The sequence below is a fragment of the Methanoculleus sp. 10 genome (assembly GCF_913757945.1).
GTDB lineage: Archaea > Halobacteriota > Methanomicrobia > Methanomicrobiales > Methanoculleaceae > Methanoculleus.
The window spans coordinates 1-55,955 of record NZ_CAJYDP010000008.1 but is presented as its reverse complement, the minus strand read 5'-3'; the positions used below and the strand labels follow the sequence as shown (position 1 = coordinate 55,955).

General features: G+C 63.5%; 56 protein-coding genes and 1 tRNA gene (1 of these 57 running past the window's edge). 31 read left to right on the top strand and 26 right to left on the bottom strand.

Annotated features, from left to right (window positions below; genetic code table 11):
- From QZ408_RS10320 to QZ408_RS10260, 13 genes are all read right to left on the bottom strand, one after another.
- Window positions 1-335: the 5' portion of a PLP-dependent aminotransferase family protein gene (locus tag QZ408_RS10320; protein WP_292491340.1), read on the bottom strand. It extends 844 nt beyond the left edge of the window; 335 of the gene's 1,179 nt are visible here — the first part of the coding sequence; it begins with the start codon at window positions 333-335; its stop codon lies beyond the left edge, outside the window.
- Window positions 336-383: 48 nt separating this feature from the next.
- A complete protein-coding gene (locus QZ408_RS10315) occupies window positions 384-2,123 on the bottom strand; it encodes a DUF2070 family protein (RefSeq protein WP_292491339.1) in 1,740 nt (579 codons plus the stop codon).
- A gap of 65 nt (window positions 2,124-2,188) precedes the next feature.
- Window positions 2,189-3,079, bottom strand: coding sequence for a carbohydrate kinase family protein (locus QZ408_RS10310; protein WP_292491338.1), 891 nt, complete (start codon window positions 3,077-3,079; stop codon window positions 2,189-2,191).
- Window positions 3,076-3,414 carry a DUF555 domain-containing protein gene (locus QZ408_RS10305; protein WP_292491337.1) on the bottom strand — a complete coding sequence of 113 codons (339 nt, stop codon included), beginning with the start codon at window positions 3,412-3,414 and terminating at the stop codon, window positions 3,076-3,078. The genes QZ408_RS10310 and QZ408_RS10305 overlap by 4 nt, the downstream gene beginning before the upstream one ends.
- A gap of 19 nt (window positions 3,415-3,433) precedes the next feature.
- Window positions 3,434-3,961 (bottom strand): nitroreductase family protein, encoded by a 528-nt coding sequence (locus QZ408_RS10300; protein ID WP_292491336.1) that lies wholly within the window; start codon window positions 3,959-3,961, stop codon window positions 3,434-3,436.
- Window positions 3,948-4,304, bottom strand: coding sequence for a hypothetical protein (locus QZ408_RS10295; protein WP_292491335.1), 357 nt, complete (start codon window positions 4,302-4,304; stop codon window positions 3,948-3,950). Before QZ408_RS10295 ends, QZ408_RS10300 begins: the two co-directional genes overlap by 14 nt.
- Window positions 4,305-4,360: 56 nt before the next feature.
- Window positions 4,361-4,669 (bottom strand): DUF5350 domain-containing protein, encoded by a 309-nt coding sequence (locus tag QZ408_RS10290; protein ID WP_292491334.1) that lies wholly within the window; start codon window positions 4,667-4,669, stop codon window positions 4,361-4,363.
- Between the two features lie 99 nt (window positions 4,670-4,768).
- Entirely contained in the window at window positions 4,769-6,628 is a 1,860-nt protein-coding gene (gatE, locus tag QZ408_RS10285; protein ID WP_292491333.1) for a Glu-tRNA(Gln) amidotransferase subunit GatE, read from the bottom strand.
- On the bottom strand, window positions 6,629-7,858 hold the full coding sequence (gene gatD, locus QZ408_RS10280) for a Glu-tRNA(Gln) amidotransferase subunit GatD (protein WP_292491332.1): 1,230 nt from the start codon (window positions 7,856-7,858) through the stop codon (window positions 6,629-6,631).
- Window positions 7,858-9,336: an argininosuccinate lyase gene (gene argH / locus QZ408_RS10275; RefSeq protein ID WP_292491331.1), complete on the bottom strand. Its 1,479-nt coding sequence runs from the start codon at window positions 9,334-9,336 to the stop codon at window positions 7,858-7,860. Before argH ends, gatD begins: the two co-directional genes overlap by 1 nt.
- Before the next feature lie 315 nt (window positions 9,337-9,651).
- The gene (locus tag QZ408_RS10270; RefSeq protein WP_292491330.1) at window positions 9,652-9,885 is read right to left on the bottom strand and encodes a cation transporter; all 234 of its coding nucleotides are present in this window, start codon (window positions 9,883-9,885) and stop codon (window positions 9,652-9,654) included.
- Between the two features lie 23 nt (window positions 9,886-9,908).
- Window positions 9,909-11,765 carry a heavy metal translocating P-type ATPase gene (locus tag QZ408_RS10265; RefSeq protein WP_292491329.1) on the bottom strand — a complete coding sequence of 619 codons (1,857 nt, stop codon included), beginning with the start codon at window positions 11,763-11,765 and terminating at the stop codon, window positions 9,909-9,911.
- Between the two features lie 23 nt (window positions 11,766-11,788).
- Window positions 11,789-12,091, bottom strand: a complete 303-nt coding sequence (locus QZ408_RS10260; protein WP_292491328.1) for an iron-sulfur cluster repair di-iron protein, ric — start codon at window positions 12,089-12,091, stop codon at window positions 11,789-11,791.
- Between the two features lie 447 nt (window positions 12,092-12,538).
- On the opposite strand from QZ408_RS10260, the gene QZ408_RS10255 reads away from it, so the two are divergent.
- From QZ408_RS10255 to hisB, 17 genes are all read left to right on the top strand, one after another.
- The gene (locus QZ408_RS10255) at window positions 12,539-13,528 is read left to right on the top strand and encodes an ABC transporter substrate-binding protein (RefSeq protein ID WP_292491327.1); all 990 of its coding nucleotides are present in this window, start codon (window positions 12,539-12,541) and stop codon (window positions 13,526-13,528) included.
- 131 nt (window positions 13,529-13,659) lie between these two features.
- A complete protein-coding gene (locus QZ408_RS10250) occupies window positions 13,660-14,436 on the top strand; it encodes an ABC transporter permease (protein WP_292491326.1) in 777 nt (258 codons plus the stop codon).
- Window position 14,437: 1 nt separating this feature from the next.
- Window positions 14,438-15,199 (top strand): ABC transporter ATP-binding protein, encoded by a 762-nt coding sequence (locus QZ408_RS10245; RefSeq protein ID WP_292491325.1) that lies wholly within the window; start codon window positions 14,438-14,440, stop codon window positions 15,197-15,199.
- Window positions 15,200-15,260: 61 nt separating this feature from the next.
- Complete coding sequence (locus tag QZ408_RS10240) at window positions 15,261-15,773, top strand: 50S ribosomal protein L16 (RefSeq protein ID WP_292491324.1); 513 nt, start codon at window positions 15,261-15,263, stop codon at window positions 15,771-15,773.
- A 102-nt stretch (window positions 15,774-15,875) separates the two neighbouring features.
- Window positions 15,876-16,715, top strand: a complete 840-nt coding sequence (locus tag QZ408_RS10235) for a fumarate hydratase (protein ID WP_292491323.1) — start codon at window positions 15,876-15,878, stop codon at window positions 16,713-16,715.
- Window positions 16,712-17,257, top strand: coding sequence for a FumA C-terminus/TtdB family hydratase beta subunit (locus QZ408_RS10230; protein ID WP_292491322.1), 546 nt, complete (start codon window positions 16,712-16,714; stop codon window positions 17,255-17,257). Before QZ408_RS10235 ends, QZ408_RS10230 begins: the two co-directional genes overlap by 4 nt.
- A gap of 11 nt (window positions 17,258-17,268) precedes the next feature.
- A complete protein-coding gene (locus QZ408_RS10225; protein WP_292491321.1) occupies window positions 17,269-17,541 on the top strand; it encodes a 4Fe-4S binding protein in 273 nt (90 codons plus the stop codon).
- Window positions 17,538-18,638: a 2-oxoacid:acceptor oxidoreductase subunit alpha gene (locus QZ408_RS10220; RefSeq protein ID WP_292491320.1), complete on the top strand. Its 1,101-nt coding sequence runs from the start codon at window positions 17,538-17,540 to the stop codon at window positions 18,636-18,638. The genes QZ408_RS10225 and QZ408_RS10220 overlap by 4 nt, the downstream gene beginning before the upstream one ends.
- Window positions 18,635-19,423: a thiamine pyrophosphate-dependent enzyme gene (locus QZ408_RS10215; protein WP_292491319.1), complete on the top strand. Its 789-nt coding sequence runs from the start codon at window positions 18,635-18,637 to the stop codon at window positions 19,421-19,423. The genes QZ408_RS10220 and QZ408_RS10215 overlap by 4 nt, the downstream gene beginning before the upstream one ends.
- Window positions 19,420-19,959, top strand: coding sequence for a 2-oxoacid:acceptor oxidoreductase family protein (locus QZ408_RS10210; RefSeq protein WP_292491318.1), 540 nt, complete (start codon window positions 19,420-19,422; stop codon window positions 19,957-19,959). Before QZ408_RS10215 ends, QZ408_RS10210 begins: the two co-directional genes overlap by 4 nt.
- Complete coding sequence (locus tag QZ408_RS10205) at window positions 19,956-21,041, top strand: ATP-grasp domain-containing protein (RefSeq protein ID WP_292491317.1); 1,086 nt, start codon at window positions 19,956-19,958, stop codon at window positions 21,039-21,041. Before QZ408_RS10210 ends, QZ408_RS10205 begins: the two co-directional genes overlap by 4 nt.
- On the top strand, window positions 21,038-21,904 hold the full coding sequence (gene sucD / locus QZ408_RS10200; protein WP_292491316.1) for a succinate--CoA ligase subunit alpha: 867 nt from the start codon (window positions 21,038-21,040) through the stop codon (window positions 21,902-21,904). Before QZ408_RS10205 ends, sucD begins: the two co-directional genes overlap by 4 nt.
- Window positions 21,901-22,713 (top strand): diadenylate cyclase, encoded by an 813-nt coding sequence (locus QZ408_RS10195; protein WP_292491315.1) that lies wholly within the window; start codon window positions 21,901-21,903, stop codon window positions 22,711-22,713. Before sucD ends, QZ408_RS10195 begins: the two co-directional genes overlap by 4 nt.
- Before the next feature lie 60 nt (window positions 22,714-22,773).
- Window positions 22,774-23,976: a methionine adenosyltransferase gene (locus QZ408_RS10190; RefSeq protein WP_292491314.1), complete on the top strand. Its 1,203-nt coding sequence runs from the start codon at window positions 22,774-22,776 to the stop codon at window positions 23,974-23,976.
- A gap of 27 nt (window positions 23,977-24,003) precedes the next feature.
- A complete protein-coding gene (gene hisG, locus QZ408_RS10185) occupies window positions 24,004-24,897 on the top strand; it encodes an ATP phosphoribosyltransferase (RefSeq protein WP_292491313.1) in 894 nt (297 codons plus the stop codon).
- Window positions 24,898-24,901: 4 nt separating this feature from the next.
- Window positions 24,902-25,621, top strand: coding sequence for a 1-(5-phosphoribosyl)-5-[(5-phosphoribosylamino)methylideneamino]imidazole-4-carboxamide isomerase (gene hisA / locus QZ408_RS10180; protein WP_292491312.1), 720 nt, complete (start codon window positions 24,902-24,904; stop codon window positions 25,619-25,621).
- Complete coding sequence (gene hisB, locus QZ408_RS10175) at window positions 25,608-26,192, top strand: imidazoleglycerol-phosphate dehydratase HisB (RefSeq protein ID WP_292491311.1); 585 nt, start codon at window positions 25,608-25,610, stop codon at window positions 26,190-26,192. The genes hisA and hisB overlap by 14 nt, the downstream gene beginning before the upstream one ends.
- Window positions 26,193-26,774: 582 nt before the next feature.
- Here the strand turns inward: hisB and QZ408_RS10170 are convergent.
- Window positions 26,775-28,049 (bottom strand): solute carrier family 23 protein, encoded by a 1,275-nt coding sequence (locus QZ408_RS10170; protein ID WP_292491310.1) that lies wholly within the window; start codon window positions 28,047-28,049, stop codon window positions 26,775-26,777.
- 311 nt (window positions 28,050-28,360) lie between these two features.
- Between QZ408_RS10170 and QZ408_RS10165 the strand changes: the two genes are divergently transcribed.
- The 3 genes from QZ408_RS10165 to QZ408_RS10155 all read left to right on the top strand — a co-directional run bounded on the left by QZ408_RS10165 (window position 28,361) and on the right by QZ408_RS10155 (window position 32,217).
- The gene (locus QZ408_RS10165; protein WP_292491309.1) at window positions 28,361-29,293 is read left to right on the top strand and encodes an ABC transporter ATP-binding protein; all 933 of its coding nucleotides are present in this window, start codon (window positions 28,361-28,363) and stop codon (window positions 29,291-29,293) included.
- On the top strand, window positions 29,290-29,991 hold the full coding sequence (locus QZ408_RS10160; RefSeq protein ID WP_292491308.1) for an ABC transporter permease subunit: 702 nt from the start codon (window positions 29,290-29,292) through the stop codon (window positions 29,989-29,991). Before QZ408_RS10165 ends, QZ408_RS10160 begins: the two co-directional genes overlap by 4 nt.
- 162 nt (window positions 29,992-30,153) lie before the next feature.
- Window positions 30,154-32,217 (top strand): PAS domain S-box protein, encoded by a 2,064-nt coding sequence (locus tag QZ408_RS10155; protein ID WP_292491307.1) that lies wholly within the window; start codon window positions 30,154-30,156, stop codon window positions 32,215-32,217.
- 49 nt (window positions 32,218-32,266) lie between these two features.
- On the opposite strand, the gene serS is transcribed toward QZ408_RS10155, so the two are convergent.
- Window positions 32,267-33,544, bottom strand: coding sequence for a serine--tRNA ligase (serS, locus tag QZ408_RS10150; protein ID WP_292491547.1), 1,278 nt, complete (start codon window positions 33,542-33,544; stop codon window positions 32,267-32,269).
- Window positions 33,545-33,704: 160 nt separating this feature from the next.
- Here serS and QZ408_RS10145 point away from each other — a divergent pair, with 160 nt between their 5' ends.
- Window positions 33,705-34,157, top strand: a complete 453-nt coding sequence (locus QZ408_RS10145; RefSeq protein ID WP_292491306.1) for a hypothetical protein — start codon at window positions 33,705-33,707, stop codon at window positions 34,155-34,157.
- 79 nt (window positions 34,158-34,236) lie between these two features.
- On the opposite strand, the gene QZ408_RS10140 is transcribed toward QZ408_RS10145, so the two are convergent.
- The 3 genes from QZ408_RS10140 to QZ408_RS10130 all read right to left on the bottom strand — a co-directional run bounded on the left by QZ408_RS10140 (window position 34,237) and on the right by QZ408_RS10130 (window position 37,121).
- Window positions 34,237-34,761: a hypothetical protein gene (locus QZ408_RS10140; RefSeq protein WP_292491304.1), complete on the bottom strand. Its 525-nt coding sequence runs from the start codon at window positions 34,759-34,761 to the stop codon at window positions 34,237-34,239.
- A 715-nt stretch (window positions 34,762-35,476) separates the two neighbouring features.
- Window positions 35,477-36,241: a dihydroorotate dehydrogenase electron transfer subunit gene (locus QZ408_RS10135; RefSeq protein WP_292491302.1), complete on the bottom strand. Its 765-nt coding sequence runs from the start codon at window positions 36,239-36,241 to the stop codon at window positions 35,477-35,479.
- The gene (locus QZ408_RS10130) at window positions 36,234-37,121 is read right to left on the bottom strand and encodes a dihydroorotate dehydrogenase (protein ID WP_292491301.1); all 888 of its coding nucleotides are present in this window, start codon (window positions 37,119-37,121) and stop codon (window positions 36,234-36,236) included. The genes QZ408_RS10135 and QZ408_RS10130 overlap by 8 nt, the downstream gene beginning before the upstream one ends.
- A gap of 203 nt (window positions 37,122-37,324) precedes the next feature.
- Here QZ408_RS10130 and QZ408_RS10125 point away from each other — a divergent pair, with 203 nt between their 5' ends.
- Both QZ408_RS10125 and QZ408_RS10120 read left to right on the top strand, forming a co-directional pair.
- Window positions 37,325-38,191 carry a lactate dehydrogenase gene (locus QZ408_RS10125; protein ID WP_292491300.1) on the top strand — a complete coding sequence of 289 codons (867 nt, stop codon included), beginning with the start codon at window positions 37,325-37,327 and terminating at the stop codon, window positions 38,189-38,191.
- Window positions 38,184-40,643 (top strand): DNA-directed DNA polymerase, encoded by a 2,460-nt coding sequence (locus tag QZ408_RS10120; protein ID WP_292491299.1) that lies wholly within the window; start codon window positions 38,184-38,186, stop codon window positions 40,641-40,643. Before QZ408_RS10125 ends, QZ408_RS10120 begins: the two co-directional genes overlap by 8 nt.
- Window positions 40,644-40,666: 23 nt before the next feature.
- Here QZ408_RS10120 and QZ408_RS10115 read toward each other — a convergent pair whose 3' ends face one another.
- Window positions 40,667-41,098: a hypothetical protein gene (locus QZ408_RS10115; RefSeq protein ID WP_292491298.1), complete on the bottom strand. Its 432-nt coding sequence runs from the start codon at window positions 41,096-41,098 to the stop codon at window positions 40,667-40,669.
- Window positions 41,099-41,323: 225 nt separating this feature from the next.
- Between QZ408_RS10115 and QZ408_RS10110 the strand changes: the two genes are divergently transcribed.
- Together QZ408_RS10110 and QZ408_RS10105 are read left to right on the top strand one after the other, a co-directional pair.
- Complete coding sequence (locus tag QZ408_RS10110) at window positions 41,324-41,956, top strand: hypothetical protein (protein ID WP_292491297.1); 633 nt, start codon at window positions 41,324-41,326, stop codon at window positions 41,954-41,956.
- 134 nt (window positions 41,957-42,090) lie between these two features.
- A complete protein-coding gene (locus QZ408_RS10105; protein WP_292491296.1) occupies window positions 42,091-43,074 on the top strand; it encodes a hypothetical protein in 984 nt (327 codons plus the stop codon).
- Between the two features lie 152 nt (window positions 43,075-43,226).
- Here QZ408_RS10105 and QZ408_RS10100 read toward each other — a convergent pair whose 3' ends face one another.
- The 3 genes from QZ408_RS10100 to iorA all read right to left on the bottom strand — a co-directional run bounded on the left by QZ408_RS10100 (window position 43,227) and on the right by iorA (window position 47,181).
- Window positions 43,227-44,744 (bottom strand): methyltransferase domain-containing protein, encoded by a 1,518-nt coding sequence (locus QZ408_RS10100; protein ID WP_292491294.1) that lies wholly within the window; start codon window positions 44,742-44,744, stop codon window positions 43,227-43,229.
- 74 nt (window positions 44,745-44,818) lie between these two features.
- Window positions 44,819-45,415 carry an indolepyruvate oxidoreductase subunit beta gene (locus QZ408_RS10095; protein WP_292491293.1) on the bottom strand — a complete coding sequence of 199 codons (597 nt, stop codon included), beginning with the start codon at window positions 45,413-45,415 and terminating at the stop codon, window positions 44,819-44,821.
- Entirely contained in the window at window positions 45,412-47,181 is a 1,770-nt protein-coding gene (gene iorA / locus QZ408_RS10090; RefSeq protein WP_292491292.1) for an indolepyruvate ferredoxin oxidoreductase subunit alpha, read from the bottom strand. The genes QZ408_RS10095 and iorA overlap by 4 nt, the downstream gene beginning before the upstream one ends.
- Window positions 47,182-47,287: 106 nt before the next feature.
- Here iorA and QZ408_RS10085 point away from each other — a divergent pair.
- Window positions 47,288-47,360 (top strand) — tRNA-Ile (locus tag QZ408_RS10085).
- Between the two features lie 1,233 nt (window positions 47,361-48,593).
- Here the strand turns inward: QZ408_RS10085 and QZ408_RS10080 are convergent.
- From QZ408_RS10080 to QZ408_RS10070, 3 genes are all read right to left on the bottom strand, one after another.
- Window positions 48,594-48,800, bottom strand: coding sequence for a histone family protein (locus tag QZ408_RS10080; RefSeq protein WP_292491290.1), 207 nt, complete (start codon window positions 48,798-48,800; stop codon window positions 48,594-48,596).
- Between the two features lie 187 nt (window positions 48,801-48,987).
- Entirely contained in the window at window positions 48,988-49,752 is a 765-nt protein-coding gene (gene mtxX / locus QZ408_RS10075) for a methanogenesis marker protein Mmp4/MtxX (protein WP_292491288.1), read from the bottom strand.
- Window positions 49,740-50,753, bottom strand: coding sequence for a methanogenesis marker 2 protein (locus QZ408_RS10070; protein WP_292491287.1), 1,014 nt, complete (start codon window positions 50,751-50,753; stop codon window positions 49,740-49,742). Before QZ408_RS10070 ends, mtxX begins: the two co-directional genes overlap by 13 nt.
- A gap of 248 nt (window positions 50,754-51,001) precedes the next feature.
- On the opposite strand from QZ408_RS10070, the gene QZ408_RS10065 reads away from it, so the two are divergent.
- Window positions 51,002-52,351 carry a replication factor C large subunit gene (locus QZ408_RS10065; protein WP_292491285.1) on the top strand — a complete coding sequence of 450 codons (1,350 nt, stop codon included), beginning with the start codon at window positions 51,002-51,004 and terminating at the stop codon, window positions 52,349-52,351.
- Here the strand turns inward: QZ408_RS10065 and QZ408_RS10060 are convergent.
- Window positions 52,348-52,755 carry a UPF0146 family protein gene (locus QZ408_RS10060; RefSeq protein ID WP_292491283.1) on the bottom strand — a complete coding sequence of 136 codons (408 nt, stop codon included), beginning with the start codon at window positions 52,753-52,755 and terminating at the stop codon, window positions 52,348-52,350. The genes QZ408_RS10065 and QZ408_RS10060 overlap by 4 nt on opposite strands.
- Before the next feature lie 17 nt (window positions 52,756-52,772).
- On the opposite strand from QZ408_RS10060, the gene QZ408_RS10055 reads away from it, so the two are divergent.
- From QZ408_RS10055 to QZ408_RS10040, 4 genes are all read left to right on the top strand, one after another.
- Window positions 52,773-53,312: an archaemetzincin family Zn-dependent metalloprotease gene (locus QZ408_RS10055; protein ID WP_292491281.1), complete on the top strand. Its 540-nt coding sequence runs from the start codon at window positions 52,773-52,775 to the stop codon at window positions 53,310-53,312.
- Between the two features lie 130 nt (window positions 53,313-53,442).
- Window positions 53,443-53,985 (top strand): universal stress protein, encoded by a 543-nt coding sequence (locus QZ408_RS10050; RefSeq protein WP_292491279.1) that lies wholly within the window; start codon window positions 53,443-53,445, stop codon window positions 53,983-53,985.
- Between the two features lie 11 nt (window positions 53,986-53,996).
- Window positions 53,997-55,319, top strand: a complete 1,323-nt coding sequence (locus QZ408_RS10045) for an ArsB/NhaD family transporter (RefSeq protein WP_292491278.1) — start codon at window positions 53,997-53,999, stop codon at window positions 55,317-55,319.
- A 5-nt stretch (window positions 55,320-55,324) separates the two neighbouring features.
- Entirely contained in the window at window positions 55,325-55,774 is a 450-nt protein-coding gene (locus QZ408_RS10040) for a universal stress protein (protein ID WP_292491276.1), read from the top strand.
- The last annotated feature ends 181 nt before the right edge of the window (window positions 55,775-55,955 follow it).

The window sequence follows — 55,955 nt, the reverse complement described above, 5'->3', positions numbered from 1 at the left end:
AAGATCTTCGCGACCAGATCGAGGCACTGCTGCGAACCGTTCACGATCTGGATCTCCCCGGGGGTTGCCGGGAGGCCGAGCCTCCTTTTGTAGCGGTCGGCGATGAACTCCCGGAGCGGCAGGTAGCCGTCCGTCGTCGTGTACTGGAGCGCCGTCCGCCCGACTTCTGCAAAGACCTCGCGGGCCGCATCCCGGATACCCTCGAGATCGATATAGGCCGAGCCCGGCAGACCGCCCGCAAACGATATCACCCCGGGGACCGCCGAGACCCGGAAGAGCTCGTCAAGGAACGACTCCGGGACCCGCCCCATCCGACCGGCAAAACGGTAAGCCATGGGATCATATTGGGCGTGCCGGCAAAAAAATGCCGGGTCTTCTCGACCCTACTGCAGCAGGATATACGCAAAGACCGAGAGCAGGAACGCGAGCACGAGGATCATGAAACTGATCGGGGCGATGAACGCGAGCATGGCGTTGACGGTGCTTGCGAGCTGCGAGACCCGCTGCGACCCGAAGACGACGACCCCCTCGCACGAGGCCGTTGCCGACCCCACCCGGGCCGGGGCTATGTCGGCGACCGCCTCCCGGATCGCCTGCTCGACATACGGGACGATCTCCTCGGCAGGCACCACATAACCGACCGGATTCTTTCCACTGATGGTGTTCACCGTATGCGTATCGGTGGTCATGATCTCGGCCTCGTCCACGTAACCGAGCACCACCGAAAGCAGGCGCTCCCGGACGCCTCCGGCCATGTTGTTCCCATCCACGAGGACGTAGGCCGCCCGCTTCCCCCCGGCCTCGGTTGCAAGCACCTGCACCCCGAGCGACCCGAACCCCTGCTCGCGGGTGAACGGGACCCGGACGTGCGAGACCCCGACCGCAAGCGGCTCGAGCGGCAGGTCCCGCGCGACGCGGAACCCCTCACGTGCGGCGACGACGTACTCCATCGCGATCCGCGTCGCCGGGAGGACCGGGGAACCCACACTGGTCATGCAGTTGTGGGCGTCCACGAACGCGACCTCCGAGAAGGAGCACCGCCCTTCGGCCATGATCGCCATCCCGATCGAGTAGTCGAGGTCCTCCGTCCTCTCCGGAGACCGGGTGCTCACCATCAGGAGGGCGTCCCCGAACCGCTGGCAGAGAAGCGAGACCGAACCCGACGCGACCCTGACCGGGCGGCTCGCGGTGCCTGAGAAGGAAAGCCCCTCGCGCGACGCCTCGACAGCCCGGGCGATCTTTCCTATCTCACTCTCCGAGACCAGGTTGAAGTCGTGGGTGGCACACCCGTGGGCGACGAGCGTCTCCCCGGCAAACGTGTCGTGGAGGATCCGGGGGAGGTTTCCGCCGCCGACGTCGCCCATCGGCCCGGGGTGGACGTTCGGGACCGTGAAGAGAATCTCCTCCCCGCCGTCGCGGGAGAAGAAGAGCGAGACCTGCGGGACGTAGACCTCCTCGCCGATCTCGCGGAAGAAGTCCTCCATGTTCTTTGAGCCGTCGGTCAGGTGGGCGATGAAGGTGTTGAGGAAGTTGAGCCCGCTGATCTGGAACGCCCGCTTCAGCGGCCGCTCGATCAGCCAGATCAGGAAGACGAAGACCAGCCCGAAGACCACCTGGAGGAGGAGGGCGTAGGGAACGAACCCGGGCGTGAAGAACCAGGCACCGACCGCTATCCCGGCCGCGCCCTGGAGGAACGCAGGGACGACCATCCGGGTGATCCGGTAATCGGCCACGGCGACGAGGACCAGCAGCCGGAGGCCGGAGGAGAGGCCGAGAGCGCCCGCGTAGAGCGCAGGAAAGAGTTCCCGCCCGAAGATCAGGACCGGCGAGAGGCTCAGGATCACCGTAAGGACCGTGCAGGTAAGGGCGAGAAGAGCCGACCGGTTGTAGGTGATCTGTCGGCCGAAGACCTCTACCAGCGGCACGGTCAGCAGGAGGGCGACCAGTGCCGGGACCGAGAACCCGAGCGTGCCGATCAGGAAGAGCTCGTTGCCCACCCGGTATGCAGCCCCGTCGATGAGGAGCCCGAGCAGGATGATGAGCGCAAGCGACCGCGGCCAGGACGGAGCGGAGAAGATGTACCGGGTGAGCCGCTCGACGCGCACATCGGGGCCGGACTCCATCAGGCGCCCCCGGGTGCCGAATCTGGCGCTTTCCCGGCGGCGATCAGCGCTGTGCACCCCATAATTCAGACAGTTATTTCGCCGGGTTCACCAAAGACCTTCCGGTACCGCGCAAGCATCCGGTCCCAGTCCGGGAGGTTCGTCTGGGTGCCCGGCCGCTCGACGACGAAGGACGAGACCACCGCTCCCGCACGGCAGCAGTCGAGCGGGGCGTAGCCTTTCCGGAACGCGGTGAGGAACCCGGCCCGGTAGCCGTCGCCGGCTCCGGTGGGGTCGACGGCCGGGACCCTGACGGCCGGAACGTGGTGCTCCTCGCCGCCCATGCAGAGGACGCTTCCCTCGGCCCCCCGGGTCGTGACGACGATCGGGACCGAGGCGACGAGGGCGTCGCGCTCCAGCCCCAGCATGTCACACATCCGGTCCATCTCGTGGTTGTTCGAGAAGAGGATGTCGATATTTGTGAGGATGATCTCGAGCTGGTCGGGGGTGTAGCAGAGGAGGTCCTGGCCCGGGTCGAAGGAGGCGAACCTGCTCTTCTCGGCTACCCGGACGTTGAAATCGGGGTCGGCCGTCGCCATGTGGACGAAGTCAAGAGCGGGAGCCTGTGCCCGGGAGAACGCGGCGGACGCACCCCACTCAAAGAAGGTCTCCTGGTCGCCGGCGTCGTCCGTGAAGACGTACGCGGTCGCGGTCCGGGCGCCCTCGACCACGGAAAAGTCCCGCTCGACCCCGAGGCCCTGGAGCCAGCGGTCATAGTCGCTCCCCGGGAAGTCGCCGCCGACTGAGGAGACCAGCCGGCACCGCTCCCCGAGCATCGCGATCCCGGCCGCGATGTTCGCCGCCCCGCCGCCGAAGTAGACCGAGTGATCGGTGATATAAGTCGAGTTGTGCCTCCCGGGAAGGGCCGGGACCCGGAAGAGGTGATCGATGGCGGTATGCCCGACGACGGCGATCATACCTCCTGCACCTCCTGGACCTTCAGCGGCACGTCGCGCAACGCCTTCCCGACGACCGACTTTGCGATCCGGGCCGCGTGTTCGCCGGACTCCGCACGGAAGACCTTCATCTGGAGCACGAGCCCCACAAGGGCGGTGTTTGCGACCACAAGAGCGCTGTTCAGTTCACCCTCACAGTAGGGGCAGGCGATCATCCCCGCCTCGATCTCCACAAACTTCGCCGAGGGGTTGAGCCGTTTCCCCGCCTCGCTGATCGCGATGCTGACGGCGTCGTCCATGGACTTGACATCTTTAATTATCCACGCTGATTCAAGCGTAACCAGATAGTCCGGCATAATCTCTCCAATTAATAGCCTACCAGTTCTCGCGATGCGCGTGCTCTTCCACCGGCATCCGCTCTACGGGTTTGAGCGGCGGCGTTCCCCTGCCGACCGCAAGGAGCGCGATGGGGCGGACGTGCTCCGGAAGTTCGAGGACTTCGCGTACATCGTTCTCGTTGAATGCCCCGGTCCAGCACGAGTGGAGGGCCCGGGCGTGGGCAGCGAGCATCATATAGGTGCAGGCGATCGTGGCGTCCTCAAGCGCGTAGAGGATCCCCCGCTCCCCGTAGTGCGACATGGACCGGATATAGTTCGCGCAGACCACAAAAATCACCGGCGCTTCCCGGATATGCGCCTGTTCGAGGGCCGCGAGCGCAAGTTCCATCCTCACGTCCTCGTCGGTGACGACGACGACGTCCCAGGCCTCGCGGTTGCCGGCGCTCGGCGCAGTGCTCGCGCAGGCCAGGATATAGTCGATATCCTCCGGGTCGAGCGGCTCTGCGGAGTAGTCCCGGACCGACGACCGTGCTTTCAGGAAGCGAAGGAGATCAGAGGAGGTCATGCTCTTTGAGCGTATCCCACGCCGCCTGGGCTGCGGTCGTGACGGCGCTGACCCCCCTCGCTATCCGCTCCGACGCGGCGCCCAATTCCATGCTCTCGGCCAGGCTGATCCCCTCGCTGAGGTGATCAATGGCATTCTTGAACTCACGGCGTTCCGTATCGCCGTAAGCAAACTCGAGCTCCGAGCGGATGGACTGGAGCACCATCAGAAGCATCCGTTTTCCGCCGGGTTTCTCCTGGAGCGGAAACTGGATCAGGGCTGTCGTCAGCTGCGACCCGACGATCAGCTCGGATTTCGCCCGTTCGGCAAACTGGTAGGTCCTGACGGCGGTTTTGAGATCCATACCACATACTGGAACTCGCAACTATAAAAAGTATTGAAAGAGAAGAGAGGGACAGCTTATCTCGATTTCTGCTTGGTCCCGAGAGCCGAAACCTTCGCGCGCCGGATGCTCCGGCGTACCCGCACGTCCATCGTGGGGGTGCCTCCCCCTCTGCCGCCGCGCCCGCCACGTCCGCCGCGTCCGCCGCGTCCGCCGCGCCGCTGGTCCTGCCCTTCCCTGCTCGCTCGTTTCCTGATATCCGCCGCAGGCTTGAACCGCTGGTTCGGGCCGGGTTTCTTCACTTCGCCTTCACTTGCAGGGACGAGCCGTATCTGCCCCTTTACGCCCTTAACCTGGGCCCACTGGACACTTCCTGTCTTTCCCATGGATAAAACTCCTTTACAATTATGAGCGGGCCCGCTGATAAAAGTAACCCGGGGCCCTGCCGCGGCGGGACAGGCCCGGGCTCGCGCGAGCGGCGGATATCAGGAGAGGAGGCGCTTGAGCTCGCGCCGGAGGGTTTCGCTGACGACCCTGCCGTCGACGCTCCCCCGGACCTCCTGCATGACGACGCCCATCAGGGGGCCGAGCGCACCCATGCCCTTCTCGCGGGCGAACGCCTCGCGCTCGGTCACGACCCGGCGCACGATCGATTCCACGTCCGCCTGCGAGACAGCGGGCGCCATCTTCTCGATGGCCGCATCCACCCGCTCACGGGGTGTTCCGGGGCACTCGCCCGCGGTCCGCGCGAGTTCGGTGAGAAGGTCCGGGATCGCCTCTTTCGCGGCCCGGCCGGCCTCCACGGCGGAGAGGAGGGCGAGGATCTCATCCTCGCTCACCCGGTCGACGGCGACGCCGCCGCGGGCGAGCTCCCGGCAGGTGGCAAGAAGCGTCCGGGCCGCGATGGTGGGGCGGACGCCGGCGGCGACGGCCGCTTCAAACGTCGGCAACCGCTCGGAGAATGCCACCTGCCGGGCCAGCGCCTCGTCAAGCCCGAACTCCCGGACGAACCGCTCCGCCCGGTCGGTGAGGAGTTCGGGCACCGCGATGCTCTCCCAGAGGGCCTCGCCGATCGCGACGGGGAAGATATCGGTCTCGGGGTACATCCGGGCGGCTCCCGGGAGAGGGCGCATGTAGGCGGAACTCCCTTCCTCAAGCATCTTCCGGGTCTCCTCGGGCACGCCGGAGAGCGCCATCCCGGCGCGGATCATCACCTGTTCGGCCGCACAACCGGCCCGCTCCCGGCTCGCCGCCACGATGACGACGCAGTCCTCATCGCGGGCGCCGACGAACTCGCGGAGGCGCGCCACCTCTTCTGCGGTGACGCCGTAGGCGGGGAGCTCGTCGGTGTGGAAGATGCCGCCGACGCCGCACTTCTTCGCATAGTCGGACATCTCGCTCCCGAGGCGCCTCCCGGGCTGGATATCCTGCCCGACGAGCCCCGCAAACCCCGAGAGCCGGATCGCGAGGATGGATTTCGCCTTCTTCAGGATGGAGGACTTCGTCCCGGCAAAGAGGGCGGTGACGTCGACGACGGTATGGTCCACCCGGGCGCTGCGTTTCACGAGTTCGTCGCGGATGGCGAGGAGATTGACCTGCCGCTCAACCTCGCGCCTGACCACCTCGGCGATGAGGTCGAGTTCCTGGACGCCCTTGATCTCGACCCGTGCGCCGCCCGCGATGGAGACGTTGATGTCCTGCCGGATCGTCCCGAGGCCCCGCTTCACCCTGCCGGTCGACCGGAGCACCATCCCGATATACTTGGCGACCCGCTGGACGGCCTCGGGGGTGTGCATGCAGGGGGCGGTGGTGATCTCGACGAGCGGGATACCGAGACGGTCAAGGGAGAACGTCTCGCCCTCCACCCGCTGCGCCGCCTCCTCCTCCAGGCAGATCGTCTCGATCCGGCATCCGTCCGGGAGGGAGCCGGAGAGCGCGACGAGTGCCGTCCGCTGGAACCCGCTGGTGTTCGAGCCGTCGACGACAAGTTTTCGCATCGTGTGGACCTGCTCGACGGGGGTCATGCCGAGCATCTTTGCGATCGTGAGGCAGACATCGAGCGCCTCGGGGTTCATCGGCGCCGGGGGCTCCTCGTCGTGCTCCGCGAGGCAGACCGTGTCGTAGGTGTAGTAGCAGAACTTCCGGACGAGTTTCATCTCCTCCTCGGCCGCACGGTCGATCTCCCCGAGTTCGCTCTCCGTCGCCCGGAGGTAGCGGTAGAACTCCCCGGTCCGGTCGGCGGTATCCCGGAGGGTGGTGGGGCACCGGCAGAAGAGTTTCTCGGCGGTGTCGAGCTGCTGGTGGATCTCGATCCCGGCCTTGAGGCCGAGTTCTTTATAGTCCATTCAGATCGACCTCCGCCGGATCTCGCCCGCGAGATCGGTCTGCATGAGCACGCCTGCCCGTTCGGGGTCCGGTTCGTTCCCGAGCACCCACATCAGTTTCACGAGCGCCACTTCGGGGAGCATATCCTCGCCCTCGATGACGCCGATCGAGAGGAGGTCTCTCCCCGTGTTGTAGACCCGGTCGCAGACCCTCCCGTGCAGGCACTGCGACGTCATGACGACGGTCGTTCCGTCGTCGATCATACCCCGGAGTTTTGGGATCCAGTCCGTCGAGACGTGCCCAAGGCCGGTCCCGGCAAGGACGAGGCCCGCGTAGCCCTCGAAGGCGTCGAGGACGCCGGAAGGCATACCGGGGTGGAAATGGAGAAGAGCGCAGTGCTCCTCGAGCGCATCGCGGAGTTCGGGCTCCTCGGCGCCCCGGCGCACTGCCTCGTCCGAGAGGGTGACCGTGAGCGAGGGGTAGTCGACGTAGCCGAGCGGGGCCATCCCCATGCTCTGGAAGGCGTCGCGCCGGGAGGTGTGCATCTTCCGGACCCTCGTCGCCCGGTGGACGGCGCACCGGTCGTCGTTCGTTGTCGCGTGCATCACCACCGCCACCTCGCCGAGGTTGCCGGCCGCGACGGCGGCGCTGCAGAGGGTGTTCATGGCGTTGTCGGAGCTCGGGCGGTCGGCGGACCGCTGTGACCCGACGAAGACGACCGGCACGGGAGTCCTGAGCATGAACCTGACCGCCGCGGCCGAGCTTGCCATCGTGTCGGTGCCGTGGGTGACGATGACGCCGGACGTGCCGTGCCGGATCTCGTCGTAGGCCGCCCGGGCCAGTTCCTGCCAGATCGCCGGGCGCATGTTCTCAGAGAGGATGCTTGCCACCTGGCGATCGCGGTAGCGGGCGATGTCCCCGAGTTCCGGGATCGCCCGCAGGATGTCGCTTGCCGAGAACTGGCTCGTCACCGCCCCGGTCCGGTAGTCGACCCTGCTTGCGATCGTCCCGCCGGTGGATATGATGGAGAGTTCCGGGAGGCTGGTGTCCTGGATGACGACCCCGGCGCCCGCCGGCGGTTGCGGGGCCGCGCGCCCGACCCACTCGATCTTCTCCGGGGATGTCCCGATGTTGTAGCCGTTTTCCAGCTTGATGACGGCCATCCCGTCCCGTTCGGTGATGTAGGTGCCGGTGAGCGCAGCCCCGCCGTTCGCGTACCGCACCCGGTCTCCGGCCTTCGGTGTTTCCATTATAGTATCAGCCTCCGTGATTCAGTTATCAGGTCTTCAAAAGCGCGGGAGAGCGCCGTTTCCGTCTCCTCCGCCCATGCCCTGTCCCGGGCGAGGAGTTCCTTCTGCTCCGCGAGCTGCACCGCGACCGCTGCGGGCGCCGGGCCGCCGATGATCGTTCGCACCGCAATGGCGTGACGCGGGTCGAGGACGGCGGCGATCCGCTCCTCCGTCACCCCGAGGTCGATGACCGAGATGCCGGCCGCTTCCCGTGCGGCCCCCTCGAGCGTCGCGAGGTCGAGCGAACCGTGCCGCACCGCCCGACCGACGATCCGGTGGGCGGTGCGGAACGCGAGCCCGTAGTCCCGGACGAGGACGTCGGCAAGTTCCGTCGCGGTGGAGAACCCTCTGCCCGCTTCGGCCGCCATCCGTTCGGTATTGAAGGCCGCGGTGCCGATCATGCCGGATAACAGCGGGATGCTCTGCCGGGCCGCCTCCACGCCCCGCCAGAGGTGCGGGGTCAGTTCCTGGAGGTCGCGGTTGTAACTCATGGGGAGGCCCTTCGTGATCGTGATCGCCGCGACGAGCGAACCTGCGACAGATCCGGCCTTCGCCCGCATGATCTCGGCGACGTCCGGGTTCTTCTTCTGGGGCATGATCGAGGAGGAGGAGCAGTAGGCGTCATCGAGCTGGATGAACCCGACGAACGCGGTGCTCCAGAGGACCAGCTCCTCGCAGAGCCGGCTTGCCGTCGTCATCGAGACCGCTACTCCGGCAAGCACCTCGATCGCGAAGTCCCGGGCGGCGACCGCGTCCATGCTGTTTGCCGCCGGGCGGGAGAAGCCGAGAAGCCGGGCGGTGTAGTCGCGGTCGAGGGGAAAGCCGGTCGAGGCGAACGCCGCCGAACCGAGGGGGGATACGTCCACCCGGGCGTAGGCCTCCCGGAGCCGGGCCGTATCCCGGGAGAAGGCCTGCTCGTAGGCGAGGAGGTAGTGGGCGAGCGTCGTGGGCTGGGCGTGCTGGAGGTGGGTGAAACCCGGCATCACCGTCTCCGTGTGCCGGGCAGCGGTGTCGAGGAGGGTCGCCCTGAGATCGGCGAGCGACCGCACGAGGGCGATGATCTCCTGTTTCAACCGGATTCTGACGCAGGTCGCAACCTCGTCGTTCCGGGACCGGCCCATGTGGAGGCGGCCGCCGAAGTCCTCCCCGACCCGGTCGATGAGGTAGGCCTCCTTCCCGGCGTGGATATCCTCGAAATGCTCGTCGAACGCCTCCTCCGGGAGGCCGTGGTCGTAGAGGTCGAGGAGCGCCGCCATCAGCGCACGGGCCGGGGCTTCGTCGATGATCCCCTGCCGCGAGAGGCCGAGGAGGTGCGCCATGTCCACAAGGAGGTCCGCCTCCGCTATCCAGCGGTCGGCGTCCATCGAGGCAAGAAAATGCTCGAGGTCGGCCGAACGTTCGCCGGCGAGACGGCCCTGCCGAATCTGATCCGAACGCATTCTATCAACAGTCCTGTCTGTACCGTTTGGCCCTGGAAGAGATTAAAACCACGCACGGATGGGATGGATGCTCTGGATGTTCTCCGGTTCACCCCGGGCAGTGGACCGTGGTGGGTATCGCAATGGAGGGGTCTCCCCGCGCACGGCACCCATCATGACCGCGACGTCAACACGGCGATCAATAATCAAGAAGTTCGCCTTGCAAGATCAGAATCTTGTCGGGGTAGCAGGTGCGGAACGCACCGTTGTGCCTGTGGACTTGCCTCAATAGAGGAAGGATGAAGCAGGAAGCCCCGCCCTGAAGGGCGGGGTAGTTCACTTATCTTTAACTTGAGATTTGAGAACTATGTATCCAAGTGCAGTAATGGCCTTTTCGACATCCCCAACTGATATTTTTTCAGCATCAAAGTCAAATTTGACTTTGCTTGAGGTAAACAGCACCTTTACACTTTCCTTATCCACACCGACCAAAGATTTTGTTGCTTTTTCAATCTTCTGGACACATGATGGGCAAGTCAATGTTTCTAATTGAATCGTTGCTTTTTGCATTTTCATCTCTCCTTATTCTAATATCATAATTTGAAACGGAGAAGCCGCATTCCGTTTAAAATTACGACTAATATGCTTGCTTCGTGTACTAGCATCGCTATCGACATGTTCATCCATTCACTTAAAAATACACTTGCAAGCAGGACCAACACAACTCCTACTGCGATAACAATATTTTGGTGCATATTAGCAGCTGTTGCTTTTGTTAAACCCAGTGCATGTGGCAAGCGACTAAAATCCGAATTCATCAGGACGACATCCGAGGTCTCAATTGCGACATCTGTGCCGCTTCCCATAGCAATTCCGATTTGTGCCAGAGCGAGGGATGGGCTATCATTTACTCCGTCTCCAACGAACGCGACTATATGACCTTTAGTTTTTAACTCTTCAATATATTTCGACTTATCTCCCGGTAACATATGTCCGTGCGCTTCTGTCAGCCCCAGTTCACGCGCCACCAGATCAACTGTCCCCTGGTTGTCTCCCGAAAGAACTACCAGATTTTTAACGCCTAATTTCTTTAATTTTTGAAGGTCTTCTTTTACACCCGGACGAATCTGGTCACGGATACCCATCAGTGCTTTTAATTCACTATCGACGGATATTAAAACAAGTGAGTTTCCATTCTTTTCGAATCGGGCAATATCTGCACGGGCCTTTTCAGCTAAATGAACATTCTCCCGCTCCATGAGCGTAACGTTGCCTACCGCAACCCTATGTCCATCGATGTAAGCGATAATTCCGGCGCCTTTTACAACATCTGTTTGTTCTATTGGATATGATTTTATAGCTCCGATGTGTTCTACAATTGCGTTGGCTAAGGGATGGTCTGATTCTTTTTCAACGCTTGCAAGGTAAGCTAATACCTCTCCAACGCTGTCTGCGTAAAATTCTTTGTCTGCTACTTTAGGATTGCCTGTTGTTAATGTACCCGTTTTGTCAAATACGATTGTATCAACCTTGCTAAAATCGCCAATAACTTCACTGCCTTTTAAAAGAACGCCGTGCCGTGCTCCGTTGCCAATGCCCGCTACGTTTGAAACAGGTACACCGATAACCAGTGCGCCGGGGCATCCCAAAACTAATAATGTAATGGCCAGTTCAATATCTCGTGAAAATAACCATACGATAATGGCGAGCCCTAAAACTGCCGGGGTGTAGTATTTAGAAAATCTGTCAATGAAGCGTTCCGCTTCGGATTTTGAATCCTGCGCTTCTTCAACTAACTCTATAATTCTACCGAAAGTAGTATCTTCACCTACACGGTCGGCAACAATTTGAAGCGTTCCATTTTCCAGAATCGTTCCGGCATATACGCCTGAATCTTTCTTTTTGCCAACCGGGACAGACTCGCCGGTGATACTTGCCTCATTAATGTGACCTTCTCCTGACAGAACGGTTCCATCAACAGGAATTTTCGCGCCAGTTTTCACCAGTAAAATATCGCCTACGTCAACATCATCTACTTTTACTTCTTCAAATTCACCATTGTCCATCTGTTTTAAAGCGCTTTCCGGCGCCATTTCCGTTAACTCTTTTATGGCCGAACGCGTCTTGTTCAATGTCCGCTGTTCCAGAAAAGCGCCAAACAAGAATAAGAAGGTGACAATGGCAGATTCTTCAAAATTCTTAAGGAGAAATGCCCCGATAACCGCGATGGTAACTAAAACATCAATACTGACGACTTTAACCTTCAGTGCTTGATAGGCCTGGATTGCAATAGGCGCAACCCCTAAAATTGAGGCGATAGCCAGGGACCAAATGGCTACGATCTCATTTTTAAAACCCAGTTCACTGGTAAACCCGAAAACGATTAAAACGGCGCTAATCAATGTTATATGATTTTTCTTGCTCAGTATAAACCTCTGCAAAACGCTCACCGTCTTCTCAGTATTATAATGATTTAAGCACAATATGCCCTATCTATCTCGGCCAACATACTGTAAACAGCCTCATAACTTTCGCACACATCTCCCGGAACTGTGTAAGTATCCGTAATCTCCCGCAGTTTGGCAAATTCTTCGTTTAATTCAGGTTTATTTGAACCTGCTTCTTTTGTTTTCTCAATGATTGTATCAAACAATTCGCGAACTTCATGAAATTCCGGGTGATTACCTCCATGAACTCTTGCTACAATCGGCACATACTGCTTCAATGTCCGGACATGCTTTTTCATTGCCTCGTTAAATGTTAAGTTATTTGTCATTTTTTCTCCCTCCTGTTTTTACAGATTGATTGTTTCTGGTAACCATCCCGGGCATCTTACTTATGTACTGTGAATTATGTACTGTTGATTATTAAGTAAGAGGTTGTCCTAAATGGATCTCCGGACCTTCGATACGCCCTTATTAGAGCGCTGATTTCCCAGATAGCTGCCATCTGAACTATATCCTGGGCAAAGATGACGAAACAGCTTTCCATTGGGTATCGCCATTGGGGGGGGGGTGTCCCGGTAGAGGCATTTGGGGACGACCTCACCCGGCAAAGTGCGCCTCCGCCTCCACATTACTTTGCACTTATTTCTCCAATAGGGAAAAATATCGAACAAAATTTAATACTATAGTATAATTATACTACCAATTTTCGACACTACTATATACCGACAGCGTGATGATTACTCACTATACAGTAACTCATATGGATGGAGAGACTCATGAGATCATTTACCGCAATTCTCCTGGCCGTGGCCCTGGTCGCGGCGTTTGCGTGCATCGCCGGGTGCACGGGCACCAGCACCGACGACGTGACGCACCTCTCGATCGGCTACCAGCCGAGCACCCACCAGATCGCCCACATGACCGCGATGGAGAAAGGGTGGTGGAAAGACGACCTCGCCCCCCTCGGCATCACGAAAGTGACCGACTACCAGTTCGGCACCGGCGCGCCCGAGATGCAGGCGATGCTTGCCGGGGACCTCGATATCGCCTACGTCGGTTCCGCCCCGTTCATCACGGCCGTGAGCAATAACGGACTTGACGCAAAGATCGTTGCGGCGGTACAGACGCAAGGGTCCGACCTCGTGCTCAGGAACGAGATCCCCTACTCGACCCCCGCCGACCTCGTGGGCAAAAAGATCGCCACCTTCCCGCCGGGAACGATCCAGGACACCATCTTCCGGACCTGGCTTGAGGAGAACGGCGTCGACCCCGCAAAGGTCACCATCGTCGCCATGGACCCCGGTGCGGCTACCACCGCCATCTCCGCGGGCCAGGTCGACGGCGTCTTCCTGCCCCACCCGTCCCCGGCCATCATCGAGGCAGAGGGCACGGGAAGGACCGTCGTGCAGTCGGGCGAGATGCTGAAAGATCACGCCTGCTGTGTCCTCGTTGCGAGCGGCTCCTTGATCCGCGAACACCCCGAGATCGTCGAGCAGATCGTCCGGACCCACATCAAGGCGACGGAGTACAACCTCGAACACCAGGACGAGGCCGCGTCCATCTACGCAAAGAAGACCGGACAGAATGTCGAGACCGTGAAGGCGTCGTTCCGGGACTGGGACGGCACCTGGACCGCCGACCCGCGGGTCATCACGTCGTCGGTCGTGGAGTACACGAACCTCCAGTACGAACTCGGCTACATCAACAAGCACCTCACCGAGGACGACCTCTTTGACCTCTCGTTCTACGAGAAGGCCCGGGCATAACCCGGGACCAGACCTCTTTTTCCTCCAAAAGTATCTTTTACGGCGATGCCGATGAAGTACTGAAGAACATCCCGGGCGGACCGGTCGGCGGTTCCCCCGGCAGCAATACCTTCGAGCAGCGGAACAGAGACATGAACCGACAGACACAGAAACGACTACTCGGCATCGCAGCGCTCGTTACCGCGGCGGTGATCTGGCAGATCATAGCCGAATACGTGGTAGGACGATCGTTCATCCTCCCGAGCGTCACCGACGTCGCCGGCGCCTTCGCAGACCTCCTCACCTCCGGCACCCTCCTCGCCGATATCGCAGTAAGCCTTGAACATTTCGGGATCGGGCTCCTTGCGGCGTTCCTCCTCGGCGTCCCCATCGGGATCATCATGGGATGGTTCCGGGTGGCGGACTACCTCCTCGACCCGATCATCGAGATCCTCCGCCCCATCCCGCCGCTCGCCTGGATTCCCTTCGCCATCATCTGGTTCGGGCTCACCACCCAGGCGGCGGGGTTCGTCATCTTCGCGGGAGCCTTCTTCCCGATCCTGACCGCGACCTACTCCGGGTTCCGCGACGTCCCGAAGGTCTTTGTCGAGGCGGGGAAGGTGCTCGGGTGCGACACCTCGTTTGAGCTGATCCGCTACGTCGCCCTCCCCGCCGCCGTCCCGGCGATAGCCTCCGGGATCAGGATCGCGATGGGCGTCGGGTGGATGTGCCTCGTGGCCGCCGAGATGTTCGGCGTATCGAGTTACGGCCTCGGCTACCAGCTCTGGCACAACTACTACCTCCACCAGATGCCCAACGTCGTCGTCTACATGCTGATCCTTGGCTTTGCGGGCCTCATCATCGACCGCATCTTCCGGAACTACGTGGACGGGCAGCTCCTCCGGTGGCGGGCAGGGGAGGTGGCCTGATATGAGCGGTGTTTCAATACAGGGCCTCGGCAAAGCCTTCCAAAAGGAGGACGGCACCGCCACGCAGGCACTTTCAGGCGTCGACCTTGAGATCCGGGACGAAGAGTTCGTCTGCCTCGTCGGGCCGTCGGGGTGCGGGAAGACGACACTCTTACGGATCATCGCGGGGCTTGAGACCGCGACCACCGGGAAGGTGACCGTCGACGGCCGCCCGGTCACCGGCCCGGACCCGAAGCGGGGGATGGTCTTTCAGGAGTACTCCCTCTTCCCCTGGCGGCGGGTGATCGACAACGTCGCCTTCGGCCTCGAGATGAAGGGCGTCGCAAAGGAGGAGCGCCGGAAGACAGCCGATCGTTACATCGAGATGGTCGGCCTCTCCCAGTTCCGGGACGCCTACCCCTACGAACTCTCCGGCGGGATGCGGCAGCGCGTGGCGATAGCCCGGGCGCTCGCAAACGATCCTGACGTCCTCCTCATGGACGAACCGTTCGGGGCGCTGGACGCCCAGACCCGGAACCGGATGCAGAGAGAACTCCTCTCCCTCTGGGATGAGACGAAACAGACGATCGTCTTCGTCACCCACAGCGTCGACGAGGCGGTCTACCTCTCCGATCGGATCATCGTCCTCTCTCCAAGGCCAGGGACGGTCCGGGAGGTCATCGAGATCCCCTGGTCGCGGCCGCGGGACCGCACCAGCGCCGACTTTGCGGAGGTCCGCCGGCGGGTGCTTGACATGATCAACGAGACCGGAAACGCCCAGTAAGGTTTATTAAAGGAAATCCCCATTTTATAAAGCACCCATAGATCGGCAGGAGTTTTTAACGATGGTACGAAAACCAGCGAAGATGTACAGGAATCTCGCAAAGAAAGCATATACACGCAGGGAATACATGGGCGGCGTGCCGGGCAGCAAGATCGTGCAGTACGATATGGGCAACCTCAACCAGGACTTCCCGGTCGAGCTCTCCATCGTCGTCGAGGAGACCTGCCAGATACGCCACACGGCTCTTGAGGCCGCCCGTATCGGCATCAACCGGCAGCTCTTGAAAGAGGTCGGGAGGGCAAACTATCACTTAAAGATCCGGACCTTCCCGCACCACGTTCTCCGTGAGAACAAGCAGGCAACCGGCGCAGGAGCGGATCGTGTCTCGGAAGGCATGCGTCTCGCCTTCGGGAAGGCCGTCGGCACCGCGGCGCGGGTCCAGAGCGGCCAGAAGGTCTTCTCCGTCTGGACGACCCCCCAGTACGCTGAGAAGGCGAAGGCCTCCCTCCGGCGCGGCATCTACAAGATCCCGACCCCCGCACGGATCGTCGAAGAACGGGCAGCGGAAGCGTAGACCTGCACAACGCCCCATCCTTTTTGCGAGGAGCAACCCGCAGAGGGCAGATTCGATACCGGCGGGAATATAGGTATTTATAGCCTCTTCCCACCAGTAATAATGATGGTTCATCCGGCAGATTCGAAGCTCTCGTGCGCGCTCGCCAACGCCACAGAAAGAGCTCTTGCAGAGGCTGAGATCCGGCTCCCCACGGACGTCCTCGCGGCGATCCGGAGGGCGGCCGCGGTCGAGAGGAACGAGGTCGCCCGGCGGGAACTCGGCCATATCCTCGAGAACATCGCACTCGCCGAAGATCTGCAGGTGCCGATCTGCCAGGATACCGGCGTGCCGGTGGTCTACCTCACCCTGCCTCCTGATATCGGGCTCTCGCCCTCGATCTTTCTCGGAGTGCGGGAAGGGGTGCGCCGGGCGACGGCCACAATTCCGCTCCGCCCGAACGTCGTGGATCCAGTCACCCGGGAGAACACCGGGGACAACACCGGCGCCGAGATGCCCGCCGTCCACGTGGCGCCCGGCGACCGGCTCACGGTGACCGTGCTCCCGAAGGGCGCGGGCTCCGAGAACGCATCGAGGATCGGGATGCTCCTCCCCTCGCAGGCGGCGGAGATCCCCCGATTTGTCGCGGAGACGATGCTCATCGCGGGCGGAAGGCCCTGCCCGCCGGTCTTCCTCGGCGTCGGGATCGGCGGGACGTTCGACGTGGCGGCTGCGCTTGCAAAGGAGGCCCTGCTCCTCCCGGTCGACACCATGGACGACTACGAGCAGGAACTCTGCGACGCGGTGAACGCCCTCGGCATCGGGCCGATGGGCCTTGGGGGCGATACGACGGCGCTCGCGGTGAAGGTGAAGCGGGCGGACTGCCACACCGCATCCCTCCCGGTGGCGGTGAACGTCCAGTGCTGGGCCTGCCGCCGGGCGACCGTGGAGGTCAAACGATGATGCACCTTGCGACACCGCTCGGCGACGAGGTCCTCTCGCTCCGGGCAGGCGACCAGGTCACCCTCTCCGGGACGATCTACACCGCCCGCGACGAGGCCCATCTCCGGATGATGAAGGAAGGCATCCCCTTCGATCCCAGGGGCGCCGTGGTCTACCACTGTGGCCCGGTGGTGCAGGAGAGTCGGCTCGTCGTCGCCGGACCCACCACGTCCGCGCGGATGAACGCGCTCACGGGATTCCTCATCGACGCGGGCGTCCGCGCCCTCATCGGCAAAGGCGGGATGGGGCCGGAGGTGGTCAGGCAACTCCGGGGGCGCGCCGTCTACCTCGCGCTCACGGGCGGGTGCGCCGCCCTCGCCGCCGCCCGCATGAACCTCTCAGGCGTCTATTTTGAAGACCTCGGCATGGCCGAGGCGGTCTGGGTCATCGAGGCCGATCACCTGCCGCTGACGGTCGGGATCGACGCCCACGGCGGTGATCTCTTCGAGACAGTACGCGAGAAAGCGAAAACACAATTTCACAAGCGCTTCAATACTAGATAGGATACCGTCTCATGAAACTCGTCATCGATGAAAGCCGCTGCAAAGGGTGCAACCTCTGCGTGCTGGTCTGCCCCTACGGGATCTTTCGGGAAGGGACGGAACTCAACAGCCGGGGGATCGTCTCCCCGGTCCTCGACCGCCCCGAGCGGTGCACGAACTGCAGGCTGCAAGCCCTCTACGGGCGGATGCTCTGCGGAGTCTGCCACATGATCTGCCCCGACCAGGCGATCGCCTGGGTCGCGGAGAGACCGTTTGAGCCGCACCGGGTGGAGGTGGAGTTTTGAGCAGAGTTGAGTTCATGCAGGGGAATGCCGCCTGCGCGGAGGGCGCGCTCGCCGCCGGGTGCCGGTTCTTCGGCGGCTACCCGATCACGCCGTCGACCGAGATCGCCGAGACCATGGCCCGGAGGCTCCCGAAGGCCGGCGGGGTCTTCATATCCATGGAAGACGAACTCGCGAGCATCGCCGCGGTGATCGGCGCCGCCTGGACGGGAGTCCGGGCCATGACCGCGACAAGCGGCCCGGGGTTTTCGCTGATGATGGAGAACATCGGCTACGCGGCCATGACCGAGACGCCGTGCGTCATCGTCAACGTCCAGCGGGGCGGTCCGAGCACTGGCCAGCCGACGCGGGCGGCGCAGGGCGATATGCTCCAGTGCCGGTTCGGGTCGCACGGCGACTACAGCATCATCGCGCTCACCCCGAACTCCGTCCAGGAGATGTTCGACCTGACGGTGAAGGCGTTTAACCTCGCCGACCGGTTCAGGGTTCCCACCTTCCTGATGACCGACGAGATCGTCGGCCACATGCGGGAGCGGGTGACCATCCCGGACTCGGTCGAGGTCACCCCCCGTCACCCGCTCGCTGAAGGGAGCCTCCCGTTCGAGGCCGGCGACGACGGCGTCCCGGGGTTTGCACCCTTCGGCTCGGGGCGATCGGTCCACGTGACCGGGCTCACCCACGATGAGCGGGGCTACCCGGACACGACCGATCCCGCAGCGCACGACCGGCTGGTGCAGAGACTCGTCGCCAAGGTCGAGTCGGCCCGCCGCGATATCGCCGACTACGAGGTCGTAAACCCCGATGCCAGGACGGTCTTTGTCGCCTACGGCCCCCCGTCCCGGACGGTCGAGCAGGTGATGCGCGACCACCCCGACGAATCTGTCGGCCACCTCCGGCTCAGGGTCGTCTGGCCGTTCCCGGAGTTCGCTCTCGAGGAGTTCCCGAACGCGAAAACCTTTCTCGTGCCGGAACTGAACATGGGCCAGATGGTGCGGGAAGTAGAGCGCCACGTCGACCGGCCGGTCGTCTTGATCCCGAAGATCGGGGGAGAACTCCACACCCCCGCCGAACTCGTGCGGGCCCTGGAGGTGCACCGATGATCGCGCCCGACTGGTTCAGGGAAGACCGCCTGCCCCACATCTACTGCACCGGGTGCGGCAACGGGACGGTCATCAACTGCACCCTCGCCGCGGTGGAGGAGATGGGCTGGAAGCGGGACGAGACGGTCTTCGTCTCCGGGATCGGGTGCTCTTCCCGCGCTCCCGGCTACATCCTCACCGACTCGCTGCACACCACCCACGGACGGGCGCTCGCGTTCGCCACCGGGGTGAAGATGGCGCGGCCCGACTTCAACGTCGTCGTCTTCACAGGCGACGGAGACCTTGCCGCCATCGGCGGCAACCACTTCATCCACGCCTGCCGCCGGAACGTGGACATGACCGTCGTCTGCATGAACAACCATATCTACGGCATGACCGGCGGCCAGGGGAGCCCGACCACCCCACCGGGAGCCATATCGACGACGACGCCCTACGGGGCGAGCGAACCGGCCTTCGACCTCGCGGAACTCGCTGTCGCCGCCGGCGCAAACTACGTCGCCCGCTGGACGTCCTACCACGTCAAGGAGCTCACGAAGGCCGTCGCGGCCGGGATGCAGACGCCGGGGCTTGCCTTTATCGAGGTGAGGACCCAGTGCCCGACAAACTACGGCCGCCACAACAAACTCCGGAGCGTCCCGGCCATGATCGAGCACCTCCGGAGCCACGCGATGCTTGTCGAGAAGCGCGACCGCCTGGTCCGGGAAGGAAGGCCGGTCCCGGAGGACACCTTCACCGTCGGGGAACTGGTCCGGCGGAACCGGCCGGCGATGGGAGTGAGACGATGAGGCACGAAGTCAGGTTCTCGGGATACGGCGGACAGGGGATCATCCTCTCCGCGGTCATCCTCGGGCGGGCGGCGGCGCTCTACGACGGGAAGTATGCCGTCCAGACACAGGTCTACGGCCCGGAGGCCCGGGGCGGGGCCTCGATGGGGCAGGTGGTGATCGACGATGCGCCGATCCTCTATCCCGAGGTGACCGACCCCGACATCTACGTCATCATGTCCCAGCAGGGGTTTGAGAAGTACGGGGTCCGGGCCCGACCGGACGCGGTCATGCTCCTCGATACCGACCTCGTCCGGTCCCGCCCGGGCTGCCGCTACTGTGAGGTCCCGGCGACGGCGGAAGCAAAAGGCGTCCTCGGCCGGGAGATTGTTGCAAACATCGTGATGATCGGCGCCCTCGTGACCGCAACCGGGGTCGTGAGCAGGGAGGCGATCGAGCGTGCGGTGCTCGACAGCGTCCCAAAGGGCACCGAGAACCTGAACTCAAAAGCATTGAAACGCGGATTTGAACTCGGAGAGCGAGCGTGTAATTTATGAAACTACTGGAATACGAGGCAAAACAGATCTTTTCAAAGTACGGCATTCCGGTCCCGAAGGGGGCACTCATACGGGCGCCCGAAGAGGTCGCGGCACACCTGCCGGAACTCGGCGGCGCCGTGGTGCTGAAAGCGCAGGTGGACGTCGGCGGCCGGGGGAAGGCCGGCGGCGTCCTCTTCGCTGAAGGCGCGACGGCGGTCGTGACCGCCCGGGATCTCTTTGCGCGGGAGATCAAGGGTGTCCCAGTCAGGGAGATCCTCGTCGAGGAGCGCCTGGCGATCGAGCACGAGTACTACGTCAGCATCGCCATCGACCGGTCGAGCCGGCAGCCGGTGGTCCTCTTTGCCGACGCCGGCGGCGTGGAGATCGAGAACGCGGCGCAGGCTGATGAGTCCGCCGTGAGGAGGGTCGTCGTATCGCCGCTCCTCCGCGAGATCCCGCCGTTTTTGATGCGCGAACTCCTCGGCGGGGCCCCAAAAGAACTCGCCCCCGTCATCAACAGCCTCTACCGCGCGTTCCAGCAGAAAGACGCCATGCTTGCTGAGATCAACCCGCTCGTGACGACGCCGCGGGGGGTCTACGCGGCGGACGCGAAACTCATCATCGATGACAACGCCCTCGCCCGCCAGGGGATAGCGGTCAACCGCGACCTCTCGGAGCGCGAGCGCGAGGCCGAGAAGCACGGGTTCTCCTACGTGGAACTGGACGGGACCATCGGGGTCATCGGGAACGGCGCCGGGCTCACGATGTCGACGCTCGACCTCATCGAGTACTACCGCGGCCGGGCGGCGAACTTCCTCGACGTCGGCGGCGGCGCCGACCAGGAGCGCGTGATGCACGCCGTCCGGCTCGTCGCGAGCATGCCCGGGGTAGCGGTGATCGTGGTCAACCTCCTCGGGGGCATCACCCGGTGCGACGAGGTGGCGAAGGGTATCATCGCCGCCGATGTTTTGCCGACGGTCATCGTCCGGATGGCCGGGACGAACGAGGAGGAAGGGCGGCGGCTGCTCGCCGAGAACGGCTACCGAATGCTTGAGAGCATGGATGCGGCCGTCCGGGCGGCGATGGGGGTCGCATCATGATCTACGGAGACAAAACCCTCGGGGTGATCGTCCAGAACATCACCGGCAGGCAGGGAAGGTTCCACACGGAACTGATGAACGCCTACGCGCGCGAGGTCGGCGGCCGGGGCGTCGTCGCCGGGGTCGCGCCCGGAAAGGGCGGGCAGGAAGTCCACGGCGTGCCGGTCTATAACACCGTAAAGGAGGCGCTCCGGGAGCACGACGCGACCGCAAGCGTCGTCTTCGTCCCGGCGGCGCACGCGCTCGACTCGATCATGGAGGCGGCGCACGCCGGGATCGGGCTTTGTGTCGTCATCACCGAGCACATCCCGGTCCATGACGCCATGTTGGCAGTCGCCTACGCGAAACTCCACGACTGCACGGTCATCGGCCCGAACTGCCCCGGGCTTCTCTCGCCGGGAGAGTGCAAACTCGGCATCATGCCGGCCCACCTTGCCGCCCGCGGAGAGGTCGGCGTCGTCTCCCGGAGCGGCACCCTCACCTACGAGGTGGTCGACGAACTCACCCGCGCCGGCATCGGCCAGAGCACGGTGGTCGGGATCGGCGGCGATCCCGTGATCGGCCAGACGTTCGTGGACGTGCTCGCGCGGTTCGAGGACGACCCCCGGACAAAGGCCGTCGTCGTCATCGGCGAGGTGGGCGGCAACCTCGAAGAGGAGGGGGTCCGGTCGACCAGCCTCCCGGTCGTCACCTACATCGCCGGCGTGAGCGCGCCCCCTGAAAAAAGGATGGGCCACGCGGGTGCGATCATCGAGGGCGGCGAGGGCGACGCACGATCCAAGGTGCGGCGCCTTGCCGCCCTCGGGATCCCGGTCGCGTCCCGGCCCTCGGAGATACCGGGGCTGATCCGCGAGGTGTTATGAACAGTGACTTGATGCTCGCCACCGCCTGTGAGGTGGCGGCGAAGATCGGCGCACGGGCGGTCGTCTCGTTCGTCGACCCGATACCGATTCCCCCGGGCGTGCCCTCGGTCCCGATCATCCGGGTGCAGGAACTGCAACTCGACGTCTTGAAAGACCTCACCATGCACGACATCCTGGAGGTGAGCGAGCGGCATATGCTGGATGCCGCCGTCCACCTCTATCTCCGGCGGAACCTGGAGAACGGCATCGTCGTCGGCGTCTTTCCCCACGCCGTCATCATCTACGACATCGAAGAGGGGAAGAACTTCATCAACCTCAAGGACTTCTCCGACATCGTCCCCCGCGAGGTGCTCCATGCGGCTCTCTCGCTCGCCCTCGAGATCGCGGTCGAGGGGAGGGAAGGAAGGGCCATCGGGACCGCGTTCATCATCGGGGACCCGGAGGAGATCTTCCGGCACTCCCATCAGGCGATCCTCAACCCCTACCAGGGGCAGCCCGCCGCCCTCCGGGACATCAAGAACAAGGACAACTGGGAGAGCGTCAAAGAGTTCGCCCAGCTCGACGGCGTCTTCGTCATCGACAAGAGCGGCGAGGTGCGGTCGGCGGGGCGCTACCTTGACGTCACCGGGCGGGGTATCTCTCTTCCCGGGGGCCTCGGGGGGAGGCACCGCGCAACCGCGTCCATCACACACGAGATCCCGGTCATCGGCATCACGGTCTCCGAGAGCGGGGGCATGGTGCGCATCTTCAGGGACGGCAACTGCAAGATCGGCATCCGTTCCGACATCCGTGTCCGTAGTGACGGTTAGAAATGGTTATATGAATTGCAATCATTTCTCTTATCATACTTTAGAACTACGGTGGATTTGATGACCAGGAACATCAGCGTAGAAGGGCTTGACCAGATCCCGATCGAGAGACAACGGATAGAACTGGTGGAGAGGAAGTGCCTCGGGCACCCGGATAGCCTCGCGGACGGTATTGCGGAGTCGATCAGCCAGGCGCTCAGCAGGTCGTACCTCGAGGAGTGCGGCAGCGTCCTGCACCACAACACCGACCAGGGCGAGGTCGTCGCGGGGGAGTCGCTCCCGAAGTTCGGCGGCGGCCGGATCACGAAACCGATCTATTTCCTCATATCGGGTCGGGCCACGAAGACCTTCAACGGCGTGAACATTCCCGCCGACGCGATCGCCGTCGAGGCGGCACGGAATTACATCAAAAAGATCCTCCCCACCCTCAACATGGACCGCGACGTCATCGTCGACTGCCGGATGGGGAAGGGATCGACCGACCTGCAGGACGTCTTCCGGTCCTGTTCGGGGAAGGTCCCGCGGGCGAACGACACGTCGTTCGGTGTCGGGCACGCGCCGTTCAGCGAGGCGGAGAGCATCGTTAAAGGCGTCGCCGCGTACCTTGACGATACGCTCCGCCCGAAGTATCCCGTCATCGGCCAGGACTGCAAGATCATGTGCCTGCGCGACGGCGATGCCATCACCCTCACGGTTGCGATGGCGTTCGTGGACCGCTACTGCCCGGGCATCGCCGAGTATATCGAGCAGAAGAACGTCCTGACCGAGCAGATCGCGGCGGTCGCACAGCGGTTCACGAACCGGAGGATCAATGTCGCGATCAATACCGCCGACGATCTCGACGCCGGGAGCGTCTTCCTGACGGTCTCGGGGACGTCGGCCGAGATGGGCGACGACGGTTCCGTCGGCCGCGGCAACCGCGCGAACGGGCTGATCACCCCGAACCGCCCCATGAGCATGGAGGCGACGAGCGGGAAGAACCCGATCAACCACATCGGTAAGATCTATAACCTCCTCGCGACCCGGATCGCACAGGACTGCGTCGCGGAGGTCGACGGCATCGAGGAGATGTATGTCCGTATCCTCTCCCAGATCGGCCACCCGATCGATGAGCCCCACGTTGCGAGCGCCCAGATTCTCACGAAACCAGGCACAACCATCAAGTCGATCAAACCCGATATTGAGGGGATCATCGACGAGTGGCTGGAGAAGACCACCACCATCACCGAGAAGGTCATCAGGGGAGAACTCTCCACCTTCTGATCTTTCAGTCCGGAGTTGTCGCACCTCATGAGCAGATCACCATTCAGGCAACAGGATCCCGGGCTCGTCCGTCTTGCCATCCCGAACAAAGGCAGGATCGCCGGGCCCGTCAACGAACTGATCGAGAAGAGCGGCCTCCATCTGGTCGACGGCGGAGAGCGGAGGCTCATCACCCGGACTCATGATCCGAACGTGGAGATCCTCTTCGCCCGCCCGATCGACATCCCGGAGTACGTGGCGAGCGGCGTTGCCGACCTCGGTATTACCGGGAGGGATATGGTCATGGAGCGGGGCTCGGCGGTCGAGCAGGTACTCGACCTCCAGATCGGCAGGGCGACGCTCGTCGTCGCCGTGCCGGAGGAGTCCGATGTCAAAACCGTCGCCGACCTCGACGGGACGAAGGTGGCGACCGAGTTCCCGGCGATCACCCGCTCGTTCTTCGCGGAGCACGGAGTCACCGTGACGGTGGTGACCGTCGGGGGGGCGTGCGAGGCGACGCCGCACCTCGGGATCGCCGACGCCATCGTCGACCTCTCCTCTTCGGGGACGACGCTGCGGACGAACCATCTCCGGGTCATCGACGAGGTTCTCACATCGACGACGGTCCTGGTGGTAAACCCTGCCGCCCTCGCGGTGAAAAGGGAGAAGATCGACGAGATCGTCCTTGCCCTCGAGAGCGTCATCCGCGCGAAAGGGCAGTGTTACCTGATGATGAACGTCCACAGAAGCGCCCTTCAGGACGTGAGAAAGGTGCTGCCCGGCCTCTCCGGCCCGACGGTGATGGATGTGGCATCCGACGAGAACCTGGTCGCCGTTCACGCCGTCGTGAAAGAAGAGCGGGTCTACCAGCTGATCAACCAGTTAAAGCGGGCGGGCGCAAAAGACATATTAGTCATGCCCATCGAACGGATCATACGCTGAGAGCATGGAGATCTATCCCGCAGTCGATATCCTGGACGGCCGGTGCGTGCAGCTCGTGCAGGGCCGGCCTGAGGCGGCGACGGTCTACGGCGACCCGGCCGCCTGGGCGCACCGGTGGCTTGAGGAAGGAGCGGACGGCATCCACATCGTCAACCTCGACGGGGCGTTTGGCCGGGCGCAGAAGAACGCCGACCTGATCCGGAGGTTCATCAGGGAGACGAACGCCTTCGTCGAGCTCGGCGGGGGGATCAGGAGCGTCGGGGACGCCGCCGGGTGGCTCGATACCGGGGTCGACCGGGTGATCCTCTCGACCCTGGCGGTCCGGGAACCGGAGACGGTCCAGGCGCTTGCCGGGGAGTTCGGGAGCGCCCGGGTCATGGCGGGGATCGATGCCCGGGGAGGCGAGGTGATGATCGAGGGGTGGGAGCGCCCGGCGGGGAGTTACCTCGCCTGGGCGGAGCGGTTCGAGAGTCTCGGCGCAGGATCGCTTCTCTACACGAACGTGGACGTAGAGGGGCTCCAGCAGGGGATCGCGCTTACGCCCGTGACGGACCTTCTCTGCCGGGTGAAGGTCCCGGTCGTCATATCGGGAGGTATATCGAGCGCCGAAGACGTGAGGGTGCTCTGTGAGGCCGGAGCGGCGGGCGCGGTGCTCGGGTCGGCCCTCTATGCCGGGAAGGTCCGGCTTTCGGATGTCCTGGGGGCGGCGCATGCGGAGGAGTGAGGTCTGCCGGACGACACAGGAGACCGATATCAGACTCTCCCTCGACCTCGACGGGACCGGGGCCGGGACCATCGATACCGGGATACCGTTCTTCGACCACATGCTCACGTCGTTTGCCCGGCATGGTCGGATGGACCTCACCGTCCGGGCGGCGGGGGACATCGCGGTGGATGCCCACCACACCATCGAGGATATCGGCATCGTCCTCGGGACGGCCCTTGCGGAGGCGGTCGGCGACGGGCGGGGGATCACCCGGTTTGCCGACGCTGCGGTCCCGATGGACGAGGCGCTCGCCCGGGTGGCGCTCGACGTGGGCGGGCGGGGGTATCTCGTCTTCGAGGGCGGTTTCTCGCCGGCGGGACCGGGGGGCATCCCGGGCGACCTCATCGAGCACTTCTTCTACAGCCTCTGCAACCATGCCGGGATCACCGCGCACATCGCGGTCGCGGGCAGGAACGACCACCATATCTGTGAGGCGGCGTTCAAGGCGTTCGCCCGGGCGCTCCGGGCGGCCGTGGCGATCGACCCGGCAGCGGGCGGCGACGTGCCGAGCACCAAGGGGACGCTCTGAGCCGGGGGGGCGGCCCGGGGCGTAGCCCCGCAGGGTGGCCTCGCGCGGGAACATTCGCCGGCGTCCTTCTTCCCGGCGCTGCGTGAGAATACGTCGTCATATCTGTTGTGGCGATTCGCGATAGCCGGCGGTTTCACCGGCCCCACGGCTTTCCATCGGCAGCGCCCGGGCACTGCCCCGGTTCGGGGGGGCGGGGCAGGGAGGCTAAAGGCCGGCCGGGGCCGGATCGACAAGAAACAAGGTGTTTGGAGAGCTGGAGACAGGGGGGAACAAGTTCCCCCCCCGTCGGCCCTCCCCGTGGCGATATCCACCACGGTCCAGTGCATGGGGCGAGTCGGGGAAAGAGCCAGGCACGGGCTTGCCACCCCGGCCGTCCAGGAAACGACTATCAACGTTGCTCCCGGGCACGGCTTCCCGCCGGCTATCGTCATGACTGCCCCTGCCCCCGGGGGGCGGAGCAGTGCCGAAGGCGCGGGCGGGGTGGGATGCCGGAGAGGAGTATGGGTATCCCCTGCGGGGTGGGGACTACCAGGGAGAGCATATAGATAATCCCCGCAGAGGTCCGGCCGCCCGACCCTGTTCCTAATTCTGCTGCCGGCGGTAGACGATGTGCTCGAGCACGAGAACTGTTATGATGCCCACCACGAAACCGTTCGCGATCAGGGGGCGGACCGTTGCCGGGAGCCCTGCAGCGACTGCCGGGGGCAGGAACGCCACCACGGTCCCGAGGAGGAGGGGGATCCCGACGATCAGCCCTTCGTCGAACGTCCGGACCGCGCTGCTCTCCTGGCCGAGCATGAGCCCCGCCGCAATCTGGGCGGCCATGACGTAGGCGAGGACGACGCCGATGACCGGCCCCGGGATGCTGCCGAGATACCCGATGGTAAGGGGCGATGCGGCCATGAGCGCGAGCGCGACGCCGGCCGGGACCAGGGCGAACCGGGACGCGCACCCGGTGGCGGCGATAACCCCGGGGCTCAGGGAGAAGTTCACCGGGCCGATCACTCCCGTGAGGCCTGCCGCGGCGTTGCCGAGACCGGTGACGGTCATCCCGCGGTTTACGCGCTCGCTCATCTTATCTGCTTTCAGGAGGCCGCCCACCGACTGGATGGACCCGAGGTCGTTTGTGGCGAGCGCGAGGTAGCAGATCAGGAATGCTGCAAGGATCCCGGCTCCGGGCACAGCGAGCGGCGCGAGCAGGTCTCCGGGGAACGCAAAGAGGGCGGTACCTGCGGGAGGCAGGGGGACCGCACCGAAGAGGGCGATGTAGGCCGGGGTGCCGAGGATGATCGCCCAGAGCGCCAGGGTTGATTTCCAGATCCCTTTCAGGAGGCCGTTTGCGATGAAGAGGACGAGGGCGAATGCAAGGGCGAAGAGGAAGGTATGCGTCGCCGGGACCGTGCCGCTGCCATCGGTGATCAGGTTGAGGATGATGGGGGCGAGGGTGAACGCGATGAGCATGAGGACGACCGCGATCACGCGGGGCGTAAAGAGGTTCTTGAGGTGCCTGAAGAGGCCGACTGCCGCGAGCCCGGCAAGGAGGAGCCCGCCGACGAGTACCGATGCATTGATCGCGCCGAACCCCGCATCAAGACTTGCGAGGACACCGATCAGGAGCACCGTTGCCGGGCCGATCACCAGGGGGAGTTTGTGGCCCAGGTATAACTGCACGAGCAGCACCAGGGCGGTGAGGAGGAAGAGTTTCTGGAGGTAGGGGATGGCTGACCCCCCGTAGAGGCCGGCCACCACCTTGCCGATGATGAGGATGGCAGGCACGCTCACCGCAAGCCACTGCAGGCCGAAGATGAGGAGGGACGCTGGTTCTGGTCGGTCATCGATACCATAGGTGAATTCCATTGTAACAACTCCTGGCGGAACTGCCGGCCCGGGAGCGGGGCCCGGAAGGGCGTTCCGGCCTATATTGAGTCTTTTTTGTCCCGGGGTCTATAACAATTCCCATTCTGGCGAGAGGAGGGCCGATCGGGGCGAAGGGGGCGAGTTCTCCCCATTCTTCACCGTATAAGGGCAGGCCCGGGATACTGCCGCACGGCCATTCTCATCGAAAACCGGTGGTTTGATGCCCGCGGCCGGAAAATAGTCTTCATGGTTTCACCCGGTCATGCGGTTGGACTCTGTATCAACTCCGGCACCGCGCGGAGGCGGCGGGCATGAACGCCGTCGAGGTCCGGGGGCTCTCGCGGTCCTTCGACGGCCGCGATATCCTCAGCGACGTCTCGTTCACCGTCGGGCACGGGGAGGTCTTCGGCTACCTCGGCCCGAATGGGGCCGGGAAGACCACCACCATCCGGGTCCTGCTCGGTCTGCTCACTCCCGGCGCGGGCGAGGTCCGGGTTCTTGGAAGAGACCTTGCCGTCGACGACGACGCGCGCCGGAGGGTCGGGGTGCTCTTCGAGAACAACGGTCTTGCCGACCGGATGAGCGCCGCCGGCAACCTTACCTACTACGCCGGGCTCTACGGCGTCGACGATCCGGCGGAGAGGATCGACGAACTCCTCACGCTTGTCGATCTTGCCGATCGAAAGGACGACCTGGTCGGGACGTTCTCGACCGGGATGAAGAGGAAACTCGGTATCGCCCGGGCCATCCTCCACCGCCCCGAGGTCGTCTTCCTCGACGAGCCCTCATCAGGTCTCGATCCCGGCGCGCAGAGGATGGTGCGTGACCTCATCCTCGAACTCTCCCGCCGGGAGGAGATGACGGTCTTTCTGAACTCCCACCACCTCGACGAGGTCCAGCGCATCTGCTCGACGGTCGCTATCCTTGCGGGAGGGAGGATCCGGGCCTTCGATACGGTGGCGCACCTCACCGCGGCCTCCGATCGCCCGACTGTGACGGTCGCCCTCTCCGGCCGGGACGACCGCGCCCGTGCGTGCGAGGTCGCGCGAGCGCTCCCGTTCGTTGTGGGGTGCGACGCGGACGGCGACACCCTTCACTGTACCCTTGCCGAACCCGGCGCGACCCCGGACCTCGTCGGGGCGCTCGTCGGCGCCAACTTCCGGATCGAGGAGGTCCGCCGATCATCAAGGTCGCTTGAGGAGATCTACCTGGAACACGTCGGCCGGGCGGAGGGCGGTCCATGAGCACGTTTCGCGTCATCGCTGTCCGCGAGATGAGGCTCGCCCTCCGGAACCGGAGCATCCTCATCACCGCAATCATCTTTGCCGTCTGGTTTCCGGTCATGTCGGCCGTCGGGATCGCCGCGGCCGCCGGAGGGGATGCTGCGGCCGTTGCGGGCGGCATCGCCGCGATCACCCTCCCGGTCGGGGTCTTCATGGGCTACATCTTCTGCGCCGATGCCTTCCTCCGTGAAAAGCGGGACGGCACCATCGAGACGCTCCTCTGCGCCCCGATTTCGCTCCGCCGCCTCTGGGAGGGGAAGGCCGCCGGGGTCGCCGTCCCGGCCTACCTGATGACCCTCGTCTCGGCTGCTGTGACTGCCGCCACGGTCGCGGGCCTCACCGGGGCTCCCGTCGCCGCCGAGCCCCTGCTCCTCGTCCACCTCGCGATCGTCGTCCCGGTCTGGATCGCCGCCGCGGCCGGGCTCATCGGCGCGGCCCAGCTCGCGCTCGGGATGCGGGAGAACCAGATCCTCGGGTTCGCCCTCATCTTCGGGTTCATATTCCTGGTCGCCGGGCTGCAGCAGGCAGTACCCGGCGGGCCGGGCATCTCGGCGGCGACGGAGGCGGTCCTCGCAGCTATCGGGGCAGCGCTCCTTGCCCTTGCCCGTTTTATCGCCGGGAAGGTGACCAAGGAGCGGATCGTCAGGACGATCCCGTGAGGTGAGAGTGGGAGAGCGGCGGGTGCCGAAACCGGGCGGGCAGCGCCCGATCGGCGATCGCGCTGCCCCGGATAGGGGGGCCGGAGGATTACAGTTGAGGGTGCATCTTCCTGCCCTCGCCCGAACCGATGTATGATATACCGGTAGGGCAAGTGTGCACCCATGATGCAGGAGGAGCACGACCTCCCAAACCGGATCCTTCGTGCTCTCCGGTTCCGGCCGAAGGGCATGACCATCACCGAGGTGGCGAAGCAGCTCGGCGTCACCCGGAGCCCGGTCTCAAAACACCTTGAGATCCTTCAGATCGCCGGCAAAGTCGACGTCCGCAATATCGGGAACGCGAAACTCTATTCCCTCGCCCAGCGTGTCCCGATCTCCGCCTTTCTCTGCTTCACGAAGAACCTGATCCTGATCCTCGATAACGAGCAGCGGATCGTCCAGGTCAACGACCAGTGCCTCAAGCACCTCCGGCAATCGAAAGAGGACCTGATCGGCCGGACCATCCGCGAGGCCGCCCTCCCCGTCGTCTCCACCCCGGAGGCACTCGCGGTGATCGAGGGGCTCGAACGGGAGCAGGTGATCGCCGATATCCGCTACGCGCGGGATGACGGGGAGTTCTTCTATCAGATGCAGGCGATCCCGACGACGTTCGAGGACGGGGAGAAGGGGTGCACCCTCGTCCTTGAGGACATCACCGAGCGGAAGCGCTACGTCAGTGATATGGAATTCCTCGCGCGGACTGGTCGGGACTTCAGGGATATGGATGTGACTGACGACATCTACCAGTACGTTGCACAGGAATTATACACTCTTGCTCCGGGATTCCTGGTCTGGGTCGGCATCATCGATGAGTCGGACCAGATACTCGTTCTAAAAAGCGTCGTCGGAAACCCTGTTGCCATCGCGGTCACGGAGCAGTTCGTAGGAATGAAGGTGGAGGGGATGGCGTTTCCTATCACGAAAGCTGATACGGCAGAGCTCATCCGTCACTTGAAACTTGTCAAGGCCCCTCCCCTCTACAGGCTCATGCACATGGAGGTCCCTGAGGAGAACTGCCAGCAGGTTGAGGAGGCTGCAGGGGGCATCGACACCTACCTGATGGGCCTCGTCTCCAGGGGGAGAATCGTGGGAGATGTCGGGATAAGCATTCAGGCGGGCACTGAACTGCCGAACCGGGGACTCATAGAGGCATTCGTCAGACAGGCTGCAATCGCAATCGATAGAAAGATCGCCGACGACAGACTCAGGCAGAGCCTCGCGCGCGAACAGGAGCAGGTCCGGAACCTGTTGTTCCTCTCCCGGACTGCGATGGATTTCATCGAGATGGACGATTCCGTCGACATCTATCACTACATCGGAGATCGTCTCCATGATCTCACTCCCGGCAGCATCATCTTTGTCTGCACTCTGGACGCAGAGCAGCGGGAGATCAGGTTCAGGGCGGTCGTGGGAGACAGAGAGCAGATTGATCGCCTGCAGGGTGTTATCGGGACTGAGCTTATCGGCATACCTTTTCCTCTCAGTGAGATGCTCTTATCGGGCTCTGGCGTATCCACGGACAGGATCTTTGAGAGCCCTTCACTCTATGATACTTTCTTTCACCAGATCCCCGGAGAGCGCTGTGTGCAGGCCGAGACAGAACTCGGGCTCGGCAGGGGGTTTGGGAGGAACTTCTCCTGCAGGGAGGGTATCTCGGGGTGCATGATGATTAAACTCACCCGACCGGGTGATCTCGCAAACCGGGAAGTCATTGAGGCGTTCGCCAATCAGGCCTCTGTCGCCCTGTTGCGCCGCCGTGCAAGAGCGAACCTCCTCCAGAGCGAGCGACGATTCCGGGATATCATCGATTTCTCACCGTTTGCCGCTGCGATCATCGATTCGGACGGCCGCTATACCTATATCAACCGGGCGTTCACCGACCTCTTCGGGTATACGCTCGAGGATATCTCCACCGGAAAGAACTGGTTCCGGCTGGCGTTCCCCGACGAGACGCAGCGCCGCGAAGCGATCGCCGCCTGGAAGACCGACCGGGAGCAGGCCGGCCCCGGCCGGCCCCGCCCGCGGACGTTCTCCATCCGGTGCAGGGACGGGGAGGAGAAGGTGATCCGCTTCTCGCCCGTCGAGATCTCCGACGGGACGCAGTACGTTACCTACGAGGACGTCACCGAGGAGCGCCGGGTCTACGGGATGCTGGTGGGTGAGATAGCCGGGTTGCGAAAAAAGTGATTATCTTCCGGCGTCCCGCACCTGCCGGAAAAGGTTGCTGCCGGCCCTTCTATAGCGTCTCGCTCCCGTAGAGGTACGGTCTGAGGACCTCCGGGATCGTGACCGACCCGTCCTCGTTCTGGTAGTTCTCGAGGATCGCCCGGATCGCGCGCGACGTCGCGATCGCGGTGCTGTTCAGGGTATGCACGTAGCGTTTCGACGTGAACTCGGTCGGATCGCGCACCTTGATGTTCAACCTGACCGCCTGGTAGGCCGTGCAGTTCGAGCACGAGACCGCTTCGCGGTAGCGCTCCTCGCGCGGCATCCAGACCTCGAGGTCGTATTTCTTTGCGGCGACGGTCCCGATATCCCCCGTGCAGATCGAGACGATCCGGTAGGGGAGGCCGAGCCGCTGGAAGACCTCCTCGGCGTTCGCGAGCAGCTCCTCGTGGAGGTCCCATGACTGCTCCGGTGTGCTGTAGATGAACTGCTCCACCTTGTGGAACTGGTGGACCCGGAAGAGTCCCTTCGTATCGATCCCGTGCGCCCCGATCTCGCGGCGGAAGCACGGGCTCAAGCCTGCAAGACGGAGCGGCAGGTCCTTCTCCTCGAAGATCTCGTCACTGTACATCGCGGCCATCGGGTGCTCGCTCGTCGCGATGAGATACTCGTCCTCGTCTTCGATCTTATACATGACGTTCTCGAAGTCGGCAAGGTCGGTCACGCCCTCGTATGCGGCCCGGTTCATCATGTACGGCGGGATGATCGGGGTGTAGCCGCGCTCGACGAGAAGGTCCATCGCAAACCGCTGGAGCGCCATATCGAGCAGGGCGAGCCTGCCTTTCAGGAAATAAAACCCGGACCCGGCGATCTTCGCCGCGCGTTCGAAGTCGGCCCAGTCCCGCTCGACGGCGAGCGCGCCGTGGTTCTCCAGGTCGAACGTCGGGATTCTGGGTTCGCCCCACCGCTTGATCTCAACGTTCTCGGTATCGTCCTTGCCGACGGGCACGCTCTCGTGCAGGATGTTCGGGAGCCGCATCAGGCGGCACCTCACCGCTTCGGTGAGTGCATCGCGCTCCGTCTCCGCCTCTTTGACCCGTGCGGGAAGGTCCGCCGCCTCGGCAAGGAGCCCTGCAATATCGTTCCCGGCCTTCCTCGCCTGGCTGATCTCGCGGGATATAACGTTTCTCCGGTTGCGCAGGTCGCCGATCGCCACGGTGAGTTCCCGGGCCCTCCTGTCCATCTCCAGCACCTCGTCGACCCAGGCGAGCTTCCCGGTATCTCCTCTCTTGGTGAGGTCTGCCCTGACGATCTCGGGGTGCGCACGAACGAACTTCAACTCAAGCATGCTGTCTCTCTGTAGTACTTCGCCACGACGGTATATGGTCGTGTTGCCCTTCTGCGAGAACTGAGTGCAGGCGACCCCGGGGCAGAACGCCCGGGATCGCACCATGCCTCCCCGGCCCGAAACCTACTCTTATAATTCCCGGTGCGCTAACTCATTGAGCATGGAAAAGAACCAGAAGATCATCCTGATGGTGGGCGGCCTCATCACGCTTGGGCTGCTCTTCATCGACGTCTTCTTCGCCCTCATCGCACTGGTCTTCGTGCTCGTCCTCCTGATGAGTTTCCACATCATGGGAGAGACCGGCAGCTACCCGCTCGTCACCGCAGACCTCTCGGCGGATGCCCGGGAGGTCGTCGTCACCAACACGGGCACCGCAGCGGCGCAGAACATCCATGTCGCCCTCGTTCCGATCAACATCGAGTTCGATATCCCATCGCTCGAACCGGACGAAGAGTCCGGCTTTGGCCTTCCGTCCATGATATCCGAGGCAAAAGCGGTCGTGACCTACGAGAACGCCGCCGGCCGGAAGCACACACGCTCGTATCCGCTCACGGCGCTCACGGCCGGGCGCGACCCGACGGAACCGATGTTCCCGCTCTTTGACCAGCGGTGAGAGGGCGGGGTGAGGGGCGCCCGGGCTCCTTGCCGGGCACCCTGCCGGCGCCGGCGATAATCGCGAAGAAAAGGGGTTTTCAGGAAGCGAGATAATCGAGCGTCCGCGCGAGTGCGGCCATCAGTTCCTCCTCTTTCCCGGCATACTCGTAGAGCGCCCGGTAGAGCATGACGGCAAGGTCGTAGCCGTAGACGTCGAACGCCTCTTCCGGCGTCATGGGGGCGAGGTATGAGTCGATCCGGATCTCGGTGGTCGTGTACATCACTTCGAAGAAGTTCCCATCCTCACCGAGGACGCATATCTGGGTATCGACGGGTCTCGTCGGATCGTCGGGGCGATACGGAAGCGGATCGGTCTTGCCGAGGACGATCATCTTCTTCTCGTAATACTCCTGCTCATAAAGCTCCCCGGAGGCCTCTCTCTTTGCGCGCCGGAGCATATCGAGGCCGATCCGCCCCACGACCGGCGCCGTATCGGCGGCCATCCGCGCAAGGAGGGCCCCTGCATTCTCCTGAACCTTCGAGGCCGACTCTTCCTTCTTCGCCTGCAGCTCCCCGAGGGTCTCGAGGAGCCGGGCGTATCCCTCTTCGATGATCGGATCCATGTGTTCACCTAACTCTTGCGTACGCCGGCATAAGCGCACCGGTTTATCGCCTGACGCGCTCCACGCGAGGCAGTACTTCGCTCATTTTGACACCTGGCAACGATGCGATCTCGCGCGTTGTCACGAAGGAAGTTGCAAGTACTCAGGCACCGGGCTTCGCGAACTTCCGCGGCAACGCGCGAGCTACCTGGTGCGGATAGCGATAGAGCCTCACGCGTTGAGCACGAAGCCCCGAAGAAAAGTCAGCAGTTTGACCTCCCGAGGGTCTCCCTCAAAACGTTAGCGAAGTACTGCAGTAGGGGGATACTCATACGCGATCTCCGGCATCCCCACCCCTCCCCGGGGCGGGGGCAGTCATGGCGATATCCGGGGATGAGCCGTGCCCGGGAGCGCCCCTCGCGCCGGTTTCCCGGAGGGGCAGGTGAGGTGCAGGGGTAGCCCGGACCCGGTTCTTCCTCGGGATCTCCCCGTGGAGTGGACCGTGGTGGCTATCGCCACGGCGGTAGGGGACCGGGGAGGGAGTCTTCCCCCTCCCCGGGCAAAACCGACACCCAAACGTTCCTTTCTGCAAGCTCCCCACCCCGCCGGCCTCCTCCCCGATTCTCATGGTGGGGGCGGGGGCAGTTCTCGAGGGTCCTGGTATGTGGGGCGAACCGCCATACCACCCGCACAGCCTACGCGTCAACGCACGATAAATTTCAGATGATATGATGCACTAAATCCTCTGCCGCCGCCCGCTCGCGTCGCGCGCGTAGCGCCCGAACTCGCTCCCGAGCAGGACGTCGCCGGAAAAGACCGGCCCGTCCCTGCAGACCCGGAGACCGTGCGGGTCGGTGCAGCACGAGCCGCAGAGGCCGACCCCGCACTTCATGTAGCGGTGCAGGGAGAACTGACCCCGCTCCGCGCACCCCTCCCGGTCGAGGACGGCGAGCACCGAGGCCATCATGACCTCGGGCCCGCAGACGCAGATGTGGGCAAAGTCGGCAAGGTCCACCCTCGATAAGAGCCCGGTCACGAACCCGTGGTGGCCGGCCGTGCCGTCGTCAGTCGCGACCATCAATGTCGCCGATTTCTGTATCCGGTCAGCAAAGAGGAGTTCTGAGGCCGTGCGGGCACCGAGGAGGAAGGTGTCCACCTGCCCGGCCGCGACGAGCGGCAGCAGCGGGGAGGCGCCGACACCGCCGGCGACAGCAAGCGTCCTCCCTGAGACTGAAAAACCGTTCCCGTAGGGGCCCCGGATCCCGATCCGGTCGCCTTCCTGCATCGCAAAGAGGGCGGCGGTCGCGTCCCCGGCTTTGAGGACGGTGATCGAGGACGGGGAGGAGAGGGCCATCGGGATCTCGTCGACGCCCGGCACCCAGACCATCACGAACTGGCCCGGCCGGAAAGCGATCTCGCGGTTGAAGACGAACGTCCTGATCGACGGCGTCTCGGGGATGATCTCTTTTATCGTAACCCCGAGAGGCATCTGCTCATCCATGGGCGCACCCCACGATATCGCGTGCGTCAATGCCATCATGGCTGTAGAGGTCCCGTGCGATCGCGGAGAAGACGCTGATGTCATCGATGACGGCGCTCCCGATCTCGACGGCGCTCGCACCCGCCATCATCATCTCGACGACGTTGTCGGCGGTGGAGATGCCGCCGCACCCGACGATTGGGATGGAACACGCTTCGTAGAGATCGTAGACGCACCGGACGGCGACCGGAAAGATCGCCTTCCCCGAGAGCCCGCCGAAGCGGTTCCCGAGCACCGGCCGGCGGAGGGACGTCGATATCCGCATCGCCTTCACCGTGTTGATCGCGACGATCGCGTCCGCCCCGCCGCGCTCCGCGGCTGCTCCGATCTCGGCGATATCGGCGACGTTCGGGGTGAGTTTCACCCAGGTCGGGACCCCGAGGGAGGCTGCCGCCCTCGTGCACTCCTCCACGAGAGCCGGATCGCTCCCGATCGCCGCCCCGTAGCCCTCCGCATGGGGGCAGGAGAGGTTCAGTTCGAACCCGGAGACCTTACCGGCGAACCATCCGGCGACCGTCCGGAACTCCTCCGGCGTTCCTCCGAAGATGCTCGCGACCACCGGTTCGCCTGCGAGGACGGCCAGTTCGTCCACGAACGCGGCCGACGGGTTCGGCAGCCCCATGGCATTGATGATGCCGCCGTCGACGACGATCAGGCAGGGTCCGGGATGCCCCTCTTTCGGGCTTGGGCCGATGGATTTTGTGACCACGCCGCCTGCACCGTTCGCGAGGATACGGGCAAGCGACGCCCCGGTGGTCCCGAGGATGCCAGCCGCAAGCATGAGGTGGTTCTTCAGCCGGATGCCCCCGACATCGACAGGGCCTGGATAAAGCGCAACCATTGAAAAAAGGTGGGAGTGAGGTATTATTATACCCTCGCGCCAAGTATAATAAAGAAGGAATATGTGCTCCGCCCGCCGGAGCCCGGATACCGGAACGGAAGACAGCAAGGTGCCCTTTCTCCCTGCCGGACCGTTATCCTCCGTGCAGCAGGGCCGTTCACGCGCACAGTCTTTTACCGCTATCCAGACACAGGACCGATACCATGACCTCGCTCGCAATATCTGGTGTAGGAAAGGTGGGGGGCGAGACGGCATTTCTCTCCGCCGCGCTCGGTCTCGCCGATGAGATCATCCTCTATGACGCATATGACCCGATCCTCCGGGCCCAGGTACTCGACCTGCAGCACACGGGTATCGACGTTACGGTCTCCACCGATACGGCGGCAATGCGGGACGCCGACATCTTCATCTTTGCAGCAGGCACTCCGAGAACGCCTGACATCAAGACCCGGGCGGACCTCCTGGAGGCCAACATCCCCGTGGTGAAGCGGTGCAGTGAGCATCTCCAGGACTTTTCAGGGGTCGTCATAACCATCACGAACCCCATGGACGCAAACAACTACGCCCTCTGGAGAATGATGGGGATCGAACGGGAACGGTGCATCGGGTTCGGCGGCCAGCTCGACAGCGCCCGCTTTGCTTGCCTCCTCCGCGAGGCGGGGATCCCGGGGCCCGCCTGGGTGCTCGGCGAGCACGGCGAGCACCAGGTGCCGCTCTTCTCGAAGGCCGGCACGTATGTCGATACCGGGGAGCGGGAAGCACTCCTCTCCCGGATGCGGGGAGCAAGCATGGAGGTGATCCGCGGAAAGGGCGGTACGGTCTTTGGCCCCGCATACCACATCGTCATGCTGATACGGGCAATTCTTGAGGACCGGCGCGAGACGCTCTCCTGCTCATGCGTGCTCGACGGCGAGTACGGCCTCTCCGGCTGCTCACTCGGCGTCCCGGCCCGGATCGGCCGTGAGGGTATCCTCGGTATCGAGGAATGGAACCTCGACCCGTGGGAGGCGGCGAAGATGGCAGAGGCGGGAGCATTCGTGCAGGGCCTCTGCAGGAGGTTTGATGACTGATCCGGCACCGGAGTCCCGTATCACTATCCCGGCTACTCTGGACGATTTCGGCAAGGTCCGGATCGGCATCCACCAGGTGGAGTACAGCGTCGGCGTCGATATCCCGGTTATCCACATCTTTGGCCGGGATGCCACCGGGAGGGCTGTTCAGGTCAACGTGACCGGTTTCCGGCCCTACTTCTACGTGCCCGCCGGGCTGGTGAACGGCCCTTCCCTCCCAAAAGAGGTTGACGTTGAACCCGGCACGACCTACCGCTCCATCCGCGGCGAGCCTCTCCGGCGGCTCTACACCCGGCGCCCCGGCGACGTCCGCGCTGTTCGTGACGCTTTTGGGCAGCACTACGAGGCCGACATCCCGTTCACCACCCGGTTCATGATCGACTGCGGCCTTACCGCCGGTGTTGAGATCCCGGCCGGTAGCGGTGAACCGCTCGGCGGCACCGTCGAGATCGAGTACGACGAACTCGCGCCGGCCGAGGTCAAAGCTCCCGCCCGGACCTGCATCATGGATATCGAGTGCGTGGACGAGCAGGGGTTCCCCGAACCCGAACAGGACCCGATCATCTGCGTCACCTGCTGGGACTCGTTCGACGGGGATTATACGACGCTCCTCTGGCAGCCCGGGGGAGCCCCGGGCGATGCGCCCGAACTCCGCATCAACGAGCGGCACCGGGTCGTCCGGTACCCTGACGAGGTCTCGATGCTCCGGGGGCTCATCGCCTACGTGAGGGAACGCGACCCGGACATCCTCTCGGGCTGGAACTTCGTGGAGTTCGACATCCCCTATATCCTGAAACGGATGGCGGCGCTCAACCTCCGCAGCGAGGACCTCGCGCGCCTCCCCGGCCAGACGGAGAGGAACGCCGTCCGCGGGAGATCGATCTTCGACCTCCTCGGTGCCTACCGGAAGATGCATCAGGCCCAGAAAGAGTCCTACCGGCTCGATGCGGTCGCCGAGGAGGAACTCGGGGAGACGAAGGTCCGCTACAGCGGGACGATCACGGCGCTCTGGCGGTCCGACCCGGCGCGGCTCGTGGCGTACAACTACCGTGACGTCGAGCTCTGCGTCGGGATCGATCAGAAGAACAACATCATCGAGTTCTACCGGGAGATCGCCCGGTACGTCGGGTGCCCGCTCGACCGGACGCTGAACTCCTCAAACGTCATCGACATTTACGTCCTCCGGAAGGCGTCGGGCAGGTTCGTCCTCCCCTCGAAGGGTCTCGCCGCCGGCGACGAGTTCGAGGGGGCGATCGTCTTTGAGCCCGCGACGGGCCTCCGGGAGAACGTGGTGGTCCTCGACTTAAAATCGCTCTACCCGATGGCGATGATGACGATCAACGCATCGCCTGAGACGAAGAACCCTGACGGCGAACTGCGGGCCCCGAACGGCGTCCGGTTCTCCCGGGAGCCGGACGGGTTAACAAGGAGCATCCTCTCGGAACTCCTCGTGGAGCGGGACGAGCGCAAGCGCCTCCGCAACCGGTATCCCTTCGGGTCGCCGGAGTACGTCCTCTACGACCTCCAGCAGAACGTGCTGAAGGTGATCATGAACTCCTACTACGGAGTCTCGGGCTACACCCGGTTCAGGCTTTACGACCGCGAGATCGGTTCGGCCGTCACGTCGGTCGGGCGGGCGATCATCAGGCACACCCGCGACGTCATCACCGGTCTTGGCTACACGGTCCTCTACGGCGACACCGACTCCTGCATGGTCGAGGTCCCGCCGGGGAGCCTTGAGGAGACGACCGCAAAGGCAAAGGCGATCGAGTCCCGCCTGAACGCGAGTTACAGCGACTTCGCGAAGAGCGAACTTAACGCCGATACACACTACTTCTCCATCAAGTTCGAGAAGGTCTACCGCCGCTTCTTCCAGGCCGGCAAGAAGAAGCGCTACGCCGGGCACCTGGTCTGGAAGGAGGGGAAAGACGTCGACGAGGTCGACGTCGTCGGGTTCGAGATCCGGCGGAGCGACTCCCCCCAGATCACGCGCGAAGTGCAGCGTGACGTCATCGAGATGATCCTCCGCGGTGATGCGTTCGAGGACGTGCAGGCATACCTGCGCGACGTCATCAGGAAGTACCGCCGCGGGGAGTACTCCCTCGATGAGGCCGGTATTCCCGGCGGGATCGGGAAGAACCTCGATAGTTACGAGAACGACGACGCCCATATCCGGGGCGCCAAGTATTCAAACGAATACCTCGGGACCGACTTCAAGCGGGGCAGCAAACCAAAACGTGTCTACATAAAGACCGTCACCGCGAAGTACCCGCGGACGGACGTGGTCTGCTTCGAGTACGCCGACCAGGTGCCGCCGGAGTTCGTCGTCGACTGGGAGACGATGCTTGAAAAGACGCTCAAAGGCCCCATCTCGAGGATTATCGAGCCGCTCGGGTGGGACTGGCACGACGTCGACCCGTCGCGGACGACGCTCTTTGATTTTGGGATGTAAGAAAAGTTTTGAGGGTGCTCGGCTTACGCCAAGCCCCTCTTCGCGCGCTCTTCCTGGATAAAGGCACTGCGTTCGATATTCTTCGACCAGGCGATGCGGCCGCCGACGATCTGCCAGTTGCCCATCTCGAGGATCTCGATCCCCTCAGGAACCCGGGAGACGTTCGCCCCGCCGGGCACGACAAGGACCGCCTTATCGACGCTGATGTTATTTGCGGCAAGCGCCCGGGACTGATCCAGGAGTTCCTCGACGGCCTCCTTCGGGACCGCAGGGGCCATCTTCACGCTCACGACCACCCGCTCAGTCCTGCCGGCGATCCGGCGGGAGAGCACACACTCCGGCTGCACACTGCCGTAGGTGGGATACCATGCAAACTGCCACCCTTCCTGGGGGGAGAACCGCCGGGCGAGGGCCTTCTTGACATCAAGATACGTAGAATCCTTTATGCCACCCATATCAATATCCTCTGCTTTACTGTATGGTCACGGTCGAATATAAGTATTATAGTTCTTCTCTTCCCGGTGTTCCCGCACGCACCCGGGGCGATCGCCGGCGGGTTTTCCCCCTCCCAGGCCGGTGCCGGAACAGCGGGCGCAAAAGCCGAACCGGACGGCGAACCGGAATACCCCGGAGGAACACTTTTATCCTACCACCGGTACTATGCGCCGGGGTTTGTTAGTATGGCAGAGGCAACACAGACAGAGACCGGAGTTGTAGAGGCGTACGAGAGGCTGGCGCGCGAGGTGCTGGATCGGCCCGAGAGTATCCCGAGCGCCATCCACAATCTCCTCCTGAAACTGGCCGAGACGCATCCCGGGGCGGTCTACTGGATCGTCCGGAAGTTTTATCAGGAGTACCTCCGGCTCTATGTCTCGGATACCGGGTACATCGGTATCGCGGACAGATACGAGCCGGACCTGATGTACCCGGGCGATATCAACCTCTATATGGTGCCCGAGAGCCCGCAACCGAGTGATGTGGTCCAGATCACCTTCACCGATAAGAATGAGGTGAGCGTCTATGTCATCCACGGCCGGGTTCTCAGGTGCAACGAGGACCGGTCGATCCAGGTCGAGGATACCAGCACCGGGGAGGACTACCGGGTCGTCGACTGGAACATCCTCGGAAAACTGGTCAAGGTCATCCCGTTCGGGTCCGCCGAGTGGCAGGAGCTCTTTCCGGCGTCCGGCATCCCGAAGGAGTGGCTCGTGACGTCGGTTGAGGAGAACATCCGTTCGCTCCAGGAGTCGGATGTCCGCGGGAAGGACGAGGCGATCTCGGAACTCAAGCGCCGCCTTCAGGAGCTGGTGTAGCAGGCGGAGATTCGCGACGCCCTTTTTGCTGCTGGAGAGGTCCTATGGGGTGAAGGGGGCCCTTCCGGGCCGCCTTCACGACCGGTTTCTTCCCCGCACGAACCTTTTTGAGGGGGAGCGATCTCTCCTCCCCCATGAAACACCTTGTAGTGATCATCCTTGTCCTGCTGCTCATCCCGTCAGGAGCCCAGGCGCTGACCTTCCTCGGCGGGGACCAGCCGCGGATCGAGGCCCCCATCCCCGACGACGTGATAGCGTCGGGCGGGTCCGTGACCGTCAGCGCCCCGGTCGACAGCCTGACGGTCGCCGGGGGCATGGTGACGGTGGACGCGCCGGTCCGGGGCGACGTCATCGCCGCGGGAGGCACCCTGATCATCAACGGCGATGTCGGCGGGAAGGTGCTCGCCGCCGGGGGCGATATCGAGGTGAACGGAAACGCGACAAACGTCCTCATCGCCGGGGGCACGGTCCGGATCGGAAGAGATGCGGTCATCCTGCGGGACGCGGTGATCAGCGCAGGGGATGCCACGAACGAGGGAGTGGTCCTGCGTAACCTCACCGTCTCGGCCGGCACCTTCAATAACACCGGCACGGCCGGGAACGTGACGTTCGAGGAGGCGCAGGAACCGGCGCTGCCGCTGCCCGGCATCTTCTCGGTGCTTGCCGCGATCGGGTTCCTCATCCTCGGCCTCCTCCTCATCAGGTTCCTTCCCGGCCCGTTCTCGGCGGTGGTCCGGGAGGTCGAGAGGAGCCCGATCGTCCTCACGGTTCTCGGGTTTATTGCGATCATCGCAACGGCGATCGTCCTCCTGATCGTCGCCGTCACCGTCATTGGAATCCCCATCGCGCTCGTCGGGGGGCTGCTCTTCATCGTCGCCCTGATGATATCGTCGCTCTTTGTCGCATACGCCCTCGGGGACGCCATCACCTCACGGGCGGGGTGGACACCGGGGCGCATGGGGATATTCGTCCTCGGGTTTGTGATCCTGCAGATCCTCTTCTTCATACCGCTGCTTGGGACGATCGTCCAGATCGTCGCCGTCAGCCTCGGCTACGGCGGGCTGCTCTACGCGCTCAGGGGCGCCTGCCCGTTCCGCGCAGGCGGGGAGGCGGCGTAATCCCTTTTTCAGCCGGGGATCTTTCAGGGCGGGTCGGCGGGGATCCGGCGCCTCCCTCCTGTCCCGGGAGCCGTGGGGTCTTACCGGTGATGGCACCGGGCGGGGGGCTGGCTGTTCTCACTGTAGCAGCTATCGCAACCGGGGAAGGGGACCTATGCGGCCTCTGTCCCGGCCCCGTTCCCCGCCGGGCATTCGACCGGCTCTACCCGGGTCCCCGGCAGGACCACGAGGTTGTACGCGCCGTGGTCCTTGTTGAAGCGGACGAGGACCCCATAGAGCTGGACTATCTCACCGTAAGCGATATCCCGGAGCGCGTCGCGGTTCGGGCCGCGGAGGGTCGCGGGGATCACGGCGTAGACCGGGTCTCCTGGCGTTCCGTCGCAGACCTTGTAGACCTTCGTCCGGTCATCGCCGAGGTTTCCCGACATCAGCGCGGCGACGGCGTTGATCGTTCGATCGACGTGCCGGCGGAGGTGGGAGAAGCGGGCGAACTTCGCCCCTGACGGGACCCGGTAGGCGTGCTGCACCAGTGCATCCTTCCGCAGGAGCGCTGAAGAGTACTTGATATCGACGTTCATGAACCGGTAGCCATCTTTCCCCTCTGCGAGCCGCTCCATCAGCCGGGTCGGCCGGATGTCGCCCTTCTGCTCGAAGGTCCAGCACCGCGCGGGGTTGCAGGCGGTGCCCCAGATGAACGAGCAGGGGCTGTGGATGGTAAGCCCCCGGTCGGCGATCGCGCGGACGGTCTGTCTCATCGCGGTCGCGTTCGCGAGGTCGGCGGGCTCCACGACGACGATCGTCCCGTCAGGTGCGAGCCGTCCGGCAAGAGCGACAACAAGATCGGCACGCTGCTCGATCTCCATGTGACGGAGTTCACCGAGCACGTTCGAGAAGACCATAAGATCAATCCGGTCGGGCAGGGACCTGCCCGTGATCTCCCCGATATCCCCTCTGATGGGTTTTTCTACCCGTACCGTGTTTCCTTGCTCCGCGGCTGCGGCCGGGACGAGGGCGTTGTACGCCTCGATATGCTCCTGTGATCGTTCGACGGCGTAGACCTCCGCCGACCCGCTCCCGATCCTCCCGAGGAGGTCGATGACGGCGAGCGGCACGACCCCCGGCCCGGTGCCGAGATCGAGGATGCGCATGTTGGGTTTTGCGAGCCCCTGGTTGATGACCTGCCAGAAGATGTGCTCGAACTGCACCAGGTAGACGGGCGCGTGGTAGGCGAGGTAGCCGAGGACCTGGTAGGCCTTCCGGTAACTCACCCGCTGTTCCTTCCAGTACCTGCTCTTCTGGACAAGGATGGCGTTCGCCATCCGGTCGAGGACGGCAGGGTCGTCCCACGGCTTCCCCGTCTTCCTTACTATGTAGGACTCGACCAGCCGCTGGATGTAGCCGGGCACTTCAGGGTTCCGGAAGAACGCGAGCTGGCGCTCGCGCCCGGCATCATCGACCGTGAGGCACCCGGCTCCCCGGCGGATGATCACGTAGTCGTCGCCGGAAGGCCTGAGGGTGAGGCCGAGGGTATCGAGGTGCGGGCGGATCTCCCCGGCGAGGTGTTCGGGTGACTGCCCGGTTCCGAGGTCTTTTTGCAGTTCAGAGAGCCGGAACTCCGGCTTTGCGCCCGCCCGGCGTTCCAGCGCTGCAACGATATCCCGCTCGCTCATGCCGTATCAGGTCGGCAGGGTGGGTAATACAGGTTGCGGACGGCGGGCCGGGAAAGCCCCGGCGGGCTCCCTCATCAGGGTGTGCTGCGACTCCGCTCTCCCGCCTCCCGCCCAAGCCGGAAGGCCGCGGCGTTGATCTCGACGGTCTTTCTCGGGACGCACCGCCGCACTGCCTCTTCGAGGGTCTCGGGCCGGAGCGGAATGTCCCGGGACGCGGCCCCGAGCATGACGATGTTCTGCGAGAGGATGCTCCCCGCTTCCTCCGCGAGGCCTGCCGCGTCGATGCGAGCAACGTCGAGATCGGCAAGCGCGGCAAGGATGCTCTCTTCGTCGGGCACATTCAGGTTCTGCTGGTAGACCGACGTGGGGACGACGAGGTGCCGGTTCACCACGAGCCTTCCTTTGGCCGGGAGATAGTGGCGGTAGCGGAGGGCCTCGAGGAGGTCGAAGGCGATCAGGAGGTCGGCCGTCCCCGGCACGACCAGGGGCCCGAACTTCCCGTCGATGCGGATATGGCTCTCCACCGACCCCCCGCGCTGCGCCATGCCGTGGGTCTCGGCGCTCCGGACGGTCCGGTTCTCGATGATGCACGCCTCCCCGAGGACGTTCGAGGCGAGGACAGTTCCCTGGCCGCCGATCCCGACGATCAGGATATCAAACGAGGGTTTCATTGCCGTCCCTCCATGCCGATCGCACCCGATGGGCATATGTCCGCGCAGACGCCGCACCCGGCGCAGAGGTCGGTGATCGTCGCGTTCTTCGCGGAAAATGCGATCGCCGGACAGCCGAACGACCGACAGGCGCCGCAGCCGGTGCACCGCTCCGGGTCGACCGCGTAGGCCTTGCGCCGGATCCCGCTCCTCCGCGCGGTGATGACGCAGGGCTGCTTTGCGATAATGACGCGGACACCCTTGCGCTCCTTTGCCCGGCGGAAGGTGTCGAGGAGCACCGGCAGGTCGTAGGGGTCGACGGTCTCGACCCAGGAGACCCCGCACGACCGGCAGATCGCCTCAAGCGATATGGGGGTGCTCTCCTCCCCGGTTGCGGTCACTCCGGTGTTGGGGTTCGGCTGATGGCCGGTCATGGCGGTGATCCGGTTGTCGAGGATGACAACGACCATATCAGCGCCGTTGTAGACGGCGTTTAAGAGCCCCGGTATCCCGGTATGGAGGAACGTCGAGTCGCCGATGGTGCAGATCACCGGGTGCACCTCCCCTGACCGTGCGATGCCGCTCCCGACGGTGATCGAGGCGCCCATGCAGATGGTGGTATCCACCGCCCCGAGCTGGAGGCCGAGGGTGTAGCACCCGATGTCGCTTGGGAAGATGCCGTCGCGGAAGACCTTGCGCATCGCGTAGAACGTCGGCCGGTGCATGCACCCGGCGCAGAGGATCGGCGGTCGGGGCGGCACCCCACCGACCGGTGCGGCCGCCGGGAAGGCCGCCGTGGGGGCGATGCCCGCCTCAAGCATGGCGGCGGCGACGGTTGCCGGGGTGAACTCTCCCTCGTACGGCACCGTGCCGGTCATCTTCCCGAAGACCTCCGTCTTCGTCGCCGCCTGGCGGACTGCCTCCTCGACGACCGGAGCGAGCTCCTCGACGACGAGGACCTTCTCGTGCCGGTCGACGAAGGCCGCCAGCCACTCCTCGTCGATGGGGTAGGCCCCGATTACTGCGAGCGAGACGTCGTCGGGGATCACTTCCCGGACGTAGGCGGCCGCGACGCCGCTCGTGACGACGGCGATCCGGCCCCGGATGGTGTGGCGGTTGTAGCCGAGTTCGACGAGCCTCTGTTTGAGCGCCTGCTGCTTCTCGTTCAGTTTCTTGTGGAGCACCCGTGTGTGCGCGGGGATGACCACGTACTGCCGGGGATCGCGGCAAAAGACAGCGGTCCGGTGTCCGGTGCCGACCTCTCCGATCTCGACGTCACTCTTTGAGTGACAGATCCGGGTGGTGGGCCGGAAGATCACCGGAAGACCGAACTCCTCGGAGAGGGCGAAGGCGTCCCGCATCATATCGTGCGCCTCCTGGACCGATGCCGGGTCGAGGCAGGGGAGCCGGGCAAAGTGCGCGTAGCGCCGGGTGTCCTGCTCGTTCTGGGAACTGTGCGCAAAGGGGTCGTCTGCGGAGAGGATGACAAACCCGCCGGTCACCCCGGTGTATGCGCTCGTCATCAGGGGATCGGCCGCCACGTTCAGCCCGACGTGCTTCATGGTGCAGAGTGCCCGGAGGCCGCACCATGCAGCGGCGAGCGCGTTCTCGAAGGCGACCTTCTCGTTTGTGGACCACTCCACGGTGAAGGGACGCTCCTCCTGCGCCCGGAGGATGTCGATCACCTCTGAGGACGGCGTTCCCGGGTAGCCGCTGGCAAAATCGATGTTTGCCTCAAGGCTTGCGTGGGCGATGCCTTCATTCCCGAGTAAGTATCGTACAGCCATTGTTCAACTCAACTGTACTTCTATTATCGGTTTTCAACATAGCGCTTTGGATATAAGCCAAAACAATTAAGTGCTATGATAGCGGATATTGTAAGGTAGTCCTATTGGGCCCGTAGCATAGCCGGTGGTGCACCCGGCTGATAACCGGGAGGTCATGCGTTCGAATCGCATCGGGCCCATCGTTCTTTTCATTAAAGCACGCTGTATCCCGTTGTATCTCATCGCTGCCGCTCTTCATGCCGCTTTTCGTTGTAACTCCGGTTTTACGTCGGGTTCTCAAAAAAGAATGGTGAAGCGTGAGCGCACCTGTTTGGCCCGGTGGACCGTTGTATCCGACATCTCATGTGCACCGTTGCCGCTCACCTTGCCGTGAAGAGCACGAAGGGGTGGTGTGAACGGTCGGGTGCCGCGGTTCACTCCTGCACCGCCCCTCACCACGCGGTACCCTCACCGGAAGAGAGTGCTGCCCGGAGTTCGCACTCCACGGAAGGCCGTGCCAGGGGGGCACTCCCGGACACGGCTCATCCCGCGGGCGGGGCGGGGTCGACGAGAAGTAAGGAATTTAGGGGTTGGAGACAGGGGGGATGATTCCCCTCCCCGTCGGCCCTCCCCAATGAGGATATCCGCCACGGTCCACTGCAAGGCGAGACCCCGGAGAGGAACCGGATCCAGGCTTGCTCTCCCCTGCCCCTCCGGGAAACCGGCGCGAGGGGCGCTTCCGGGCACGGATTCCCACCGGATATCGCAAGCACTGCCCCTGCCCCCGGGAGGGGGCGGGGAGGAGCGCGCAGCGCGGGAGGGGTGGGGGTTGCCAAAGGATGGGTGTGAGTATCCCTCCAGGAGACCGGCGGGCAAAGGCCGGGAGGGGTGGGGAACATCGGAGGCCCCTCCCCGGTCCCCCCCGTAGGCGTATCTGCACGGTCCACTGCCAGATCCCGGAGAAGACCCGGATCCGTGGCGACAGCCGCCACGGTCCGCTCCATGGGAAAAATCCGGATCCGGTACCTTTCCCCATCAGGGCGCGGGCACCGGGCAGCATCCGGGAATACAGAACCAACACGGGGTTGCCGGAGAGGAATGTATGGCCCACCCCGGGGATGCCGGAGAGCGACGTATGAGTATCCCCCTGCAGGGAGGCCGGGAGGGTATTGCCCCCAGGACGGCGTATCGTCCTGCAGAGCCTCTCTTTGTACACCGCATCCATTTTATCGTGCTCCCGGCATAACCTGCCTGGAAACGAAGATAGAGGTGTCTGACGCCCACCGCCGGCATAAGCGCCCGGTGTGCACCGCGGCGGGATGCCCGCGAGACGCCGAACCCCTCTAGAGAAAGGCTTCACCGCCGGGACGGACCCACGGACCCAGGAAGGGGGTCTCTCGGACCCCCGGTAAAGAGAAGAGAAAGCAGCCGGGTTACGCGGACTTGACCGCGAGCTCGACATCTTCAGCCTTGATCGTCTTGCGTCCCGCGTGCTGGGCAAGCCTGTTGGCTTCCTTGGTCAGCTCGGCGATATACGCCTCAGCCTTCACGACAAGTGCAGCAGCAGCATCGCTGCCGACCCTCTCAGCACCATTCTTCTTTGCGATCCGAACAACCGCAGCAATAGGTAGATCTGCCATAATCAAATTTCACCTCTAAAAAGAGGTGTATGAGTTAATATTTAAACATTTCGGGATTATTTCGAAAATTTGCGTTTCTCTTTCCTATCGGCGATGCTTATGGGCAGGGCATCCCGATACCCGGCATAAAATTGTGGCGATTGAAAAAGCGTTGGAAATTGGTTATTTCCTGAAGAGGAGGCGTCATTCAGGATTTCCGGGATTCCGCTAACGATTTCGCGAGCAATATAGCATTCGTATAATCTGGTGAGGCGCGCGACGTATCCACGAAAATTTTATCGATATTTACCACCGGGGCACCATGTCCGACCCCGGATCCAAGGAACGTGAGTGTACGAAAGATCAGGTTACCCGAGATCCCGTCGGGAGCGACGACCATCCCGTATCGCCTCACCGCCTCCTCGATCAGGATCTCGGTATGCTCTGCCCCGGTCAGGCGGGCGACAAGCTCGGCGTCCGCCATCGTCCGGTCGACGGCCGGGTGCCGCCCGAGGTCCCCAAGCCTCCCGCCCGAGAGGACAGCAACCCCCCCGGCAAGCCCGAAACTCCTGGCGATCTGGCGACCGCGTTCGACGAACCGGACCTTCTCAGCGACCGTCCAGCCCTCATCGACCCCGACCGGGGCGAGGAGAAAGAGGTGCCCGTCGGCGGTCTCGAGGAGAGCGATCCGCTCCAGGTGGTCGACACCTGCAGCCCCCTTGAGGGCCGCGAGCGTGGAAGATGCCGGCAGGGTGCCCCTGACGGCGGCGTCGATCTCGCCGGCGGCGAGAGCCTGGATGAGAGCGATCTGCGGTTGCTCCGCCTCAACGACCCTAACCCCTTCTCCAAACGAGCCGGCAGTTCCCGGGCAGGAAAAAAGAGTGAGATCAACCTCCCGGCCGACCGCCCGGACGGTCGCAAGGATCCTCTCGTCAGGGGATGCCGCACCAAGTCCGACCGCTACCGGCGGCATACATCCCCTTCAGTGAAGATCTGCATGATGCCGTCCTGGTCCAGGTCAAAGACCTGCGTCTCCCGTCCCAGGTACCTGACGGTCAGCCTCCGGCTCCCGTTCACCTCCCCGATAGGAGCCGCGGTGATGCCGACACCGGCAAACCGGCGGCAGACCTCCTCCACGTTCTCCTCCTTCACGGTCAGGATGAACCCCATGCCGGGATACATGCGTACCCACTGCTCGAAGGAGAGGTCAAGGGCGGAGAGATCCGGCCGGGGTATCGCCTCAAGGTCGACCACCGCGCCCTTCTCGCTCACCTCAAGGAGCATCCCGAGCGTCCCGATGACACCCGGGTTGCTGATGTCCTTGCCGGCCGTCACCAGGCGCTCTTTCCCGAGTTCCTCCATCACCCGGATCTGGGCCCGCACCACCTCCGCCGGTTTCATCGTGACGGAGTCCCAGTTGAAACAGCACGACGGGTGAACCCGGCCGTCGAGATCGATCGCCGCGACCACCCGGTCACCCTCCTCTGCCGTATCCGAGAAGATGATCTGGTCCATCCGAGCCGTCCCGAGGATCGCCACATCCACGACGCTGTACGGCGTCTCAGGGTGCAGGTGCCCGCCCACGATCGGGACGCCGAACTGAGCGGATGCGGCAACCATGCCCCGGGTCACGTCGTCGCGGATCGTGTCGTTCGTGACGGAGAGGATATCGACCATCGCAACGGGCTTCCCCCCCATAGCGGCGATATCGTGAACGTTCACGAGCACCGCACAGTACCCTGCCCAGAACGGATCCGCCTCCATGAGCTTGCTCCAGATACCGTCTGCCGCAAGCAACAGCGCATCCTCTCCGTTATGCCGGATGACCGCGGCGTCTTCGCCGAACGAGGCGACGACATCGGGGCTCTCGATCCGGAGGGACCGGACCATATCCCCGATTGCCCGCTTCCGGGTAACGCCTTCATATTCCCTGACGGCCTGTGCTACCGTATCTGTGGAGCAATCTTTCACCACAAGAACACCAACACTCCACTTTTCTTTATGGTATTCTGCCTCATCAGAGATAATGTATTTGATTCACCAGTAATATGCACTCTGCTCCAGGAACCGATAGCCGGCAGCACAGCACACCCGGTCTGGATCAGGGAGAGGCCTCCCGCAGGTATTCTGCCATGAAACGGCAGCCCCCCGCCGCGTCATCCCGGAACGATATGCCCTTCTCCGGGGTTGTATTTTTGATGCACCGCGTCGTATAGATCTTTATGGACTGGGCGGAGAAGTACAGGCCGCAGCATCTTCAGGACGTTGTGGGGAACGCCGGCGCCGTCAGGCAGATGTACGAGTGGGCGCGGGACTGGTCGCGGCAGAAGAAACCGCTCGTCCTGTACGGGAAACCCGGTATCGGCAAGACCTCAAGCGCGTACGCCCTTGCAAACGACATGAACTGGGAGGTGGTGGAACTGAACGCCTCCGACCAGCGGACGAAACCGGCCCTCGAGCGGGTGGCGGGTTCCGGGTCGACCACGGCCACCCTTTCCGGCGCGAGCCAAAAACTCATCCTGCTCGACGAGGCCGACAACCTGCACGGGCAGGCTGACCGGGGCGGGGCGAAGGCGATCGTGGAGATCATCGCGGCGTCAAGGCAGCCCATCATCCTGATAGCAAACGACTACTACTCCCTCTCGCGAGACCTCAAAGCGGCCACGGAGCCGGTGCAGTTCCGGGCGCTCCAGGCCCGCTCGATCGTCCCCCGTCTTCGCCACATCTGTGCCGCAGAGGGCGTGGCGTGCGACCCCGCCGCACTCGACGATATCGCCGAACGCGCCGGCGGCGATATGCGGGCGGCGGTGAACATGCTCTACGCCGCGGCTATCGGGAAGGAGCGCCTCGCGGCGGGCGACGTCCACACCTCCGCAAAGGACGAGCGGTCCACCATCTTCGAGCTCGTCGGTGGGGTCTTTAAGGGGCGGGGAGACGCCGACCTGCTCCGCATGGCGGTGGAGGTCGAAGATACCCCCGACACCATCGAGCAGTGGCTCGAAGGAAATATCGATTATATCCCCGATCTCGCCTCCCGCGCGAAGGGCTATGCCTGCCTTGCAAGGGCGGACGAGTATATCGGCCGGACGTTCCGGCGGCAGTACTACACCCTCTGGCGATACGCAAGCGCGGTGATGCTCCTTGGCGTCGCCGATGCCGCCGGCGGGCGCGGCGTCCGCGGCCGCATCATGCCCCCTTCGCGCTGGCAGAAGATGGGGGCATCAAAGAAGCAGAAGACGGTCCGGGCGGGCCTGACGCGGAAGCTCAGCGAGATGACGCATATCCCGGAGGATGCCCTCCGCGAAGACTTCTTCACCGTGATCGGCATCCTCGTTGAGCAGGACCCGAAAGGCTACGTCCGCGAGTTCGGACTCGACGCCGACGAACTGAACCTCTTCATCCATGATAAGGCCCGTGCCGCAAAGATCGTCAAAGACGTGGCAAAAGAAGGGAAGGCAAAAGAGAAGAAGGTGTCCGGGAAAGAGAAGGCGTCCGACAGGAAAACCCAGAACGACGATCCTCCCGAAGAGACGCGCCGGGACCTCCCGCAGGGCCAGGCGACGCTCTTTTAAGGGCAGCGGCGGTGGTAGCGGTGGAGGAGGACCGGGCCGCAGTCCACGACATCGCCGCCGTCCTCGTAGATCTCGCACCCCAGGTGGTAGACCAGGAGGTCGCAGTTGGTCCGGGAAGCAAGCGCGATCAGCGGCGGGACCATCTCCACGCCGGGGCGCACGGCGTAGATCAGGTCCGCGCCCGCGTATAGCCTGTGGTCGGGCTCGAAGATATCGTCGGTCACCACGGTGAGTCCGTCGTGGCGGATGCCGGGCCTGATGTCGGTGCAGAGCATAAGGCCGCCGGCGGCCGCGATCACGCGTGCGGCGTCGGGGTTGTTGCCGATGCCCACTTCCACGGCGCGCCGGTAGCGGCCGGCGATATACTCCCCGATACCCCGTTCAATACGTTTATAGTGACGCATTACCCAGAGATTAGACAATGGGCATCAATATTCTTTGGGACCGGCAGGCTCCGGAAGGCATCGAGCTCCCGGTCGCCCGGATGATCGAGATGATCCTCGGGAGGGAGGCCGGGTTCGTCGAGTACCCGCTCCTCATCGACGGCTACGACAGGAACCGCAACCAGCACGATGCTCAAAAGATCCTGGACCGCCTGCAGGACACCCTCACTCGCAGGTACGAGGTTGCCGGCCCCCTGCTCCTCGTCACCTCCCGCGACCTCTACGTCAACGGGTGCGACTTCGTCTTCGGTCTCGCGAGGCCGGCAAGCGGCGTCGCCGTCGTCTCGACCGCCCGCCTCGGGAACAGCTACTACGGCAGGACGCCGGACGATGCCGACCTGATCGACCGGACCGCAAAAGAGGGAGCGCACGAGGTCGGGCACCTCCTCGGGCTCGGGCACTGCGAAAACCCCGAGTGCGTCATGTTCCGGCCGCGGACGCTGGACGAACTGGACCGGAAGAAGAAGATGCTCTGTCCGGCCTGCAGGGAAGCAGCGGGTTCCGGGCGGGAGGGGTGAGGGCAACCTCCCGGCCTGGAGTCGGCAACTCCTGCCGGGGACGCCTCATGGTGTTCCGGGAGAGAGCCCGGCAGGGCCGGACGGGCAAAGTATTAAACGAAAGTTCCGGAAAACGTAAAGGTGAATTACAATGGGATACTCTTCTTCCTTGATCCAGCGAAAGTTCAAAGACATCGTCGGGCGGCGCTACGAGGCGGTCCTCAAGGATTACAGCGAGTTTCTGCTGACCGACGAGGAGATGCTCGTCCCGGAAGTCCGGTCGATCCTGATCCCGCTCGACCTCTTCGTCCATGATATCACCGACGAGGCGATCGAGGTGCTCTCCGCCTATAACGCCACCATAACGCTTGCCTACATCACCGACGCTGGAGTGATCGAACTCCTCGAGCAGGCGCTCAACCATGCATCGACGGAAGAGTTCCGGGCAAAGAAGGAAGAGTACGGTCGGGAACTTCTCGACCGGACCACGGCAAAGCTCAAAGGCCATGGTTTCCCGGTCCAGACGCGGATGTTTATCGGGCATAAAGGCGACGACGTCGTCCGGATGGCGAAGAACCACGACATGGTCGCGCTCTGCCGGCGTTATGCCGACGGCGAGTCGACCGACGTCTCGGTCAGCCCGATCGTCCTGCGCATCTGCCAGCGGGTGGAGACCCCGGCGCTCATCTACTGACGGGTGCATCAATGGATACTGTTGCGCTGATCGCCGTAGCGGTCTTTCTCTTCACCTACGCACTCATCATCGACGAGCGGATCCACCGGGCGGTCGCCGCCATGCTCGGGGCGGCGATCGTCGTCTTCCTCGGGGTCGTCCCCTGGGAGGCGCTCCTGGAACACGTCGACTTCGGGACGATCTTCCTGCTCCTCGGGATGATGATCATCGTCAATACCGCCCGGGGGAGCGGCCTCTTCGAGTTTATCGCGATAAGGACGGCAAAACTCGCGAACGGGAGCCCGATCCGGGTCCTCGTCCTCTTTGCGCTCGTGACCGCAGTGGTGAGCGCGTTCCTCGATAATGTCACCACCGTCCTCCTTCTCACCCCGATGCTCCTCTACGTCGCGAGGGTGATGAAACTCAACCCCGTCCCCTTTCTGGTCACGGAGATCTTTGCCTCGAACATCGGCGGGGCGGCGACGCTCATCGGCGACCCCCCAAACATCATGATCGCCTCCTCTGCCGGGCTGACGTTCAACGAGTTCCTGATCCATCTTGCCCCCATCATGGTCGTCGATATGGCGATCCTCCTCCTGATGATGTACCTCATCTACGGCCGGTCGATGAAAGTGAACGCCGATGAGCGCAGGGAGATGGTCCGGACGCTCAATAATCTGGACGAACGGGCGGCAATCACAGATCGGGCGCTCTTCCGGAAGTCGGTGACTGTCATTGCGTTTGTGGTCCTCCTCTTCTTTATCCACGATCGCATCGGTGAGATCCTGCATATCTTCCTGCCGTTCGTCGACCCGGCGATGGGGCTTGAGCCTGCGGAGGTGGCCCTCATCGGGGCGGCGATCCTCCTCTTCTGGAGCCGGCAGTCCCCTGAGGAGATCTTTGAGAAGATCGAGTGGCCGGCCCTCTTCTTCTTCGGCGGCCTCTTCGTCATCGTCGGCGCCCTTGTCGAGACCGGCGTCATCGCGAGCATCGCCGCGGTCATGGTCGAGAACGTCGGGTCGACTGGCGAAGCGATGTTCATCGTGACCTGGTTTGCCGCGATCGCCTCGGCGATCGTTGACAACATTCCCCTGACCGCGGCGATGATCCCGCTCATCCACGACCTCGGGGCGACGATGGATGTCTACCCGCTCTGGTGGTCGCTTGCCCTCGGCGCCTGCCTCGGCGGGAACGGTACCGCCATCGGGGCATCGGCAAACGTCGTCGTTATCGGTATCGCCGAGCGCGAGGGGATCGGCATCACCTTCATCGATTTCCTGAAAGTGGGGATGCTGGTGCTCTTCGTGACGGTGGGGGTAGGGTTTGGGATGCTCTGGCTGACATTTGGGATGTGAACGACATGAAGATTCTCGTGCTGATCGATGGTTCGAAGTGGAGTCAGAAAGCGGCTCTCCACGCAAGTGAGGTGGCGAAGCGGAAGAATGCCGAGGTGGTCCTCTTCTCGGTGCTGGACATTGCGGAGGCCAAAGCGATGGCGTTCAACTTCTGTGCCCAGAGTGGCATCTGCGACAGGCTGAGAGATTATGAGAGCCGGATCTGGGCGGATATGCACAAGAGCACCGAGGATGACCTCGCCGGCATCCTCTCCCGCTATACGGGGGAGAAGGTCCGATGCTCGTCGAAGATCGTCGAGGGTCGCGTCAGGGACGAGGTCGTCAGAGAGGCGAACTCCGGCGAATACGGGCTGGTCGTCATGGGGGCTTTCGGCAAGAGCGGGAAGACCCGGATCGGCGCCCTGCTCGAAGACATCGGTGGTGCAATCAGGTCGCCGCTGCTCGTCGTCCGTTAGACCTCTTTTTTGGCCCGGTCACCCCGCACGAAGGGTGACGGTATGAGGCCGCCGGATCCACGGGGTTCGGGTTCTTCGCGAAGGCGGTCGGGCAGGGGATGCAGGAGAGGAACGTAAGGGTACCTACCTCCGGGGAGGGGGGCGAGCTCCCTCCCCGGTCCCCATTCCCCGTGGCAATAGC

Coding starts and splice junctions, on each gene's coding strand:
- QZ408_RS10215 (WP_292491319.1), top strand. CDS start 18,635: ATGATCGCGCCCGACTGGTTCAGGGAAGACCGCCTGCCCCACATCTAC.
- QZ408_RS10260 (WP_292491328.1), bottom strand. CDS start 12,091: ATGACAAATAACTTAACATTTAACGAGGCAATGAAAAAGCATGTCCGG.
- mtxX (WP_292491288.1), bottom strand. CDS start 49,752: ATGCCGCCGGTAGCGGTCGGACTTGGTGCGGCATCCCCTGACGAGAGG.
- QZ408_RS10060 (WP_292491283.1), bottom strand. CDS start 52,755: ATGCGTCACTATAAACGTATTGAACGGGGTATCGGGGAGTATATCGCC.
- QZ408_RS10245 (WP_292491325.1), top strand. CDS start 14,438: ATGAGCGGTGTTTCAATACAGGGCCTCGGCAAAGCCTTCCAAAAGGAG.
- QZ408_RS10315 (WP_292491339.1), bottom strand. CDS start 2,123: ATGGAGTCCGGCCCCGATGTGCGCGTCGAGCGGCTCACCCGGTACATC.
- gatD (WP_292491332.1), bottom strand. CDS start 7,858: ATGGAAACACCGAAGGCCGGAGACCGGGTGCGGTACGCGAACGGCGGG.
- hisA (WP_292491312.1), top strand. CDS start 24,902: ATGGAGATCTATCCCGCAGTCGATATCCTGGACGGCCGGTGCGTGCAG.
- QZ408_RS10045 (WP_292491278.1), top strand. CDS start 53,997: ATGGATACTGTTGCGCTGATCGCCGTAGCGGTCTTTCTCTTCACCTAC.
- QZ408_RS10240 (WP_292491324.1), top strand. CDS start 15,261: ATGGTACGAAAACCAGCGAAGATGTACAGGAATCTCGCAAAGAAAGCA.
- QZ408_RS10080 (WP_292491290.1), bottom strand. CDS start 48,800: ATGGCAGATCTACCTATTGCTGCGGTTGTTCGGATCGCAAAGAAGAAT.
- QZ408_RS10115 (WP_292491298.1), bottom strand. CDS start 41,098: ATGGGTGGCATAAAGGATTCTACGTATCTTGATGTCAAGAAGGCCCTC.
- QZ408_RS10065 (WP_292491285.1), top strand. CDS start 51,002: ATGGACTGGGCGGAGAAGTACAGGCCGCAGCATCTTCAGGACGTTGTG.
- QZ408_RS10270 (WP_292491330.1), bottom strand. CDS start 9,885: ATGCAAAAAGCAACGATTCAATTAGAAACATTGACTTGCCCATCATGT.
- hisB (WP_292491311.1), top strand. CDS start 25,608: ATGCGGAGGAGTGAGGTCTGCCGGACGACACAGGAGACCGATATCAGA.
- QZ408_RS10195 (WP_292491315.1), top strand. CDS start 21,901: ATGAACAGTGACTTGATGCTCGCCACCGCCTGTGAGGTGGCGGCGAAG.
- QZ408_RS10255 (WP_292491327.1), top strand. CDS start 12,539: ATGAGATCATTTACCGCAATTCTCCTGGCCGTGGCCCTGGTCGCGGCG.
- QZ408_RS10155 (WP_292491307.1), top strand. CDS start 30,154: ATGATGCAGGAGGAGCACGACCTCCCAAACCGGATCCTTCGTGCTCTC.
- QZ408_RS10095 (WP_292491293.1), bottom strand. CDS start 45,415: ATGAAACCCTCGTTTGATATCCTGATCGTCGGGATCGGCGGCCAGGGA.
- QZ408_RS10310 (WP_292491338.1), bottom strand. CDS start 3,079: ATGATCGCCGTCGTCGGGCATACCGCCATCGATCACCTCTTCCGGGTC.
- QZ408_RS10305 (WP_292491337.1), bottom strand. CDS start 3,414: ATGCCGGACTATCTGGTTACGCTTGAATCAGCGTGGATAATTAAAGAT.
- QZ408_RS10040 (WP_292491276.1), top strand. CDS start 55,325: ATGAAGATTCTCGTGCTGATCGATGGTTCGAAGTGGAGTCAGAAAGCG.
- QZ408_RS10055 (WP_292491281.1), top strand. CDS start 52,773: ATGGGCATCAATATTCTTTGGGACCGGCAGGCTCCGGAAGGCATCGAG.
- QZ408_RS10300 (WP_292491336.1), bottom strand. CDS start 3,961: ATGACCTCCTCTGATCTCCTTCGCTTCCTGAAAGCACGGTCGTCGGTC.
- gatE (WP_292491333.1), bottom strand. CDS start 6,628: ATGGACTATAAAGAACTCGGCCTCAAGGCCGGGATCGAGATCCACCAG.
- hisG (WP_292491313.1), top strand. CDS start 24,004: ATGAGCAGATCACCATTCAGGCAACAGGATCCCGGGCTCGTCCGTCTT.
- QZ408_RS10295 (WP_292491335.1), bottom strand. CDS start 4,304: ATGGATCTCAAAACCGCCGTCAGGACCTACCAGTTTGCCGAACGGGCG.
- QZ408_RS10100 (WP_292491294.1), bottom strand. CDS start 44,744: ATGAGCGAGCGGGATATCGTTGCAGCGCTGGAACGCCGGGCGGGCGCA.
- argH (WP_292491331.1), bottom strand. CDS start 9,336: ATGCGTTCGGATCAGATTCGGCAGGGCCGTCTCGCCGGCGAACGTTCG.
- QZ408_RS10235 (WP_292491323.1), top strand. CDS start 15,876: ATGATGGTTCATCCGGCAGATTCGAAGCTCTCGTGCGCGCTCGCCAAC.
- QZ408_RS10120 (WP_292491299.1), top strand. CDS start 38,184: ATGACTGATCCGGCACCGGAGTCCCGTATCACTATCCCGGCTACTCTG.
- iorA (WP_292491292.1), bottom strand. CDS start 47,181: ATGGCTGTACGATACTTACTCGGGAATGAAGGCATCGCCCACGCAAGC.
- QZ408_RS10225 (WP_292491321.1), top strand. CDS start 17,269: ATGAAACTCGTCATCGATGAAAGCCGCTGCAAAGGGTGCAACCTCTGC.
- QZ408_RS10110 (WP_292491297.1), top strand. CDS start 41,324: ATGGCAGAGGCAACACAGACAGAGACCGGAGTTGTAGAGGCGTACGAG.
- QZ408_RS10250 (WP_292491326.1), top strand. CDS start 13,660: ATGAACCGACAGACACAGAAACGACTACTCGGCATCGCAGCGCTCGTT.
- QZ408_RS10140 (WP_292491304.1), bottom strand. CDS start 34,761: ATGGATCCGATCATCGAAGAGGGATACGCCCGGCTCCTCGAGACCCTC.
- QZ408_RS10290 (WP_292491334.1), bottom strand. CDS start 4,669: ATGGGAAAGACAGGAAGTGTCCAGTGGGCCCAGGTTAAGGGCGTAAAG.
- QZ408_RS10105 (WP_292491296.1), top strand. CDS start 42,091: ATGAAACACCTTGTAGTGATCATCCTTGTCCTGCTGCTCATCCCGTCA.
- QZ408_RS10205 (WP_292491317.1), top strand. CDS start 19,956: ATGAAACTACTGGAATACGAGGCAAAACAGATCTTTTCAAAGTACGGC.
- QZ408_RS10050 (WP_292491279.1), top strand. CDS start 53,443: ATGGGATACTCTTCTTCCTTGATCCAGCGAAAGTTCAAAGACATCGTC.
- QZ408_RS10135 (WP_292491302.1), bottom strand. CDS start 36,241: ATGGATGAGCAGATGCCTCTCGGGGTTACGATAAAAGAGATCATCCCC.
- sucD (WP_292491316.1), top strand. CDS start 21,038: ATGATCTACGGAGACAAAACCCTCGGGGTGATCGTCCAGAACATCACC.
- QZ408_RS10145 (WP_292491306.1), top strand. CDS start 33,705: ATGGAAAAGAACCAGAAGATCATCCTGATGGTGGGCGGCCTCATCACG.
- QZ408_RS10165 (WP_292491309.1), top strand. CDS start 28,361: ATGAACGCCGTCGAGGTCCGGGGGCTCTCGCGGTCCTTCGACGGCCGC.
- QZ408_RS10130 (WP_292491301.1), bottom strand. CDS start 37,121: ATGGTTGCGCTTTATCCAGGCCCTGTCGATGTCGGGGGCATCCGGCTG.
- QZ408_RS10160 (WP_292491308.1), top strand. CDS start 29,290: ATGAGCACGTTTCGCGTCATCGCTGTCCGCGAGATGAGGCTCGCCCTC.
- QZ408_RS10170 (WP_292491310.1), bottom strand. CDS start 28,049: ATGGAATTCACCTATGGTATCGATGACCGACCAGAACCAGCGTCCCTC.
- serS (WP_292491547.1), bottom strand. CDS start 33,544: ATGCTTGAGTTGAAGTTCGTTCGTGCGCACCCCGAGATCGTCAGGGCA.
- QZ408_RS10125 (WP_292491300.1), top strand. CDS start 37,325: ATGACCTCGCTCGCAATATCTGGTGTAGGAAAGGTGGGGGGCGAGACG.
- QZ408_RS10230 (WP_292491322.1), top strand. CDS start 16,712: ATGATGCACCTTGCGACACCGCTCGGCGACGAGGTCCTCTCGCTCCGG.
- QZ408_RS10210 (WP_292491318.1), top strand. CDS start 19,420: ATGAGGCACGAAGTCAGGTTCTCGGGATACGGCGGACAGGGGATCATC.
- QZ408_RS10190 (WP_292491314.1), top strand. CDS start 22,774: ATGACCAGGAACATCAGCGTAGAAGGGCTTGACCAGATCCCGATCGAG.